Source organism: uncultured Desulfovibrio sp. (assembly GCF_910584445.1).
Lineage (GTDB): Bacteria > Desulfobacterota > Desulfovibrionia > Desulfovibrionales > Desulfovibrionaceae > Desulfovibrio.
In genome coordinates, this window is sequence record NZ_CAJUBO010000011.1 from 1 (window position 1) to 55,111 (window position 55,111).

Annotated in this window: 55 protein-coding genes and 1 pseudogene; 17 read left to right on the forward strand and 39 right to left on the reverse strand. The window is 66.2% G+C overall.

From position 1 onward, the window contains the following. The first annotated feature begins 258 nt into the window (after positions 1 to 258). From QZ294_RS06470 to QZ294_RS06485, 4 genes and pseudogenes are all read left to right on the forward strand, one after another. A complete protein-coding gene (locus QZ294_RS06470) occupies positions 259 to 852 on the forward strand; it encodes a site-specific integrase (protein ID WP_297048142.1) in 594 nt (197 codons plus the stop codon). 277 nt (positions 853 to 1,129) lie between these two features. Continuing rightward, on the forward strand, positions 1,130 to 2,053 hold the full coding sequence (locus tag QZ294_RS06475) for a phospholipase D-like domain-containing protein (RefSeq protein WP_297048145.1): 924 nt from the start codon (positions 1,130 to 1,132) through the stop codon (positions 2,051 to 2,053). A gap of 282 nt (positions 2,054 to 2,335) precedes the next feature. Continuing rightward, positions 2,336 to 2,596, forward strand: a pseudogene (locus QZ294_RS06480) (integrase core domain-containing protein); the annotation flags it as partial. Between the two features lie 61 nt (positions 2,597 to 2,657). Beyond that, positions 2,658 to 3,791, forward strand: coding sequence for a hypothetical protein (locus QZ294_RS06485; RefSeq protein WP_297048147.1), 1,134 nt, complete (start codon positions 2,658 to 2,660; stop codon positions 3,789 to 3,791). 432 nt (positions 3,792 to 4,223) lie between these two features. Here the strand turns inward: QZ294_RS06485 and QZ294_RS06490 are convergent, their stop codons facing one another. The 3 genes from QZ294_RS06490 to QZ294_RS06500 all read right to left on the reverse strand — a co-directional run bounded on the left by QZ294_RS06490 (position 4,224) and on the right by QZ294_RS06500 (position 9,821). Further along, positions 4,224 to 5,909 (reverse strand): HlyD family type I secretion periplasmic adaptor subunit, encoded by a 1,686-nt coding sequence (locus tag QZ294_RS06490; protein ID WP_366140557.1) that lies wholly within the window; start codon positions 5,907 to 5,909, stop codon positions 4,224 to 4,226. Then, positions 5,909 to 8,227 (reverse strand): type I secretion system permease/ATPase, encoded by a 2,319-nt coding sequence (locus QZ294_RS06495; RefSeq protein WP_297048148.1) that lies wholly within the window; start codon positions 8,225 to 8,227, stop codon positions 5,909 to 5,911. Before QZ294_RS06495 ends, QZ294_RS06490 begins: the two co-directional genes overlap by 1 nt. 160 nt (positions 8,228 to 8,387) lie before the next feature. Then, complete coding sequence (locus QZ294_RS06500; protein ID WP_297048150.1) at positions 8,388 to 9,821, reverse strand: TolC family protein; 1,434 nt, start codon at positions 9,819 to 9,821, stop codon at positions 8,388 to 8,390. A gap of 374 nt (positions 9,822 to 10,195) precedes the next feature. Here QZ294_RS06500 and QZ294_RS06505 point away from each other — a divergent pair, with 374 nt between their 5' ends. From QZ294_RS06505 to QZ294_RS06515, 3 genes are read left to right on the forward strand one after another with little or no spacing between them, the layout of a single operon-like run. Further along, complete coding sequence (locus QZ294_RS06505; protein WP_297048152.1) at positions 10,196 to 10,864, forward strand: transglutaminase-like cysteine peptidase; 669 nt, start codon at positions 10,196 to 10,198, stop codon at positions 10,862 to 10,864. Continuing rightward, positions 10,861 to 13,020 (forward strand): HD domain-containing phosphohydrolase, encoded by a 2,160-nt coding sequence (locus QZ294_RS06510; RefSeq protein ID WP_297048154.1) that lies wholly within the window; start codon positions 10,861 to 10,863, stop codon positions 13,018 to 13,020. The genes QZ294_RS06505 and QZ294_RS06510 overlap by 4 nt, the downstream gene beginning before the upstream one ends. Next, the gene (locus QZ294_RS06515) at positions 13,017 to 14,165 is read left to right on the forward strand and encodes a DegT/DnrJ/EryC1/StrS family aminotransferase (protein ID WP_297048156.1); all 1,149 of its coding nucleotides are present in this window, start codon (positions 13,017 to 13,019) and stop codon (positions 14,163 to 14,165) included. The genes QZ294_RS06510 and QZ294_RS06515 overlap by 4 nt, the downstream gene beginning before the upstream one ends. Positions 14,166 to 14,260: 95 nt before the next feature. Here QZ294_RS06515 and QZ294_RS06520 read toward each other — a convergent pair whose 3' ends face one another. The 20 genes from QZ294_RS06520 to QZ294_RS06615 all read right to left on the reverse strand — a co-directional run bounded on the left by QZ294_RS06520 (position 14,261) and on the right by QZ294_RS06615 (position 30,018). Beyond that, entirely contained in the window at positions 14,261 to 14,836 is a 576-nt protein-coding gene (locus tag QZ294_RS06520; protein WP_297048158.1) for a hypothetical protein, read from the reverse strand. Next, a complete protein-coding gene (locus QZ294_RS06525) occupies positions 14,827 to 15,366 on the reverse strand; it encodes a GNAT family N-acetyltransferase (protein ID WP_297048160.1) in 540 nt (179 codons plus the stop codon). The genes QZ294_RS06520 and QZ294_RS06525 overlap by 10 nt, the downstream gene beginning before the upstream one ends. Before the next feature lie 29 nt (positions 15,367 to 15,395). Continuing rightward, entirely contained in the window at positions 15,396 to 17,516 is a 2,121-nt protein-coding gene (locus QZ294_RS06530) for a hypothetical protein (protein WP_297048162.1), read from the reverse strand. Beyond that, entirely contained in the window at positions 17,507 to 17,878 is a 372-nt protein-coding gene (locus QZ294_RS06535; protein ID WP_297048164.1) for a tail fiber assembly protein, read from the reverse strand. The genes QZ294_RS06530 and QZ294_RS06535 overlap by 10 nt, the downstream gene beginning before the upstream one ends. Before the next feature lie 13 nt (positions 17,879 to 17,891). Beyond that, entirely contained in the window at positions 17,892 to 19,529 is a 1,638-nt protein-coding gene (locus QZ294_RS06540; protein ID WP_297048166.1) for a hypothetical protein, read from the reverse strand. Further along, positions 19,526 to 20,128 (reverse strand): hypothetical protein, encoded by a 603-nt coding sequence (locus QZ294_RS06545; protein WP_297048168.1) that lies wholly within the window; start codon positions 20,126 to 20,128, stop codon positions 19,526 to 19,528. Before QZ294_RS06545 ends, QZ294_RS06540 begins: the two co-directional genes overlap by 4 nt. Before the next feature lie 102 nt (positions 20,129 to 20,230). Further along, the gene (locus QZ294_RS06550) at positions 20,231 to 20,671 is read right to left on the reverse strand and encodes a hypothetical protein (protein WP_297048170.1); all 441 of its coding nucleotides are present in this window, start codon (positions 20,669 to 20,671) and stop codon (positions 20,231 to 20,233) included. 140 nt (positions 20,672 to 20,811) lie between these two features. Beyond that, on the reverse strand, positions 20,812 to 21,798 hold the full coding sequence (locus tag QZ294_RS06555) for a major capsid protein (protein ID WP_297048171.1): 987 nt from the start codon (positions 21,796 to 21,798) through the stop codon (positions 20,812 to 20,814). Positions 21,799 to 21,849: 51 nt separating this feature from the next. Then, positions 21,850 to 22,353, reverse strand: a complete 504-nt coding sequence (locus QZ294_RS06560) for a hypothetical protein (RefSeq protein WP_297048173.1) — start codon at positions 22,351 to 22,353, stop codon at positions 21,850 to 21,852. After that, entirely contained in the window at positions 22,301 to 22,663 is a 363-nt protein-coding gene (locus QZ294_RS06565) for a hypothetical protein (RefSeq protein WP_297048175.1), read from the reverse strand. The genes QZ294_RS06560 and QZ294_RS06565 overlap by 53 nt, the downstream gene beginning before the upstream one ends. Continuing rightward, positions 22,660 to 24,510, reverse strand: a complete 1,851-nt coding sequence (locus tag QZ294_RS06570; RefSeq protein ID WP_297048177.1) for a portal protein — start codon at positions 24,508 to 24,510, stop codon at positions 22,660 to 22,662. Before QZ294_RS06570 ends, QZ294_RS06565 begins: the two co-directional genes overlap by 4 nt. A 187-nt stretch (positions 24,511 to 24,697) precedes the next feature. After that, positions 24,698 to 25,462, reverse strand: coding sequence for a GNAT family protein (locus tag QZ294_RS06575; protein ID WP_297048179.1), 765 nt, complete (start codon positions 25,460 to 25,462; stop codon positions 24,698 to 24,700). Then, a complete protein-coding gene (locus QZ294_RS06580; protein WP_297048181.1) occupies positions 25,459 to 26,805 on the reverse strand; it encodes a hypothetical protein in 1,347 nt (448 codons plus the stop codon). The genes QZ294_RS06575 and QZ294_RS06580 overlap by 4 nt, the downstream gene beginning before the upstream one ends. 14 nt (positions 26,806 to 26,819) lie before the next feature. Further along, positions 26,820 to 27,134, reverse strand: coding sequence for a hypothetical protein (locus QZ294_RS06585; RefSeq protein WP_297048183.1), 315 nt, complete (start codon positions 27,132 to 27,134; stop codon positions 26,820 to 26,822). Beyond that, positions 27,134 to 27,529, reverse strand: coding sequence for a DUF2730 family protein (locus tag QZ294_RS06590; protein ID WP_297048185.1), 396 nt, complete (start codon positions 27,527 to 27,529; stop codon positions 27,134 to 27,136). The genes QZ294_RS06585 and QZ294_RS06590 overlap by 1 nt, the downstream gene beginning before the upstream one ends. A gap of 18 nt (positions 27,530 to 27,547) precedes the next feature. Then, positions 27,548 to 27,934, reverse strand: coding sequence for a hypothetical protein (locus QZ294_RS06595; RefSeq protein WP_297048186.1), 387 nt, complete (start codon positions 27,932 to 27,934; stop codon positions 27,548 to 27,550). Continuing rightward, positions 27,934 to 28,617 carry a glycosyl hydrolase 108 family protein gene (locus QZ294_RS06600; RefSeq protein ID WP_297048187.1) on the reverse strand — a complete coding sequence of 228 codons (684 nt, stop codon included), beginning with the start codon at positions 28,615 to 28,617 and terminating at the stop codon, positions 27,934 to 27,936. The genes QZ294_RS06595 and QZ294_RS06600 overlap by 1 nt, the downstream gene beginning before the upstream one ends. A 253-nt stretch (positions 28,618 to 28,870) precedes the next feature. Further along, complete coding sequence (locus QZ294_RS06605; protein ID WP_297048190.1) at positions 28,871 to 29,422, reverse strand: Mor transcription activator family protein; 552 nt, start codon at positions 29,420 to 29,422, stop codon at positions 28,871 to 28,873. Between the two features lie 106 nt (positions 29,423 to 29,528). Continuing rightward, positions 29,529 to 29,744, reverse strand: coding sequence for a hypothetical protein (locus QZ294_RS06610; protein ID WP_297048192.1), 216 nt, complete (start codon positions 29,742 to 29,744; stop codon positions 29,529 to 29,531). 85 nt (positions 29,745 to 29,829) lie between these two features. Continuing rightward, positions 29,830 to 30,018: a hypothetical protein gene (locus tag QZ294_RS06615; protein WP_297048194.1), complete on the reverse strand. Its 189-nt coding sequence runs from the start codon at positions 30,016 to 30,018 to the stop codon at positions 29,830 to 29,832. 3 nt (positions 30,019 to 30,021) lie between these two features. On the opposite strand from QZ294_RS06615, the gene QZ294_RS06620 reads away from it, so the two are divergent. The 6 genes from QZ294_RS06620 (at position 30,022) to QZ294_RS06645 (ending at position 35,203) form a co-directional block, all read left to right on the forward strand. After that, positions 30,022 to 30,699, forward strand: a complete 678-nt coding sequence (locus QZ294_RS06620) for a helix-turn-helix transcriptional regulator (RefSeq protein ID WP_297048196.1) — start codon at positions 30,022 to 30,024, stop codon at positions 30,697 to 30,699. A gap of 150 nt (positions 30,700 to 30,849) precedes the next feature. Further along, positions 30,850 to 31,524, forward strand: a complete 675-nt coding sequence (larB, locus tag QZ294_RS06625) for a nickel pincer cofactor biosynthesis protein LarB (RefSeq protein ID WP_297048198.1) — start codon at positions 30,850 to 30,852, stop codon at positions 31,522 to 31,524. Then, entirely contained in the window at positions 31,521 to 32,444 is a 924-nt protein-coding gene (larC, locus tag QZ294_RS06630) for a nickel insertion protein (protein ID WP_297048200.1), read from the forward strand. Before larB ends, larC begins: the two co-directional genes overlap by 4 nt. A gap of 104 nt (positions 32,445 to 32,548) precedes the next feature. Continuing rightward, positions 32,549 to 33,865 carry a cytochrome ubiquinol oxidase subunit I gene (locus QZ294_RS06635; RefSeq protein WP_297048202.1) on the forward strand — a complete coding sequence of 439 codons (1,317 nt, stop codon included), beginning with the start codon at positions 32,549 to 32,551 and terminating at the stop codon, positions 33,863 to 33,865. A gap of 2 nt (positions 33,866 to 33,867) precedes the next feature. After that, positions 33,868 to 34,893 carry a cytochrome d ubiquinol oxidase subunit II gene (gene cydB, locus QZ294_RS06640; RefSeq protein ID WP_297048205.1) on the forward strand — a complete coding sequence of 342 codons (1,026 nt, stop codon included), beginning with the start codon at positions 33,868 to 33,870 and terminating at the stop codon, positions 34,891 to 34,893. Next, a complete protein-coding gene (locus QZ294_RS06645) occupies positions 34,883 to 35,203 on the forward strand; it encodes a hypothetical protein (RefSeq protein WP_297048207.1) in 321 nt (106 codons plus the stop codon). Before cydB ends, QZ294_RS06645 begins: the two co-directional genes overlap by 11 nt. A gap of 81 nt (positions 35,204 to 35,284) precedes the next feature. Here the strand turns inward: QZ294_RS06645 and QZ294_RS06650 are convergent, their stop codons facing one another. Continuing rightward, positions 35,285 to 35,728: a thioesterase gene (locus QZ294_RS06650; RefSeq protein ID WP_297048210.1), complete on the reverse strand. Its 444-nt coding sequence runs from the start codon at positions 35,726 to 35,728 to the stop codon at positions 35,285 to 35,287. A gap of 313 nt (positions 35,729 to 36,041) precedes the next feature. Between QZ294_RS06650 and rpmE the strand changes: the two genes are divergently transcribed. From rpmE to dinB, 4 genes are all read left to right on the forward strand, one after another. Further along, entirely contained in the window at positions 36,042 to 36,254 is a 213-nt protein-coding gene (gene rpmE / locus QZ294_RS06655; RefSeq protein ID WP_297048213.1) for a 50S ribosomal protein L31, read from the forward strand. Next, positions 36,241 to 37,239, forward strand: a complete 999-nt coding sequence (locus QZ294_RS06660; RefSeq protein ID WP_366140558.1) for a DUF1385 domain-containing protein — start codon at positions 36,241 to 36,243, stop codon at positions 37,237 to 37,239. The genes rpmE and QZ294_RS06660 overlap by 14 nt, the downstream gene beginning before the upstream one ends. A gap of 196 nt (positions 37,240 to 37,435) precedes the next feature. After that, the gene (prfA, locus tag QZ294_RS06665; protein WP_297048216.1) at positions 37,436 to 38,506 is read left to right on the forward strand and encodes a peptide chain release factor 1; all 1,071 of its coding nucleotides are present in this window, start codon (positions 37,436 to 37,438) and stop codon (positions 38,504 to 38,506) included. Positions 38,507 to 38,731: 225 nt separating this feature from the next. Next, positions 38,732 to 39,991: a DNA polymerase IV gene (gene dinB / locus QZ294_RS06670; RefSeq protein WP_297048218.1), complete on the forward strand. Its 1,260-nt coding sequence runs from the start codon at positions 38,732 to 38,734 to the stop codon at positions 39,989 to 39,991. A gap of 45 nt (positions 39,992 to 40,036) precedes the next feature. Here dinB and QZ294_RS06675 read toward each other — a convergent pair whose 3' ends face one another. The 15 genes from QZ294_RS06675 to QZ294_RS06745 form a co-directional block, all read right to left on the reverse strand. Continuing rightward, entirely contained in the window at positions 40,037 to 40,909 is an 873-nt protein-coding gene (locus QZ294_RS06675) for a prephenate dehydrogenase/arogenate dehydrogenase family protein (protein WP_297048220.1), read from the reverse strand. Beyond that, a complete protein-coding gene (locus QZ294_RS06680; RefSeq protein ID WP_297048222.1) occupies positions 40,906 to 42,342 on the reverse strand; it encodes a 3-phosphoshikimate 1-carboxyvinyltransferase in 1,437 nt (478 codons plus the stop codon). The genes QZ294_RS06675 and QZ294_RS06680 overlap by 4 nt, the downstream gene beginning before the upstream one ends. Before the next feature lies 1 nt (position 42,343). Continuing rightward, positions 42,344 to 43,546: a prephenate dehydratase gene (pheA, locus tag QZ294_RS06685; protein ID WP_297048224.1), complete on the reverse strand. Its 1,203-nt coding sequence runs from the start codon at positions 43,544 to 43,546 to the stop codon at positions 42,344 to 42,346. A gap of 2 nt (positions 43,547 to 43,548) precedes the next feature. Continuing rightward, positions 43,549 to 44,544 (reverse strand): 3-dehydroquinate synthase II family protein, encoded by a 996-nt coding sequence (locus tag QZ294_RS06690; protein WP_297048226.1) that lies wholly within the window; start codon positions 44,542 to 44,544, stop codon positions 43,549 to 43,551. A 4-nt stretch (positions 44,545 to 44,548) separates the two neighbouring features. Beyond that, positions 44,549 to 45,346, reverse strand: coding sequence for a 2-amino-3,7-dideoxy-D-threo-hept-6-ulosonate synthase (locus QZ294_RS06695; RefSeq protein ID WP_297048228.1), 798 nt, complete (start codon positions 45,344 to 45,346; stop codon positions 44,549 to 44,551). A gap of 300 nt (positions 45,347 to 45,646) precedes the next feature. Further along, positions 45,647 to 46,399 (reverse strand): hypothetical protein, encoded by a 753-nt coding sequence (locus QZ294_RS06700; protein ID WP_297048231.1) that lies wholly within the window; start codon positions 46,397 to 46,399, stop codon positions 45,647 to 45,649. 23 nt (positions 46,400 to 46,422) lie between these two features. Then, on the reverse strand, positions 46,423 to 47,766 hold the full coding sequence (locus tag QZ294_RS06705; protein WP_297048233.1) for an MFS transporter: 1,344 nt from the start codon (positions 47,764 to 47,766) through the stop codon (positions 46,423 to 46,425). Between the two features lie 25 nt (positions 47,767 to 47,791). Then, on the reverse strand, positions 47,792 to 48,805 hold the full coding sequence (locus tag QZ294_RS06710) for an urea transporter (protein WP_297048235.1): 1,014 nt from the start codon (positions 48,803 to 48,805) through the stop codon (positions 47,792 to 47,794). Positions 48,806 to 48,823: 18 nt separating this feature from the next. Next, a complete protein-coding gene (locus QZ294_RS06715) occupies positions 48,824 to 49,771 on the reverse strand; it encodes an urease accessory protein UreD (protein WP_297048237.1) in 948 nt (315 codons plus the stop codon). A gap of 7 nt (positions 49,772 to 49,778) precedes the next feature. Further along, complete coding sequence (ureG, locus tag QZ294_RS06720) at positions 49,779 to 50,405, reverse strand: urease accessory protein UreG (RefSeq protein ID WP_297048238.1); 627 nt, start codon at positions 50,403 to 50,405, stop codon at positions 49,779 to 49,781. Between the two features lie 36 nt (positions 50,406 to 50,441). Then, the gene (locus QZ294_RS06725; protein ID WP_297048240.1) at positions 50,442 to 51,224 is read right to left on the reverse strand and encodes an urease accessory protein UreF; all 783 of its coding nucleotides are present in this window, start codon (positions 51,222 to 51,224) and stop codon (positions 50,442 to 50,444) included. Further along, positions 51,169 to 51,774 (reverse strand): urease accessory protein UreE, encoded by a 606-nt coding sequence (locus QZ294_RS06730; protein ID WP_297048243.1) that lies wholly within the window; start codon positions 51,772 to 51,774, stop codon positions 51,169 to 51,171. The genes QZ294_RS06725 and QZ294_RS06730 overlap by 56 nt, the downstream gene beginning before the upstream one ends. A 111-nt stretch (positions 51,775 to 51,885) precedes the next feature. After that, complete coding sequence (locus tag QZ294_RS06735; protein ID WP_297048245.1) at positions 51,886 to 53,604, reverse strand: urease subunit alpha; 1,719 nt, start codon at positions 53,602 to 53,604, stop codon at positions 51,886 to 51,888. A gap of 2 nt (positions 53,605 to 53,606) precedes the next feature. Further along, a complete protein-coding gene (locus QZ294_RS06740; protein WP_366140560.1) occupies positions 53,607 to 54,035 on the reverse strand; it encodes an urease subunit beta in 429 nt (142 codons plus the stop codon). A gap of 158 nt (positions 54,036 to 54,193) precedes the next feature. Then, positions 54,194 to 54,496, reverse strand: a complete 303-nt coding sequence (locus QZ294_RS06745) for an urease subunit gamma (RefSeq protein ID WP_297048249.1) — start codon at positions 54,494 to 54,496, stop codon at positions 54,194 to 54,196. Positions 54,497 to 55,111: the final 615 nt, after the last annotated feature.

Genomic DNA, 55,111 nt, shown 5'->3' on the forward strand with positions numbered 1-55,111 from the left:
AAGTGGTGGAGCTGGACAGAATTGAACTGACGGCCTCTTGAATGCCATTCAAGCGTCCTTTTAATTGAGTTGTCGGCATGGCTGCACCCTTCAAAGCTCAGATGCCATGTTCTGATAGAGAAGAAGTCCTTAATTGGATATAACTTTATCCTGTTCGCCGTAGTATATCAACAGAATAAACCTCATCGTCCGGACTATGTACATGAGATGTTACCAATATATTGATTTTCAATACTAATTGAACCTTCAAAGTTCCCCATGCCAAATCCCAATCACCCGAAACCCGGTTCCTCAACCCTCGTTCAACCCATCCGCCAGCTTGAAGACATCCAATCCATTAAAAAGCTCCTTGCCTCAAAGCCCCGTGATCTGCTCCTCTTTACCCTCGGCATCAATAACGGCATCAGAACGGGAGATTTGCTCACACGCAAAATCTCCGATGTCCATTTCGCCAAACCCGGCCAAACCATCCAAATCCGGGAATCCAAAACCGGGAAAACCAATACCCTCTCTGTCAACAGGGAAGTTTACAAGGCTCTCAGAGGGCATCTGGAGGCTTCGGACCATCGGGATGATGAGTACCTATTCCCGTCTGGCAAATGTCGCCAGAAGCCTTTGACCATCATGGCCGTTAACCGTATGATTAAATCCTGGTGCAAGGCCATCAATCTGCCCGGAAATTATGGAGCGCATTCTCTGAGAAAGACGTTCGGCTATATCCAGCGGACACATTTTGGCGTGGGTTTTGAGCTTATCTGCAAACGCTTCAACCACTCATCCCCAAGTGTTACCATGCGTTATCTGGGCATTGAGGACAAGGAAGTGCTTGAAATCCTGACTCACGAAATCTGAACCGAATATACGGAATGTATCAAAATGTATAGCTTTGGAACCAAAATATACAAAGGCATTTCCCGGAAGATTGGCAGCCATTGCTCCGGCTCATTGATGCCCGATTATGGCATTCAAGAGGCCGTCAGTTCAATTCTGTCCAGCTCCACCACTTTTCCGGGGTTACGGTATGTGCCGTAACCCCTTTTTGTTTTTGTGAGGTATGGGGAGGGGGAAATTCTTATCGGAGCCGGGGAACTCTTGATGTATCGAAAAATTCAAATTTTAAGAGGTATGCATGTCATTATTCAAGCATTTTTTACGTTCTCATTCACGAGAACCACATTTTGTTACAACAGCGGAAATGGTAGTTTGCATTGAAAAAATACTTAAGGAGGCTGAGCAGGAGATTATTATTGTTTCGCCATATATAAAAATGAGTAAACGAATCTTCTCCATTATAAACGATAAAATTCGTAATAATGTCGATATCAAAATAGTCTATAGAGAAAAGTTTGAAACCAATAAACTTAATATTACTACATTTAAACGAGAAAATTTACATGCAAAATGCTTTTTTTCTGATAAAGCCATACTAGTCGGAAGCATGAATCTCTACGATTATAGTCAAATAAATAATGATGAGATGGGTATTTTTTTTACCAAAGATGAATGTCCTCAATTATACGAAAAGATAAAAAATGAGGTATATAAATTATGCAATTCCTTTCCTGACGTACAAGATAGTAAAATAGATTGTTCTATAGGTACGCATAATTATGAAATATCAAAAGGCTATACTAGGAATAAACAAGATGGAGAAAGTACTAATGATAGTGAATCAACTACTCTACCGCTTGAAATAGATAAGGAGTATGAATTAGAGGCACTAAATAAATATTTTTCATTTATTAATGATTATCATTCTGGAATAAAAGAAACAAAACGTGGGAATATAGTACTTTTTTATTATTCAAAAAGTAAATATAATAATAAAGAACAAGATGGAATTATATATTATATTGGTCAAAATACCGCTTCAAAAAAACAAATATTGAAATATGGAAATAAAATACTTTATGATAACTTTCTAACAGGAAAAGGGCGTATTTTTTTATTTAAAGATAGTATTTTTAAAGGAGAATTTATTATTTCTGAGCAACCCTTTCAGAATGAAATTGGGCAATGGGTTTTCCCTTTGAAACCAAAGTCAAGGGTGTAACAAATTAATGAATGGCAGAGGTAAACCTCTGTCGCACTCCCCCATACCTCACGCAAACAAAAAGGGATCACGGCAAACACCGTAACCCCTGAAAAGTGGTGGAGCTGGACAGAATTGAACTGCCTCTTGAATGCCATACTCGGGCACCAGTGAGCCGGAGCAATGGCTGCAAATCTTCCGGGAAATGCCTTCGCATATTTCTGTTCCAAAGCTATACATTTTGATATGATCCGTATATTCGGTTCAGATTTCGTGAGTCAGGATTTCACGCACTTCCTTACGGACAATGGCCCGGGGTTCACAAGCCGGGCCTTGAATGAATGGGCGCAAAAACATGGCGTTGGCCTGGAACACAGTCGGCCCGGAAAATCCACAAATAACGGTTTCGTGGAAAGTTTCAACGGAAGGCTGCGGGATGAATGCCTGAACCAGAATATTTTCGCTTCCCTGGCAGACGCCCGGCATCTCATCGAGGCGTGGCGGCAGGAGCATACCCACAACCGCCCCCACAGCGCTCTCGGGTGGCAAAGCCCTGAGACGTACCGGGCGACCCATCAACCCTCAGACCTGACAGGGACCACTACCTTATCCTTAGGAGTAAAAGATGGCGTTCCCTCTACCCAGCAACAAGTTTGATTTCGTTGTGCTTACTGCTCACTACTCTGGTCATTTGGCTTTTGTTAATTATATTAATAAAACGCAAACGATGTTGTGTTACAGCGTTGAGGAATTCGGTTTTAATTACGAGAGAATTCAAAGTTTTCTTGATAATAATCAACATATTCATAAGGGTATTTTAATTGATACTACGCCAGATGATGATAAGGTAAGCTTTGTTTTGGAACATTGCAGCAGTGATTTTGTCCTCATTTGCCTCTGGCGAGATCCTCTTGATCGTTTCCTTAGTATGTATAATTTACAAGTTTATAACTTTACTAATATTTCTACAGGATTTTATGATGAAATAAAGCTGCCAATAAGTGATAACCCGATTTATAAATTTGGTTCTATTGAGGCGGCAATGAGTGATATGACTCGATGGGGAATTATGAATACAGTAGCAAACTCTGTTGGGATTTTTTCCCCACATACGTCTAATAGAATGATTATTTGTACAGGCGATATTTCCGTTAAGAAGGCTTATGGAACTTTGGAAAGGATTAATAGTTTTATATCTGACACTTCCATTGCTCGCTTCACGATACCTGAAATAAACTATTATTCACATAAGAATAATTTTGTACATTATGGTATTTCGTTGCGTATTGGAATAAAAGATAAAGAATATGAATTTGTTCCTTGCCCAATGGAAATGGTAAAATTACTTCCCAACAGGTTTAAAGATGTTATTTTTGCTATCAATCCTAAGGACATTGGATTCGATGCAGGAGATTTCCCTGGAGATATTGCTTTCCTAATTAATGGTGAGCATGATAGACGCACGAAGGCACATATAATCGAACTTTTGAAAAATAATGTTTCTGTTATTGGCACATATTGCAAAGTCATGTCGCAGCGCCATTTTCTCGCTCAGCGCATCGCCGGGCCAATTAAGGTTGACAGGCGTAAACTTTCCACTATGTTGCGTCTGCATCCAAACCTTGGCAGAGAAATTCACAAATATTTGTCTGATCATGTCTCTGTTCTGGAGAAGTTCAAAGGCGAAAGCTTCAGCTCAGACGTTGTAAAGCCATATACGTTGGATATGATTAACGATCTTGCAATGCGTTACCGGTGAAGATATGAGACATCTTTTGGCGTCAGGTAATGACTGGCAGAAAGGAAGAAATTCAGTGCTGAAAATAGATGACGTGTCTGACAGGAGTTCTCCCCACGAATAAAGATATACCTGATTGTGTCCGCTGGATATACCGAACGTCTTTTTCAGGGAATGCGTGTACTCAGGTACATGACTGACAAAAATCGCCCAGTGACGCGACCGAAGGCGGCGCGAAACGCCGTGCCCGGTCGAGCGAAGCGAGGCACGGGCATCGGCCGCAACGCGTCAGTCAGCGCAAAAGCCACCCGGAGGGCGCGCCGCAGGCGCGTTTGCGTTGTCGCGCGGAGCGCGGCGCACGCGAAAGGACAGCAACGCAAGGCTGTTTTTGACGGATGATTGCGGCAGTACATGACCCGCCACATCCCCGACCGGCAGCACAGGGGCCTGCCCCTACCGTTCGCGCAGGGCGTTCTGCCGGGCCTTGAGGATGGGCTTGAGCAGGTAGTCGAGCACGGTCTTCTTGCCGATGAGGATATCCGCCGTGACCATCATGCCCGGAATGATGGGCAGGGTCTCGCCGTTGTGTTCGATGGCCGTCTTCTGCGTGCGGACCTTGACGACATAGTGCAGGTCGCCCTTCTTGTCCTCGATGGTGTCCGCGCTGACGGATTCCAGCTTGCCCTCAAGGCCGCCGTAGATGGAAAAGTCATAGGCCGAGACCTTGACCATGACGTCCTGCCCGGGCCGCAGGAAGGCCACATCCTTGGGCTGCACGCGGGCCTCCACCAGCAGGGTGTCGTCCAGGGGCACAAGGTCCATGATAGGCTCGCCCGGCTTGACCACGCCGCCCACGGTGTTGATGTGGATCTGCTTGACCGTGCCCCGCACCGGCGCCCGCAGCTCGGTGCGCTTCACGCGGTCACCGCCCGCGGAGATGGTCTCTCGCAGGCTCGTCAGCTCCAGCCGGCGCTTGGTGATCTCCTGGGCCACATTGGCCTTCTGCTCGGCCTCGCGCGCGGCGATGCGCTGGCGCGATTCCTCGGCGGCCGCCCGCGCCTTGGGGATGCTGGCGGCCAGCATGTCGATCTGCCCCTTGAGTTCCACCACCTTGGCCTCAAGGCCCAGAAACTCCATGCGCGCGAAATTGCGCCGCCGCAGAAGCTCGGCGGCGGTGTCGCGCTGCTCCACGGCGATCTTGTAGCTCTTTTCCAGCTGGCTCTTGCGCGCCTCCTGCTCTTCCTCGTCGCGCTGGCGCTGCTCGTACTGCGCGCGCAGCACCTCGAGGTCCGCCTCAAGCTGGTGCTGCCGCGACTGCCAGGCGTATTCCTGATCGCGCATGAGCTGGTGGGCGCGGGCCAGGGTCTTGCCGTCCACATCGCGGCCCAGGCGGGTCATGAGCCAGCGCCGCAGGTCCTCGGGGAACACGGGCTTCTCGCCCCGGTGCTCGGCCTCCAGCCGGATGAGCGCCAGACTGTTCTCCACGGCCTTGCTCACCGCGTCGCGGAACGCGGACTCGGCCATTTCATTGTCCAGCTGGGCGAGCACCGCGCCCTTTTCCACAATCTGGCCTTCATGCACCTGGACCTCGCGGAGGATGCCGCCTTCGAGATTCTGGATGGTCTGGGTGCGCTGCGAACCCACCACCTGTCCCTCGGCATGGGTGACCTCGTCGATATCCGCCACCGCCGCCCAGAGAAGCAGACAGAGAAACATCACCGCCACGGTGACGGACAGCGCGCGCACGCCGAAGCGGGGGCGCCGCGCCAGGGCCGCGTCCACTTCATCGACATAGCGGATATCATCCGGGGTAAGCCCGTGGAGCGGCGCGTCCATGGCCGCGAACAGGCCCTGGCCGCCCTGGCCCGGGGTTCCCCCCGCCCCCTGCTGCCCGCCCTTGCCGAGGCGCTGCTCCAGAGCCGCGCGCGCCAGTTCGGAGAGAGGCTTGTCCGGGGTCTGCTCGCCCTCGCCATGCACGAAAATGGCGCGCACAAAGGCCGCGGCTTCGGCAAAAAACGTCCGCCAGCCGCCGTTTTCCTGCGGCGGCGCGAACGGAGCGCCGGGAACCTCGGGCAACGGCGAAGGAACGACCTGCCGCTCCCGGGCGTCAGGCGTTTTGTCGTCAGGCGTGCTGTGCATCAGACTGCCCCCCCGACCGGCGCCCGTCGGCCCGCGGCCTGCGTTTGCCCCACGGCGCGCGCCGCGCCCGGCGCCGACGGAGCGGCTCCCTGCCGGGCGGACCCCCTGCCGCGCAGCCGCGCCAGAACTTCGTCCCGTGGGCCGTCCAGCTTGATGCGGCCGTTTTCCATGACAATGAGCCTGTCCACGATCCGCAGCATGGACAGCCGGTGCGTGATGAGGATGAGCGTGCGCCCCTCGATGATGCCGGCAAGGCGCCGCTGGAGCATCAGCTCCGAATCCGTGTCCATATTGCTCGTCGGCTCGTCGAGGATGAGCACCTCCGGGTCGCGCACCAGGGCGCGCGCCAGGGCCACGGCCTGCCGCTGACCGCCGGAAAGCGCCCGCCCCTGTTCGCCCACCTGGGCGGCGAAGCCGCCGGGATGATTGCGGAGAAAGTCGGTCACACCCGCAAGGGCCGCCGCGCGCAGCACCAGATGGTCATTGATGGAGGGATCGCCCAGGGCGATGTTCTCGCGCACGCTGCCGTAGAACAGCGTCACCTCCTGCGGCAGGACGCCGATGCGCCCGCGCAGGTCCGCCGAGGGAATCTGGCGGATATCCACGCCGCCGAAGCGCACCGCGCCCTCGCCCGGCTGGTAGAGGCCGAGGAGCATGCGCGAGAGCGAACTCTTGCCCGAACCCATGGGTCCGATGATGCCCACGCGCTCCCCGTGCCTGATATGGAGCGAAACATGCTCCAGCGCCGGGCGTTCGGCACGCGGGTAGGAAAAGGACACGTCCTCCAGGGTGAAGTGCGGTTCCAGGCTGCCGTACTCCATGCTCACCCGCTCGGCGTCGTCTTCCGACGGCAGTTCCATGAGCATGTCCAGGGCCTTGAGCGCCACCCGCGAGTTCTGCATGCGCGTGAGCAGGGAGGCCATTTGCAACAGCGGCGCCATGGTCCGGCCCACGAGGATGTTGCAGCCGATGAGCGCGCCCATGCTCATGAGACCGTCGGTGATGCGGTAGACGCCCCAGACGATCATGATGACCGTGACGATCTGGGTGACGAGCATGGCGGAAGTGACGGCCATGCTGTTGTATTTGCGCGCCTCGCTGGACGAGCGGGCCGAAAGGCCGACAATGGCTTCCCACAGGCGTTGCATGCGGCTCTCCGCCATGCAGGACTTGAGCGTCTCCAGCCCGTTGACCATCTCCACCAGCAGGGCGTTCTTCTGCATGTTCTGGCGGTAGCCGGACTCGGCGCTCTGGCGCGCGCGGCTCTGGAGGAAAAGCCCCAGCCCCACGAGCACGGGGATGGCCGCCAGCGGCAGCAGGACCATAGGCCCGGCGATGAAGGCGATGAGCAGGAGAAAGATGACGAGAAAGGGCAGGTCGATGCAGGCGAGCAGGCTCGACGAGCTGAAAAACTCGCGCAACTGCTCGAACTCGCGCAGGTTGTTGACCATGGCGCCCGTGGACTCCGGCCGCGCGTCCAGACGCATGGAAAGCACCTTTTCCACCAGAACGCTCGACAGCACGATATCCGCGTTGCGCCCGGCCACATCCACAAAATGCGTTCGCAGGGCCGAGAGCAGGAAGTTAAAGAAATAAATGACAAAAATGCCGGACGCCAGCACCCAGAGCGTGTCCGTGGCGTTATTGGGCACCACCCGGTCATAGACGTTCATGACGAAGAGCGGGCTTGCCACGGCGATGAGATTGATGACCACGCTCGCCAGGGCCACATGGCGGTAAATGGGCGCATAATAGCGCAGCACGTCCCAGAACCAGCGCTTGCCCCGCCCCAGGCGCGGCGCCTCCATGCGCCGCTCCGGCGCCCTGGGCACGGCCGCGAAGATGGCATAGCCGGCGTACTCTGCCTGAAGCTCTTCCTGGGAGACGGTCTGGGTGCTGTCGCTGATCTCGGGAAAGATCACTTCCGCGCGGCCGCCGCGCAGGGCGGTGAGCACGCAGGAACGGTCGTTTTTCAGCAGCAGGATGCACGGCAGCACCAGCGGCGGGATGTCTGAAAGACTGGGCCGCGCCGCGATGCGCCCGGAAAGGCCCGCCTTGCGCGCCGCGCCAAGGCAGGCGCGGGGCGTGATCTGGCTGCCGGAAAGCCCGGCCAGCAGCAGTTGCGGCGACACGGGCTTGCCGCGCAGCCGCATGAGCACCGAAAGGCTGCGGAGCAGACCGGGCATGAAGTCCACATCCGAAGGGCGCAGGGCGCCCACGCCCTGGCCGCCCCCGGGAGGCGTCCGGGCCGCGCCGGCCGGTGCCTGTTGCTGCGCCTGATGCGCCTCCGTGGCCTGTTCCGCTGTGGACGCTTCCATGCCATTGCCCTCCGCGCGGCCCGGCGGCCGTCTGCGATGGCAGACGCTGCAAAACCCGCAAGGGTCCTGCGGCGGCGCAGCCGCCGAGAATGAGCGAAAAACTACGTTTTTCCGCGAACCATCCCGCACAGATCCCGCGCGGGATCTGTGCAATCAGATACTAGTTGAACCACCCCAGCTCAAAGTCCTCGCGCGGGTCCTTGGGATCGCGCGGCGGATTCTCGCCCAGGGGCCGGGTGTCGATGGAGAGCAGGGGGAGCAGGTTGCCCGTGAGCGCGCACAGGCGGTAGGCGCCCACAAGGATGTTGCCCCGCGCGGTCTCTGCCTGGGTGGAGGAGCTGTACAGCTCGTTTTCCGCGTCCAGCACGTCGAGCAGGCTGCGCTTGCCGAGCTGGAACTGCTCCAGGTAGGCCGTGCGCGTGAACTCGTTGTACTTGATGGCCTCGGAATAATGGCGGTACTGGTCCTGCGCGGCCAGGTAGTTGACCCAGGTGCTCTGAATGTCCAGCTTCAGGTCGTCCACATAGTCGTACATCAGCTGCCGCGCCTGGCGGACGCGCGCCGAGGCGGCCCTGGTCTCGGCCACGTCCGCGCCGCTGTTGAAAAGGTTCCAGCGCATGGTCGCCACCGCGTCAAAGCTGTAGACCCAGCGGTCATAGGCGCCGCCCCTGTCGGAATAGGTGGGTCCGACCTCGGCGTTGAACGTGGGGTAGAAGGTGGATTCGGCCAGCTGGCGGTCGGCCTGGGCGGCGCGGATGTCCTGAAGGTAGGCGGCCAGTTTGGGGTTGTGCTTTTCCGCCAGCTCAAAGACGGGATCAGGCCCGGTGAAGGTCTCGGGCGGCATGGCTACGGGCTGCATGCGCGCCACGGGCGGCATGCCCGTCAGGCGGGCATAGGTGTCTTCGGCCACGAGCAGCGCGGCCTGGGCCTCCGAAAGGCTGGACAGGGCGCGCGCCAGGCGGGACTGCGCCTGGCTCACGTCGGCCTCGGTGTCGGCGCCGAGATTGGTGCGGTCCTGGGTCTGCCCGAGGATGGCGCGGTGCTGGGCCACGTTGCGCTCCGCCAGGGCGTAGATGGCGCGGCGGCGCAGGAGATCGATATGGGCGATGATGCCGTCCAGCGAGAGCGACGTGGCCGTATCGAACACGCGGGCCTTGACCGAGTCCAGCGTGGATTTGGCGTTGCGCACGCGCGAGCGCGTGGCGAAGCCGTCCCAGATGGGCTGGGTGAGCCGCGCGCTGATCTCGCCCACGCCGTACATCTGCTTGTCCAGATCGCGGTCGCGGGTGGAGCTGTCGCTCAGGAGGCTGCCGCCGGCCTCGCCCTGCACGTCCACGCTGGGACCGAACCCGGCGCGGGCGCGGCGCAGCTCGTGCTCCAGCACCTGCCGGTTCTCCTGCATGCCCTGGAGCGACCGATGGTGGCGCAGGACGCCGTAGATGGTGTCCGAAACCGTCACGGGCTGGCCCGCCGCTGGCGGCGGCGGCCAGGAAGCCCGGCCCTTCTCGGCGCAGAACGCGGGCGCCACAAGACAGCATGCCAGAAGAACGCCCGCGAGCGATGCGACGACAGTACCCTTTGCTCTGATTTTCACACTATCCTCCACCATTTTGCCCAACCCCGGCTGAACGCCGCCATGCCCGTTCCGTCGCGGCCACCGCACCTTCCCACGGCAACAGCGTGGCCCCGGCCCCGGTTTCCGGGGCTTTCCGCCACGCACGAAACAAGACCCGGCGCGTCTTTCAATTCTGCAACGTTTGGAGTATATGTTGCAAAAATATATATGGCAAGAATGTTCCCTTCCAATGATTTTTTTCAGGACGGATGATGCGGCACGCGTCCACAACAGCAGGCAGCCCCCCGCCCGAACGCGCGCCGGACGCGTTCCGGCGCCGCTCCGGGTGGCGGCGCCCCTCCCTGCGGTCCCTCCGGGCCGTCTGCGTTTCCGCGCTCCTCCTGCTGACAGGCATGGGAGCGCTCGCGGCGCCCGCCGCGGCGCAAGGCCCGGGGGCAGCGCCGGCCGCCGCCTCCCCCGCCGGGGGGGCGTCCCACGGCATCAGGCTTTTCGGCACGGTGGAGTTCCGGCGTCCGCTCTCCACCCTGCCGGGCTGGCTCGATGTGCTGGAGCGGAACGCGGCAAGCCCCATCTTCCGCCCGGACAAACAGTTCAACAGAAGCACGAGCTGGACGCAGCTCCGGCAGCGCGCCGAGGGGAAAAGCCCCCGCGAGCTTCTGCGGCTGGTCAACAGCTTCTGGAACAGCTGGCCGTACCGCGAGGATCAGGCCAACTGGGGCAAGCAGGACTACTGGGCCGCGCCCGCGCAGTTCCTGAAGAAATCCGGCGACTGCGAGGACTACGCCATCGTCAAGTATTTCACGCTCAAGGAACTGGGCATCGCGCCGGACAGCATGCGCATCGTCATCCTGCGCGACACCATCCGCAATCTTGCCCATGCCGTCCTTGTGGTCTATCTCGATGACGAGGCCTATGTGCTCGACAATCTCAGCAATGTGGTGCAGCCGCACACGCGCCTGCGCAACTACAGCCCGCAATATTCCGTCAACGAGCACGGCCGGTGGACGCATATCAGGGGGCGCCCGGCAGGGGCCGCCGGAGGGAGGGGGAAAACGCCATGAACGCACTGGCAGGAACGGACGGCGCCGCGCGCCGCCCCCACTCGCGCCGCGGGACCATCCTCGGCGTGGGACTCATCCTTTTTGTGGTCGTTGTCCTCGTGGCGCTTTTGCTCTGCCGCTTCAGGGCGGAATACGCCACCCAGGCCGTCCTCGCCAAGCAGCGCGACATCCAGCAGGCATGGCTCGACAAGTCGCTGGATGCCATCCGCGTCTGGCGCAACGAGCTGGTGGAGCAGGCGCGCTTCATCAGCGCCTCGGAGATGTTCCGCCTCTTCGTCATGGACGCGCGCGAGCTGGATGCCGCCACCCTGGGCCGCATCGCCGACCCGGATTCCCTCAACAGCACCGATGAGACCATCCGTTCCCTGGCCGAGCAGCTCACCTACATGCAGGACCTCCTCAAGGACTTCACCCGGCGCCGCGCCTGGACGGACGCCCGCGTCCTGCGCGCGGACGGCACCCCGCTGGTGGCCCCGGAATTCGCCACGCAGCTGAGCCGGGAACAGACCGACCTCGTGCGCCGCGCCGGAGAAAGCGGCCATGCCGCCTTCGGCGCCATCCGCAAGGAGGAAAACGGCCTGGTCATGGACATGGCCGACCCGCTCTTCGAGGTGCTGGGCGCCAGCGAGCCGCAGCCTGTGGCCGTGCTCCTGCTCTCGGTCCCCATGGACAAGCCCCTGGCGGGCTTCCTCGCCCGCACGGGCGAGCATGAGGAGACGCTGCTGCCGCGCATCGTGATCCAGGGTCCCGAAGGCCCGATCATGGCGCTGGCCCGGGGCGGCAGCGTCCTGCTGGAACCCGTGGCCGCGTCCCTGCCGCGGCTGCTGGAGCAGAAGACCCTTCCGTTCATGCGCCGCCAGGCCCTGGACGGCCGGGGCGACGTCTATTCCATGGGCGCGCGCCCCACGGTGCTGGACTGGCGTTTTGTGCTGGAAACGCCCGCCGCCGAGGTGGACGCCCTCATCAGCTCCCAGAAATGGCAGATCTACGGCCTGGGGGTGCTCGCCAGCCTGGGCATCGCTCTGCTCGGCGCCCTGGCCTGGGCCAGCGCCACCAGCCGCACCCACGAGGCGCGCGCGCGTCATCTCGAGGCGCTCTATACCACCATCCGCAACCAGAAGCTCATGCTCGACAGCGTCAACGCCTCGCTCCAGGCCGGGCTTGTCCTTGTGGACAGCCAGGGCCGCGTCCAGATGGCGAACCCCGCCTTCACCGCCCTGACCGGGACCAGGGGAGACATCCCCCCCGGCACGCCCCTGGTGGAGACGCTCCCCGGCAAGGTCGCGGTGCAGCTTTTGGGGGACATGGCCCTGGTCAATGACTGCGGCCAGTCCGCCTGCGTGGAGGTCTCCCTGCCGCCCGCGCCCGGCGCCCGGGAAGAGGACGACGCAGGAGACGACGGCAACGGAAACGGGGAACGCCTGTTCCGCGTCACGCTCTACCCTTACGGCGTGGCGGCCGGAAGCGAAGACCTCGCCGCCACGGGCTGCGTCGCCACCTTCCAGGACATCACCCGCTTCCGGCGCAATGCCGAGCGCGCCCGCAAGCGGCAGACGGCGCTCATCACCGCGCTGGTGCGCGCCATCGAGAGCGTGGATCCCCATCTCGCCGGGCACTCGGACAGGATGGCCCGCGCCGCCGGGCTGGTGGCCGACGCCCTGAACCTGGATTCCCGGGAAAGGGAGACCCTGGGCCTTGCCGCCCGGCTCTCGCAGATCGGCAAGATCTTCGTCCCGCGCGAGCTGCTTACCAAACGCGGCGCCCTGACGCCCGAAGAGCGGCAGGAGGTGCTCCGCGCGCCCGAACATGCGGACAGGATACTCCACGATCTGCGCTTTGACCTGCCGGTGCGCGAGACCGTGCGCGAAATGGGCGAACGCATGGACGGCTCGGGCGGTCCCCAGGGCCTGCGCGGCGAGGAGATCTCGCGTTGCGGCCGGGTGCTGGCCGTGGTCAATGCCTTCGTAGCCATGACCAGCCCGCGCGCCTGGCGCGGCGACAACGGCATGGACCCGGCCGAGGCCGTGAGCCAGCTGAAGATGGATCTGCGCTTCGACCAGCAGGTGGTCGAAGCGCTCGCCGACGTGGTGTCCGCCCCCGCGCCCGCCGCGCCAACGGCGGACGGAGCGGAGACCGGGGGGACGGCGCGGCCATGATGCGCTCCGGCAGCGACAACGCCCCCCCCGGCGGTCCCGTCCATGTGACGCGCGCGGCCCTGCCCCCGCTGGAGGACTATCTGGCCTGCGTGCGCCGCATTTTCAGCACGCACGGCCTGACCAACATGGGCGAATTCGCGCGCGGGCTTGAGGCGGAACTCACGCGCACGCTCGATGCGCCCGCCCTCGCCGTGTGCGCCAACGGCACCCTGGCCCTCCAGCTTGCCCTTCGCCTTCTGGGACTCAACGGCAAGACGGTCATCACCACGCCGTTCACCTATGTCGCCACGCTTTCGGCCCTGCTCTGGGAGGGCTGCACCCCCATTTTCGCGGACATCGACCCGCACAGCCTGTGTATGGACCCGGCCGAGGCCGCCCGCCAGCTGGACGCCCACCCCGAGGCGGCGGGCCTGCTGCCGGTGCATGTCTATGGCAATGCCTGCGATGTGGACGCCCTGGAGGCGCTCACCCGCGAGCGCGGCGTGGCGCTGCTCTACGACGCGGCCCACGCCTTCGGCAGCAGGATCCGCGGCAAGAGCCTCTTTGCCTTCGGCGACGCCGCCACGGCGAGCTTCCATGCCACCAAGCTCTTCCATACGGTGGAAGGCGGCTGCATCGTGGCGCGTGACCCGGCCCGGAAAAAGGAGCTGGAACTGCTCCGCGCCTTCGGCCATGTGGGCGATACCCACTTTTCCCTGGGCATCAATGCCAAGCTCTCTGAACTGCACGCGGCCATGGGACTCTGCCTGCTGCCGGAACTGCCGGCGAACATTGCCCGGCGCGCGACCGTGACCGGCATGTATGACGAGACGCTGGGCCTTGCCGGCGACGGAGCGCCGGGAGCGGAGGGCCTGCGCCGCCCGCGCCTGGCGCCGGGCCTCGCGTGGAACCATGCCTATTACCCGGTCATCTTTCCGGACGGGGGCGTCCGCGCCCGCGTCACGGAAGCGCTGGAAGCGCGGGACATCCATCCCCGCCGCTACTTTTTCCCCAGCCTCACGCGCCTTCCCTATGTGCAAAGCCCGCCCTGCCCCGTGGCCGAGGAAATGGCCGAGCGCGTCCTCTGCCTGCCGCTGTGGGCGGACATGGCGCCGGAACTCACGCGGGAAATCGCGGAACTGACGCGCGCGGCCGCGCGGGCCTGAGCCTCTGCGCCGAAAAAAATGCTGTGGCACTTCCGGGAAGGGCATGTCTTCCGCCACACGCAGAGAGCGGGGACGCAGCCGCAGTGCCAAACCGCTCAGATCCTCGGACCCTGCACGCCCAGATTGTAAAAATTGCGTCCCGTGCGCGCCGCTCCGTTGAGCAGGGTGGAGCGCAGGCCGCCCAGATAGTCCGCATCGGCCTTTTCCCGCAGGGCGCGCGCCTCCAGTTCCGCGCTCTGGACCTGATTGCGAAGGCTCCAGGCCCGCAGGTCCTGATTGTGCGCCGCGTCCTCGCCCCGCTGCCGCGCGGCCAGGGCATCCAGCTCGCCGCGCTCCGCGGTATCGAGCACACGGTCCAGGGCCGCGCCCTCGTCCACGCGCGCGCCCGAGGCCCCGGCCAAAGCCCGCTGGACGCCGATGATGCGCGCCGCTTCCTGCCGCTTGCGGGCCGCGTTTTCCGCCCCCTCCTGACGGGCGCGGGCGGCCCCGGCATCCGCCTCCCGGGCGTTCTGCTCCGCGATGGCCGCCGAGCGCTGCGCCAGTTTTGCCTGATACCGGGCCTGCTCCCGCTGGCTTTGCGCCTGCCGGGCCGCGCCCGCGACCCCGGCGGCGGTGCCGGCCAGGGCCATGGCCGCGCTGATGGCCGCCGCCGTTCCCGTGGCTATTGCCATGGCGTTCCTCCCCGTTTTGCGCTGCCGGGCTGCGCCGCCTGCCCGGAACCTGCCGGCAGCCGCTTGTGCCAGACGGTTTCCGTGCGCGTTGCCCCCAGCCGCCGGTAGAGCGCCCCGCACGGCCGCGACGCGGGCGAGCTGTACTGGAGGATCCCCGCGCCCCGCGCCGCCAGCGCCGCCTCGGCGCTCTGCAGCAGGGCCAGGGCATTGAATCCGCGCCGCGCCGCTGGCGCGAGGTAGAGACCGTCCAGCGCGGCCACCACCTCGCCCTCCAGATGCGGGCACGGCGCCAGCGTAAAGACCGCATAGCCCGCCAGCCGCCCTTCGCCATCACGCGCCGTGGTGATGCACAGCATGCCCAGGCGCTCCAGACTGTCGTAGCGCGCCCTGTCCGGCGTGTAGTCCCGCTGGCCGTGGAGCGGCGCCTCCACCTCGCGCCAGTGTTCCCGCGCCAGCGCGGCGGCCTCGTCAGCCACCTCCGCCACCGTTTCCTGCCGAAAGCTGAGCGTTTCGGCCAAAAGTTTCCGCATTGCCGCCTCCTTTCCTGATCCGGAACGGTTCACCGCTCCCCGAAATCCGTATCGACCATCAGCGCCACCAGCCGGAAGGGCAGCGGCCTGTCCTGCACGATCCAGAACGTGGCGCGGCTTTCCTGCGCCCCGCCGGGAAAGAACTCCAGATCGCCGGAAAAGGGTTCCACCGCCGCGCCCCACGCTTCCGGCACGAACGGAAGGTCATGGAGCGTCTCCCTCTCCGGCCCGTACTTGCCGCCCACGCTGCGGTGGAGCCGCATGGCGCAACGCCCGTGGGAACGCATGCGGCCGAGCGTGGTGCCGCCCTGGGTATCGGACTCCAGCGGCAGGGGCGACAGGGCGGACACATAGGGCAGGCCGGCCTGGACCACATGGGCCGGATACGGCAGGGAGATGCTCCCCCCGCACACCACGCAGCCCTCCACGGGGCTGCCGTCGGCAAGCACGGCCAGTTCCCTGCCCTCGAGGTGTTCAAGGCCGTCCACCGTGGCCGAGGCCGTTTCGCGCCGGAGCGTGCGCCCGCAGTCCACCAGAAAGGCCTCCGCCACGGGCGCGCCATCGGGCCAGACATCGGCCAGACGTTCGAGGAACCAGCGTTTCCGGCCGTCCGTCTCCCGTTCCGCCACCAGAAAAAGCGCGTCGGCGCCTGCGCCGGGGATGCAGGCCACCGACCAGACGCGGCCATCGGTGATCTGGCGCGACCAGCCCCAGATATCGTGTTCCTTCATGTAGGTGAGCGCCAGGAGCAGGCCATCGTCCCGCACGGCCCAGATGGTGGAGCCGGGACTCTGCTGGTAGGTCCACTGGCGCAGGAAATGCCCCTCGAAGAGATGCGGCGCGAGGATGGAAAGGTCATTTCCCGCATAGCCGTCCTTTTCCAGCGAATAGAACAGGTCGCGCACCCGGCTGCCGTGCCGCTGCACATGGAGGATGGAATTGCCGATGATGATGGGCGCAAGCCCGGCGCTGCCCCAGTAGGACTGGGCCGTGATGCTCACGTTGCTGGCCGTGATGGCCGCGCCGTCGCCACCGCTGGCCTTGTATTCGCTCCCCGAGGTGCCCAGGAGGAGGTCGCCGAAACTGGCGACCCAGGTGATGGCGTCAATGGCGCCGGACGCAATCTGGTACTCCACGGGGTCATCGTCCTGGAGGGGGCGGGACTTGCGGAAATTTTCAAAATCCCCGCTGCGCGACATGTAGAACGCCTGCGGCGAGCGCGGCGTGGCCGCCAGCACCATGCGCTGCTGGTGGAACGCCACCACCGCCGGATGGTTTCCCCCGGCGAACGGGTCCCAGTCTTCCCGGGGGGTATCGGCGGTGTCGGCCTCGTAGTTCTGGTCCGAGAAGCTCGTGCCCTGCGCCACTCCGATAAAGCCGTAGTACCCCGCTTCCTCCCGGTAGACGTTGTATTCCGCCGCGCCCTCCACAGCCTGCCAGGTGACTGTGGCGGAATTGCCCTGCACCCAGTCCGAAGGATGGCGGCTGCCGGACGCCCCGGCCGCGTCGGAGGGCAGGGACTGGCGCCCCTTTTCGTCCACCGCCGCCACCTTGTAGCGAAGCGTGAACGAGCCGCCGCTCCCGGAAAAGGACGCCTGCACGGCTGCGGGCGGCGGCAGCGTCGCATTGAGCCGCACTTCCTCCAGGCTCCAGGCAAAGGCATGGAGCGGCGCCGCCCCGGTGTCCTGCGCCACGGCAGGGGGCGCCTGCCCCGCGTCCGCCGCGCCATCCCCCGCGGGGGCGTCGCGGCGCACCACCTTGTGCAGCGGATGGCGCGGATGGGCGAGATAGACCACATCCCCCACCTGGGCATGGCTCAGGGCGTGCAGCTCCCCGGCCGCATAGGGCGTTGCCAGCGTCTCCAGACCGGGGACCGGACCGTCCGCATCGGCGATACGCAGGCTGTGGTCCCCGAAAACGAGCAGAAAATTCTGGCCCGCATCGACGCTGAAACTGAACGGCACCAGCACCGAAGGGCCGTCAAGCTCCGCGAGAAAGCGGGTCCCGGGGCGGCGCGCCACGTCGCCGTGAAGTCCGGGGAGCATGTTCTCCAGGCATCCCACACAATTGCGGTAGCGCGCGAGATCATACCGGGCGGAAAGCGTGGGCGCGATCTCGCCGCCTGTAAAATTTTGCAGGGCTACGCGCACGCCGCATCCTCCTCCCGCGTGTTTCCCGGCAGCACCGGCCACGGGGTCGCCTCGCCGCCGCCGTCCCAGGGGGCGCCCTCCCGCGCGGGCAGGTCGCGCAGGGCCTGGCGGTAAAGGGTCAGCGCCACCTTCCGCTCGCTGGCGAGGGGAGAGTCCGGCAGCAGGGCATGGTCCGTTGCGGCAAGCCGTTCGTCCCGGGCGGCGCGCAGGGCGGCAAAAAGCTCCTCTTCCGTGGGCGGGACCGGCGCGGGCGCGGGGTGGGCGGCCTGCCAGTCTTCCGGCGTGACGTGACCTTCGGGCTGCGCGCCCTCCTCCCACACTTCGGGATTGCCCGCGGGGCTGTAGTAGATCGCGGTTTTCATGGCGTGCATCTCCTTATGCTGCTGCGACGGTGGGGTCGAAATATTCGATGATGATAGCGCCATCTCCACCCTTGCCACCATACCCGCCCTGGTCGGAATCCCCGCCGCGTGATGCGCCATCGAAAGCGGCGCCGCCATATACATAGGTAGCCGAGCTGGTGGAACCTGAATATATCCCGGCACCTCCCCCGCCTCCGCCGCCATATCCTGTTCCATTCAGTCCACCAGCCCCACCATTTCCAATATACCCAGAATTTGAAGAACCGCCATTGCTGGCCCCGGCTGCCCCTCCTCCACCTACATATCTGCGCGCTCCGCGACCAAGAACCGCATCCATGCCGCCACCATTGGTCCCCTCGGGTGTTGTATTGAAAGAGTCTTGTTGCGCGCCTCCTCCTCCAATATGATATATGATGGAACTGCCTGCTGTAAGATACACATAGGCACATGCAACGTGACCAGCGCCGCCCCCGCCCCCGCAGCCTGCGCTGGTGGTGGAACCTCCTCCACCGCCTCCACCGCCCCCGCCCCCACCGATGGCATGACAAAAAGCAGTTGCAGGGTTATTGCTGCCAAAGTACGTGGTACCGCCACCGTATCCACCGCATCCGCCATTGCTGTTACCTTTTCCTCCATGGCCGCCCGCGCCCCCGCCGCCGATGCAGGTGATGCGATACCAGCCGTCAACGGGAGCCGTCCATGTCCCTGACACCGTGAGCACGATACGCGCATTATACAGCATCATGCCCCCCAGCGCGGCGGGGAGGAGAGCGATGTCCTCCGGGCGCAGGACGGCCGCCGCGCCGCCGCCGGACGCGGCCCCGGCCCGCACTTCGTCCTGCGTGGCGAGCCGGACAAGGCCGGGAACGGCTGCCCCGGCGGCAGGCACGGATATGCCGCCGTTTTCCCCGACCGTGATGCTCGTGCCGTCAGGCCTGACCTTGCCCGCCATCTCCGGCGTGGCAAGGGGCACCACATCCGCGGCGATGGCCGCCCAGGTTTTGGCGCTTTTGCTCTGCGGGTCGTCCGGGTCGGGCGGCGTCTCGCTTTCGGCCCAGGCCTGCGCCAGGGCGGCGCTTTCGGCGGATTCCCCGGCGGAAGAGGCGGCGTCAGCGGCGCTCCCGGAAGCGGCGCCTGCCGAGGCGGCCGCCGCGCTCGCCGAACCCGCGGCCGCCGTGGCGCTTGCGGCGGCAGCCGTGGCCGAGTTCGCGGCCGCCGCCCTGTCCGCCCGGATGCCGTTCAGCAGGCCTTCCGGGCTTTCCCCGCCGGTCGGCTCCACCACCACGGCCCGGGCGAGGCGCTCCCGCAACTGCTGACGTTCGGCCGCGGCCACGTCCAGGGCCGTCTCGATGACCTCCGGGTCAAAGCGCGTGCCGGTGACAAGGTCCACCTCCTGCACGAAGGGCATGTCGCGCATGATGGCGAGCTTCCAGCCGTCCGGGAGCGGCGCGCCGTTGTGGAGGTAACGCACGGTGCCGCCATCGCCGTCCAGTTCCGCCGTCCAGCCCGTGGCCGCCGATGTTTCGCCCGTGGGCGCCGTGAGCAGGACAGACAACTGTTCCTCTTCCCACACCTTGAACGAGAACGGAAATTCCACGGCCTGCCCGTTGCCTGCATACAGGGCGCGGCTGTCGCCGCGCGGCATGGTCACGCAAGCTCCCGGCGGGCGGACAGCCAGGCGTCGTCGGCCCGCGTCCCGCGCTGTTCGGAAGCCGCCGCCTGCCGCGCGCGGGGCAGGCTTTCCGCATAGAGCTTTTCCAGCTCGGCCACCTTCTGGCCGTTATTCTTGAGCAGCGGCACCGCCACCAGGGCGGCCAGCCTGCGCGCGAGCGTGTGCGCGAAGAGGTCGTCAAAAAGCCCGCTCTGGCGCACATCCGCCGTATAGAGCAAAAGGGCGCGGGAGGCGTCGGTCAAAAGGCAGGGCGCGGTCCCCGCCCCGTCCTGGGCCAGCGCGAAAGGCCGGGAGCTGATGCCTTCGTGACGGACCTCATGCGCCTTGAGGCAGTCGCGCGGCACGGCATAGGCAAAGCGGAATTCCGGCTCGTATCCCGGAGGCAGGGGCATGCGCCCAAGCCATGCGCGGCGCTGGGCGAAGCTCCACGGAAAGTCGCGGAGCACCTGCCGCCGGGCGGAATCCCAATACAGACGGCACTGGATGGCTTCGGGCGTGTTTTCCCGTTCAGACGCCACGGAACGCGCGCCCAGAAAGCCGAGCGCATGGTTCCAGATGGAGATCTGGGTACTGGTCATGAGGCTCCTTTCCGCGCAGGGAAGCGGGTCTGCCGGGGCGCGTCGCCGCGCCCCGGATTGCGGACTGGATTGCGGACTGGACCGGTTCCACGGCCGGGCGCGCTACTTTTTCTGCAGCGCCGCCTCCCACGGCTGTTCGTCCTCGCGCATCAGGGCCGCGAAGATCCGGCCCTTGCCGGGCGTCTTGCCTTCCTTGGGCGTCGGCGTGAGCCGGAGGCGCAGAAAGGACGCGCGCACACCCTGGGGCAGGAAGCGCGGTCCCAGGCGCGCGCCCGCCACGAGCGCCGCACCGGGAGCCGTCCAGGCGGCGCCGGGCACGGCCGTCCAGCCGGACGCCTCGGCATCGGCCGTGGCGGACTCTTCCAGAACGAGGGCAAGGCTCTCCACCTCGGCGGGGTCAAACCCCTCGGTCACGGAAATGCGTACGGGCATGGGTTCCATCCTGCCCGGCAGGGTCAGGGCGGTGAGGGCCACGACCGGGCCGGTGGCCTGGGCCTTGAGCGGCCCCTCGAAAAAAATGGCGTTCCTGTCGATGATGGACATGGATACCTCCTTGGGGAAGCTGAAACTGGCGGATGCGGGAGTGGACGCCCGCGCCGGATAAGCGTCCGAAACGCGTTCCGGACGCGAAGCGATGGCAGCAAAAAGTGAGGGGAAAGGGATACCTTCAAGCAAAAAATGCTCTAAATGACCGCTTCGCCGGACGAAATGGCGTCGCACTGGCGCACGGGACGCCCATGGAGGACGGGGACGGCTTTGGCGGCGAAGAACTCGCCGTACTGGAGCTGGACATTGCCCGCGTCGGAGTTCTGGAGTTCCAGGGCGGTGAGCACGTCGCTGTTGGCATACCACACGGCTTTCTGACGCAGATGCTGGGGCATGCGGTTCTTGGCCTCGATGCTCAGTTTCTGGAGGTCCACGAAACCGCTCTGCCCCTTGCGCTTGCCGAGGGCGGCCACGGGCAGGTTGGCAACGCGCACCACGCCGCGCCAGTCGCGCACGGCCAGGCCGCAGCGCCAGTTGTACTTGTCGCCCACCACCTGATATTTCCTGCCGTCCGGGTCCTGCGTCATATAGGAGTGCAGGTCCTCGTGGGAAAGGCCGCCCGCGCTGCCGCGGGGGTAGATGCCGTGCACGGCCTGCGCGCCCCAGGCCACGAGCCAGAGCGACGTGCAGGGCGTGTCGCGGCCGCCCGCGTCCAGCACGTTGTTGGCGTCGGCGGCGGGATAGCGCATGGCAAGGCCGTTGAACTCGTCGGGATTGAGATTGCTGTCGCCATAGAAGAGCGTGGTGGCGACCTTCTGGCGCATGGCCTCGGCAAAGGCCACGCCCTCGCTCATGCGGAAGGCGCGGTCGCGGCTGCCGTAAAGGCGCAGCTCCTCCACATCCAGCTCCATGATGGCCTCAAGGATGCCGCAGCCCTCCTTGACCTGGCTCCACTGCGACTTGGACGGCGGCGTGCCCTGATAGAGCCTGCGCCAGTACACGGCGGGCAGGCCCGTGCGGATGCGCGTCAGGTGGCCGTCGGACTGGTTGGATTCCATCCACGGCACATCGTCCATGATGTCGTTGGTCTTGTTCATGAGTTCAATGATCTGTCCGGCCCTGTCGCCGCGATAGAACTGCTCCATCTCGGCCAGCGTTGCCACGAAACCAAGGGACTGGGACATGCTTCCTCCTTGTGTTCTGGGTTTGCCGCGTCTGGCGGAAGTTTCCGGGGATCATCGGGAATGCCAGCCGGCGTACATGCGCTCCTCCAGCGGCGCCAGACCGCCCTCCGGGCTGCCGGGCGCGGGGACGTCCTCCATGACCGCGTCCGCCAGGCGGTTGAAAAAACGCACGATGTCAGGATGGTTGCCGTAGCCGGAGGCCTGGAGCAGCCGCCCGATCCTGCCGCTTTCGTCAAAGCGGCCCAGGGCGAGCTGCGCGCGGGCGATGCTGGCCTCCAGGCGCTCGCCGCCCAGCTCGGCATCCCGCGCCACCTCATCGCGCCAGGCATCCACGCGGGAGAGCCAGTGCGCGCGCTGCTCCTCCTCACGCCGCCGCACCAGGTCGGCGAGCCGCGCCATGTCCTCCGGCTCGCCGCCTTCCTCTCCCGCGGCGCCGGAAGCGGCGCCGTGTCCCGCCGGCATTGCGGCGGCGCCGCCACTCCGGGACGCGTCCGTTCCTTCCTCATCGGGCATGAAACCCGGCAGAGGGATCTCCTCCGCATCCGTCTGGCTCATCATCGTCCTCCCGTGTCAGCAAAAGGTTGGGGAAATGCGCCGTGCCGGCCGTCTGCAAAAGTCGCAGCAGGTGCATACCCACCTGCCGGGCGCCCTCGGCGAAGATCAGGCGCTCGGCCAGCGCTCCGCCGGCCGCGCCCGGCGCCTGCGCCTCGAAGCAGCGGCAGACGGCCAGGAGCCAGCGCAGGAAATCCCTGCCCTCGGGCGAAGCCATAAGCCCGTCCACAGCGGCCACCAGCCGGGCACGCTGCCGCGCGCCGGGATCCTCCCGGCCCGGCGCCGCATCCTCCCGGAACGCGTTGCCGTTCATGGCCGCACCTCTCCGGGGGCCGCCCCGGCGGTATCCGCAGCCGCCGCCTCCATGGCGGCACTGGCGCCAGCGGCATCCGCGCCGGACCCGGCGGCCCGGCCCAGCAGCTCCAGAAGCGCGTCCAGCACGCTGCCCCGGCTCCCGTCCGGGAGCGTCAGGGGACTGGCCGCCAGGCGCTCCACCACGCCCGTGGTCTCGCCGAGGAGCCGGAGCGCCTGCTCCCGGCCGGCGCTTCCGGCGCGCTCCCGACGCAACGCGTCGCGCTCCTCCTGCGGCCGCGTCAGGCTCACGGGCAGGCCCAGGGTCTCGGCGTAGGAATCCAGCAGCCTGTCCACATTGAGGCAGTCCAGCGCCTCGGGCCAGACGGCGGCCGCGCGCCCGGCCAGGGCCATGTAGCGGTCGGCCGCGCCCGTGCCCACGAGCTTCTGCGCCTGCGCCAGAAGCGAGACGAACTCCACCCGCAGGCGCCGCCCGGCAAGCTCCGGCGGCGTTGGCGGCAGCATGTCCAGCTCGCGCATAAGCTCAAAGGTGCGGTCGATGAGCGGCAGGAACAGCTCGTCGTGCAGGCGTTCGAGCACAGGCCCGATGAGCACCAGCTTTTCCTCTTCCCGCGCCGCGATCTCGCTGGCCGTGACCTGGCTCCTGCCTTCAAGGACAAGCTTGAAGAGGTCGTTGTACAGCCCCGCGCGGATCTGGTTCTGGACCGCTTCCATGGCCTTGCGCGCCGTGGCGAGATCCGGCCGCACCTGGACGAGCGGCGTGGCCGCCTGCGGACTCTGCCCGGGGATGCTGTCCACATAGTTGACGGCGCCGGGCGTGAGATCCAGCCCCACCGAACGCAAGCCGGCCGCCACGCTCATGGGCGGGTCCACGGCCTTGTGGATGGCCTTGAGGGTGGTGATGCCCATCTGTTGCAGCATGCGGCAGTCCGGCAGGGCGTCCATGGCCGGGGAACGGCCATAGACATCGTTCCCGGCCGCGTCCCAGCGCGGTCCGAAACCGGGAAAGCCCCGGAAGCCGGAAACGCGCAGGGGGTGCGCGCCCTCCCGCCCCTCCAGCCAGTGCAGGGAGGCGAAGGCCATGCCGCGCGCATCCGCCCGTCCCGGCTGGCGCTCCGCCCGGGGAAAGACCGCCTGGGCCACAAGAAAGCGCTGGTCAGGGTTGCGGCGCAAGATGGCGCGCAGTTCCTCCGGCAGGGCCTTTGCCCCGAAGGACGCGGCCATCTGGCGCAGGCTCATGGAGACACGGCGGAAGACCGTGTCCACCCGGCGGCGTTCGTTGCAGTCCAGGGCGTATTCCCCCGCGCAGAGCGGCACGAAGCTGAACCCCCAGCGCGGGTCCGCCAGTTCGAAGGCGAACGCCGTGCCGAAGGTGCCCAGCTCCGCATAGAGCGTGTGCATGACGTTGTAAAAGTTGGAACGGTGGAGGACCACGCGCATGCGATCCGCGCATTCGTCCAGCCACTCCTGCCCCTGCCGGCTTTTGGCGAGATCCGCGTCATCCAGCGAGAGGCGGAACCACGGCCGCGCGGGGCTGGTGAGTCCGCCCTGAAGCCCCGCCGCCAGCACCCGCATTGCCAGGATGCCCGTGGCGTCCACCAGCCGGCTGTTGAGCATGGGTCCTTGCCCGTCGCCCTCCCCGCCCCGTGCCGCCTCCAGCCGGAAGCGCGTGGGCAGGAAGTGCTCGGCCAGGCTGCGCCACGCCCCTTCCCACGGGGCGCGCCGTCGCAGCAGTTCCCGATGCCGGCGGGAAAGCCGCGCCACTTCCGCGCGCAGCCGCTCCGCCGCATCGGCGTCTTCCGGACCGGCCGTGCCGGTTCCCCTGTTCGCGCCAGGAAGTGCGCACATGCTTCCTCCTCGAGCATTTTGCTGATGAAAATATCTGCAAGACAGATATTTTCATCAGGTTTCGCTGCCTTCATTTCCCCGCAGAGCGGGACAAGCGGCGGAAAAGCGTGGTTTTCCGCCTCATTACGGCGCGGGCGTCTGCTCCCGCAGCCGCCAGAGCGTTTCCGCACTTCATTGCGAAAACGCTCTACTGTCCCAGCAGGGTCTTGCGCTCGTCGCCGCGCGCGCGGCCGAGCGGGCTTGTGTAGATGGAACCGCCGATGCCCGCCGCCTTCGCCGCCTTGTCGCGCTGGTTCTGGCGCGCTGCCGTGGCGGCTTCGGTGACGGGCTTCGCCACCTCCTGCTTGGGCGCGGGCGCCACTTCGGGCACGCTGGGCGTGCTCATGCCTCCTCCGAATCCCATGGCAAACTCCTGTGTTGCGCCGCCGAAAGACGCCTCTTCCGCGTGCGAAGGCATCCCCGGCGGCCGGGTAGTGTCCTCACGGGCCAGCGTCACCAGAACGCCGTCCACATACCGGCCCTTGCGGGCGTAAAAGCAGGCTCCGGGCAGCCTGCCGAGCACGCGGAAGCCGCACGCCTCCGCCAGCCGCCAGGCATGCCGGTTGGGCAGGGGACAGATGCCCGCGATGCCCGCGCACGCGAGGTGCCGGAATATCCAGGCAAAGGCGCCCCGCGCCATGAGGGGCGCGAACCGCGCGCTCTCCCGAAAGGCCGTGAAGTCGAATTCCAGCAGGTTGCCGCGCCAGGGGGAGAACAGGCCGCAGCCGAGCAGGCGCCCTGCGCGATCCTCGCAGCGGAGGAGAAGCCCGCGCGCCGTCACCGCGCGCCAGTCCCCAAGGCCCGGTGACGCAAAGGCGTACATGGCGCAGCCAAGCAGGCCCTCGGCCGCCATGCGCTGAAACGGCTCGTCGCGTTCGGCCCTTCCCGTGGCGGGGCGATAGACAAGGCTCATGGCCGCCCCCCGCTATCCTCCCCGAACATGTCGTAGCCGGTGCGCGCGCGGGCGGGCGCCGCCGTTCCGGCGGCCATGTCGGGCCGGAACCCCGTGGCCGCATAGCGCAGGGCGTCCGCCGCGTGGCTCGTCCAGTCATGGAGCGGCCCGGTGGCCTCGCCGTGCCGCCGCCATTGCCGCCGGTAGGCCCGAAGCGCCCTGATGCCCCGCGCGCAGTGCTCCGCATCGAACCAGAGGCGCGGGATGCGCCGGCGCGTGGCGTCGATGCCATCCGCCAGCGGCAGGCCCGGCGCCACGCTGAAGCGGATGCCCAGGGCGGCCGCGCTTTCCAGGCGGCTTTGCCCGGTGCCGAGTTCGCGCACGCGGATGTCGCGCGGGGCGATGTGCTGGCCGTAGACGAAACCGCGCCCGGCAAGGAACGGCAGGTCGCCCGGGGCGCCGCTTCCCGCCGGCGCGGCCTTGCCGCGCAGGATGCGCGCGTAGTGGGCCAGCCCTTCGCCCCCGGACTCGTAATAATCGAGCATGCGCCACGCGCCCGAAGGCTCGGCCTGGAAGAACCAGATGGCGGTGGCGTCGTCCATGCCCAGGTCCCAGGCCGTATGGACGGGAAGGGCCGGGTCCGGCGCAAGGCGCGTGATGCGCCCCTCGCTCTCGGCCTGATCCAGCAGGGCCGCGTAATAGGACCCGCGCAGCGCCGCCGCGAAGGAGCATTCGAATTCCTGCCGGTATTCGCTCTCGTCCATGGCGCGCCGCGCCGCCGCCAGCTCCGCCCCGGGCAGATAGCCCGTCACCGAGGCCGGAAAGCGGAAACGCGACCACAGGCCCGAGGTGTCGGCCCCGCTCTCCTGCCAGACATCATAGAGCAGATTGTCCGTGCCGCGCGGGGTGCCGCAGAAGAGCGCGCGCCCCTGCCGGTCCGCGAGCATGGGCCGGAAAACCTGGCTCCAGACCTGCCGTTCCATGTCCGCCGGCTCATCGAGCACCAGGTCGTCCAGATAGAGTCCGCGCAGGGCATCCGCGTTTTCCGTGCCCACCAGCCGGATGCGCGCGCCATTGGGCAGGATGCAGACAAGCTCGCTCTCCAGGAAGCGCGTCCCCGGCAGGGCGCCCGCGAAGCGGCGGCAATAGTCCCAGGCCACGGCCTTGGCCTGCCCGAGAAAGGGCGCGGCGTAGGCCGCCCGCCAGTCCTCGCCGCCGCGCCGCAGCGCCTCGCGGATGAGATCGTTGACGGCGGCCACGGTCTTGCCGAAACGGCGGTGGCAGAGGAGGACGCAAAAACGCGTGCGCTGCTCATGGAACCGGCGCTGGAGCGGCCGTGGGGTGTAGGGAATGACGCAGGGCATGGTGACTCCTTCAGTTACCGGCAGGTACCGGCACGTTCCGCCCCGGGCGGGATGGTCCCGGCGGATCCGCGTTCGGGTCCGGCCGCGGTGTCCGGCCGGGACGGGGCATCGGCCCAGACGACCACCAGCCGCCCGCGCCCCTGCTCCTGCGCGGACGCCTCGTTCAGGGAACGGAGCAGGGCGTGGACTTCCCTGATCTCCCGCACCACGTCCATGCTCTTGTCCGCAATGGGCGCCGCATCCAGGGTGTCGGCCAGCAGGTCGAGCCGCCGCTCCAGCCGCGCGAGCAGTTTGTCGTCCCGCCGCGCGCGTTGCGGACGCGCCGCCATCAGCTGGCCCTCCCGTCGGCGGGGAGCCGCCCCAGCCGGTCCTCCTGGCGGTCAAGGCCGTGTTCCAGCCGCGCCAGCAGCCGGTCCAGCCCGGAAATGCGGGCGTTGAGCGCCTGGATCTCGCCGCGCAGGGCCGCCAGCTCGCCGTACAGTCCGGCCAGATCCCCGGCGGCGGGCAGCTCGCGCACGCGCTCCTCCAGCGCGCTGAGACGCCCGTTCATGGCCGATTCGCGGCGGCTCTCGCGCTGGAGATGGAGCAGCCATTCGTCCGAACGCACAAAGGCCCGGCGCAGGCTCCAGAGCGCCAGCGCGAAGAGGCCCTGGACCACAAGGATGAGCAGGGACGCGCCATTGCCGGCGAAGATCCCGTGCGGCAGCAAAAACTGGTCAGTCATCATCGTCTCCCCCCTGTGTCAGAACCCCAGGCCGAGCATGCCCAGAAGAACGGCGAGGATCTGGTCGAGGGCCGAAGGCGGCAGGCGCCGTTCCAGCTCCGGCAAGAGGAGCGGAATGACGATGAGCCGCCCCACCACTTCCCAGGCGAAGAGCAGGCTCAGGGTCCAGCCGAGAAAGGACCGCCAGAGCCGCAGGCGGCTTTGCGGAGCGCCCGCGACCTCGCTCTCGTTGATGCGCCCCTGCGCCTCGTTCCGGGCGGCGCGGACCTGAAGCGCGCGTTCCGAAGCCCGGACCAGCTCCCCGGCACCGCCCGCGCCCTTTCCCGCCCCGCCGCCCCGGCGGACGAGTCCGCCCAGCGCGCCCCCCATGACCGTGCCCAGGGCCTTGCCGAGCAGGCGCCACATCAGAAGGACCCCCGTTCCAGCTCGCCGAGATACGCGGCGAGATCGGCCACCCGGTTGCGCCAGCCCTGCAGAAAGACCTTCATGGACGGGCGGCGGACCGCCAGGTCGCGATAAAACGCCTCGCGGCGGCGCAGGCTCTGCCGGGCCGCGCGAAAGGCAAGGTCCACTCCGTTCAGGGCCTCGGCCAGTTCGCGCGTCTTGGGACCCATGAGGCCGTCCTCGGCAATGGGGTTCCAGTGCTCAAGCTCGGCCTCGCCCACCAGGTTCATGGCGCTCTGGAGCTGGCGCACGGCGCGGGCCGGACCCATATTGACGGCGCCGTCATACAGGGTGACGGCCAGCGGCAGAGGAAGCCGGCCGCAGGCGAGCCTGTCCCAGAAGTGGCGGCGGAAAAGCGCGGCGGCCTGCGCCCGGGTGCAGGCGCGCACATCGTCGGCATCCACATCGCCGTCCATGTCCAGGTCCAGGGCCTGCCAGGCGCAGTCCCCGGCGGCGGGCCGGACGCAGCCGTCGCAGCTTCTCCGCAGGCGCAGGCATTCCTCCCGCGCCTCGCGGGCGAGGTCCTGCACCCAGCGCATGGAGACCCCGTACTTGGTCAGGCCGCCCGGGTCGGCGGGATGTTCGGCAAGACCGCCCTCCCAGCGGGCGGTGAAGGCATGGGCCAGAGAAAACATGTCGCGCATGGTCTGCTCCCGGATGAAGTGCCCGAAGCTTGCGGCCGCCGCCCGGCGCGGCGGCCGTGAGAGCACAATGCCAGAACAGGGCGCGCGCGTAAGAGTGAAGGGTTTCACTACCTGCAACGGCCCGCATGGCGCGGCTTTTCCCGCCCCAGCGTGCGGATTTTCGGCGCGCGGGCGCAAAAAAAGCCCGCGATCTCGCGGGCATAGGAATATTCTGGACGGGATTTTTTCTGACTTTTCTTCTGATTTCGGCTGGTTAATCGGAAATCTCCGCCTCCCGCTCCCGGACCGTTCCCAGCGTTCGGGGCAGGCGGCGCAGGGCGCGCGCCCCCCTCGGCGCGGAAGCCGTGGTCTTGAGGATCTGCCAGATGCGGCGGTCGGACAGATCATGCCGCGCGGCCAGCCGGGCCACGGCGGTCACGCTGCTCATGCCGCGCGATGTGGCGTGGCTGAACTCCCTGATGATCTCCCGCTGCCGCACGCGCGCGAGCAGGCGCCCGCAGGTGGGCACATAGAACTCCGTGCCGCCGAACGCCGTCACAAGCTTCCGCAGACAGGCGGCGCCCAGACGGCGGCGCAGGGCGTGGGGCGCCGGCGGCAGCGCGCACGGGACCCGCAGGGTGCGGCCGCCGTACGCCACAAGCACCCGCCACAGCTGGCGCATGTCCCCCAGGGCCGTCCAGAGCCGGCGGACACTGTCCGGCAGGTGCGGCAGCAATTCTTCCCAGACGCGGACCTCTTCCGCCTGACGAAGCCCCTGCCCCCAGTCGCCCCGCCGCCGGCAGGCCCGCGGCTGTCCGCCCGTCATGGACGCGCCGTTTCGGGCGCCAGGACCCGGAGCGGCGGCAGACGGCGCGGCCGCCCGCCAGGCGGCGGAGATTGCGCGCCCGTTTCCGCTGCCGCCGGACCCGCGCTCACTGGCGCACATGGGATGCTCCTTCCGGCGCGGCCGGCAGCGGCGTTCCCCGGCTTCCCTCCGCCTCCGGACGCGCAGCCGGACAGGCGGCTATCTCCGCAAGAAGGCGCAAATGCCGCTCCGCCAGCCGAAGGGCGGGCGTTTCCGGCATCCGCGCTTCCAGATCCGCCAGCACCGCGCACACAACGCGCATGCCCTCGCAAATGTCTCGCATGGGACCCCCTCTCGTTGTTCCTGTGTCTGCCTGCAAAAATTCCGCGCACGCTCCCGCGCTCCGGCCTTCCCTGAAAGGAAAAGTTTCAGGAAAGGCACGCCGCCCTGACGCCGACAACTCCTTGAGCTTTGAGGATAGACAGTATATTCTCCGTCTTGTCCGTTTGGCGTTGATCATTGTTCTCAAACTTTTCCTTTTTTTGCAAAAGAAAAATTTTTATCTTTTCCACATGGTTTGCGCCAAGACATTGAGAAAAATGAGAAAAAATGGACATGCCATGAATCCCTCCCCCGCCTCCACCCCGGCATCGGCCTTTGCCGCCCGTCTGCGCCAGCGCCGCGCCCAGCTCGGCCTGCGGAAGCCGGACCTGGCGGCGGCAGTGGGCGTGAGCCTGACCACCATCCAGCAATACGAAAACGGGCAGTTTCCCCGGGGGGAGCTGGCCGTCCGCCTTGCCGACGCCCTGCGCTGCACCCTGGACTGGCTGCTCGCGGGCAGGGGCGACCCCGAAAACGGCATCGTGGAGACGCCGGAGGCGCGTCTGGTCATGGTGCCCATGGTGGAGGCCCGGCTTTCGGCCGGAACGGGCAGCTTCGAGACCGGCGGCGACGTGCTGCGGCATTACGCCTTCCGCTGGGACTTTCTCCGCCGCAAGGGCAACCCCGCGCGCATGGCCCTGCTGCGCGTTTCGGGCGACAGCATGCAGCCGTTCATCCTGCACAACGACGTGGTCCTCATCGACCAGTCCCAGAACGAGCCGGTGCCGGGCCGCATGTATGCCGTGGGCGTGGAGGATCTGGTCTATCTCAAGATCGTCAATGCCGTGCCGGGGAGGATCATCCTCACGAGCGTCAACCCCGGCTATGCGCCCATCGAGGCCCGCACGGACGAGCAGCTGGCCGATCTTGTCCGCATCATCGGCCGCGCCATATGGGTGGGGCGCGAACTGGAATAGGCATTGCGACGATCAGGCAGGATTTTGCGGAAAACGGGCTTGACCCCCGCCGCCCGGCGCGCCAGAGTGCGGCAGTCACGTTCCTCCCGCCAGCGCGTTCGCAGGCGCCTGCGAAACATTGCGCGGGCAGACGCCAGACAGGAGCATGCCATGGATTCTCCAGGACCGGAACGACTGCGCGGCATCCTTTTCGACCATGCCCGGCGCGCGCGCATCGGCCTGCCCGAAGCGGTCTTTTGCGAGGGCAAGCCCAAGGAAGCGCTTGTCGCCCTGCTGCGCCGCTTTTCCCGGGGCTGTGGCGAGCCGGTCCTCTTCACGCGGCTGGCGCCGGAGGTCTTCGCCGCCCTGCCGGACGACGTGCGCCAGGGCTACGACTACGACGCCATCTCGCGCACGGCCTTTGGCGAGCGCCTGCCGGAACGCGCGGGCGGCAGCGTGGCCGTGGTCTCCGCCGGGGCGGCGGACGCGCCCGTGGCCCGCGAAGCCGCGCGCACCCTGGACTATCTCGGCATCGCCCGCACGCTTTTCGAGGACTGCGGCGTGGCCGGACTCTGGCGGCTGAGCGAACGCCTGCCGGAAATCAACGCGCACAGCGCGGTCATCGCCGTGGCCGGGCTGGAGGGGGCGCTCGCCAGCGTGCTGGGCGGCCTCACGCCGCTGCCCGTCTTCGCCGTGCCCACCTCCGTGGGCTACGGCGTGGCGCGGGGGGGCGCGGCGGCCCTTTCCGGCATGCTGGCAAGCTGCGCCCCCGGCGTGGCGGTCCTCAACATCGACAACGGCTACGGCGCGGCCTGCGCCGCGGCGCGGGTGGTGAACCTGTCATGACGCAAAAAACTCCCGACATCGCTCCCGCCAGTGGCGGCCACCACGCCCACGGGCAGCGGGAGGAAGCGCGCACGCGCCATACCCAGGCCCCTCCGGAGACGACCGCCGCCGGTCCGGGCGGCCGCATCCTGACCATCCGCAGCCATTCGGGCCTTTCCGGCGACATGCTCCTGGCCGGACTCGCGCTTATGAACGCCGCGGCCGACATGGCGCAGACAGAGACCGCGGCGCCTCCGGGCACAGCGGCCCTGCTGCCGGCCGCGGAGCGGATCCTGGCGGAGCTGCTCGCGCCGCTGGCGGCTGCGGTGCCCGCGCTGGAAGGCTGCCTTGCGCTCACGCGCAGGGAGGTGGCGGGCATCGGCGGCTGGCATGCCGACGTCCGCCTGCCGCAGGCGCACGGGCATCGCTCCCTTGCCGATATCCATGCCCTCATCGAGGGGTGCGGACTGGCCGAAGGGGCACGGCGCCTTGCCATGGACTGTTTTGCGCTGCTGGCCCGCTGCGAGGCGGAAGTCCACGGCACGCGGCCGGAGCGGGTGACCTTTCACGAGGTCGGCGCTCTGGACAGCATCCTGGATATCTGCCTCGCCTGCGCCCTCTTTGAACGCCTTGGCCCGACGCGGCTGGTGGCGGGGGCGCTGCCCCTGGCCGACGGCAGCGTGCGCTGCGCCCACGGGCTGATCCCCGCGCCCGCGCCCGCGGTCCTGGCCCTGCTGGGCGGCGTGCCGGTGCGGCCCTTCGAGGGCGGCGAGGACGCGGGCGAACTGGTCACGCCCACGGCCCTGGCCCTGCTGAAGACCCTTGGCTGCGAATTCGGACCCTGGCCCGCCTTTCGCGTGGCGGGCACGGCCCTTGTCTTCGGCACGCGCGTCTTTCCGGGCACGGCCAATGGCGCGGTCTTTGCCGTGGGCAACGCCTGAGACGGTCTTTGCCGCGCGGAGGCCCGGCGGCGCGCGGATTGCCATCCGCAGGCAGCCATGCTATGCCCGGAACGGCGGATACCGCTTCTGCCGCAGGAGGACATATGGATGTCGTGATGCTTTCACGGCTGCAGTTTGCCGTGGCCGTTTTCTTCCATTTCATCTTTGTGCCGCTCACCCTTGGCCTTTCCGTCATCCTTGTCTGGATGGAAACACGCTACGCCGCCACCGGGGACGAATTCTGGAAACGGCAGGTGAAATTCTGGGGACGCCTCTTCCTCATCAATTTCACCCTGGGCGTCGTCACGGGCATCACCCTCGAATTCCAGTTCGGCACCAACTGGTCGCGCTATTCGGAATATGTGGGTGACATCTTCGGCTCGCTGCTCGCCATTGAGGCCACGGTGGCCTTTTTCCTCGAATCCACCTTCATCGCCGTCTGGCACTTCGGCTGGGACCGCCTGAGCCGCAAGGCCCACTGCGCCTGCATGTGGTTCGTAGCCATCGCCAGCAATACCTCGGCCCTCTGGATCATCCTCGCCAACGGCTTCATGCAGCACCCGGTGGGCTATACGCTCAACCAGGCCGCGGGCCGCGCGGAGCTTGCCAATTTCTGGGATGTCATCCTCAACGGCTACGCCTGGGGCCAGTATGTCCACACCATCCTGGCCTCGTGGGCGCTCGGCGGGTTCTTCGTGCTCGGCGTTTCGGCGTGGCACCTCCTCCGCAAGAGCCACACCGACTTTTTCCGCCGCGCCTTCCGCATGGTCGCGCCCTATACGCTCATCCTCGCCCTGGCGCTGGCCCTGAGCGGGCACGAGCAGGGCATGAACGTGGCGCGCCACCAGCCCGTCAAGCTGGCCGCCATGGAGGCGCAGTGGCAGACCATGAGCCGCGCGCCCTTCTATCTCTTCGTCTGGCCCGATCCGGCCAATGAGACCAACAGCGTGGAATTCCTCGGCATCCCCGGCCTCATGAGCTGGATCAGCCACGGCTCCGCCGATGCCGAGGTCAGGGGCCTGCTCGATTACCCCGCCTCCGACCGGCCCCCGGTGGCCGAGGTGTTCTGGTGCTTCCGGGGCATGGTGGCCCTGGGCGGGATCTTCGTCCTCCTCGCGCTGGCGGCCTTCTGGCAGCGCAAGCGCGAGTCCGTCTGCCCCCACCTGCTCACGGCGCTCGTCTGGAACATCCCCCTGCCCTACATCGGCCTCGCCCTCGGCTGGGCCGTGGCCGAGATCGGCCGCCAGCCCTGGATCGTCTACGGACTCATGCGCACGTCGGACGCGGTTTCGCCCGTGCCCGCGGGGAGCGTGAGCCTCTCGCTCGCGGCCTTCATCGTGGTCTACTCGGTCCTGGGCATCCTGGATATCTACCTGCTCCGCAAATACGCGCTCAAGGGCCCTGACGCCCGGGAGGCATAGTCATGCTGGAAACCATCTGGTTCGTCCTCTGGACCCTGCTCTGGGCCGTATATTTCGTGCTGGACGGCTTTGACCTCGGCCTCGGCGCCCTGCTCCCCGGCATCGCCAGGACCGAGGAGGAACGCCGCATCGTCTATAACGCCTCCGGACCCTTCTGGGACGGCAACGAGGTCTGGCTCATCGCGGCCGGCGGCGTCACCTTCGCGGCCTTTCCCAGGGTCTATGCCGTCATGTTCAGCGCGCTCTACGCGCCGCTGCTCCTGCTGCTCTTCGCGCTCATCTTCCGCGCCGTGTCCTATGAGTTCCGCAACAAGGTGGACAGCCCGGCGTGGCGCGCCGTGTGGGACTGGGTCCATTTTCTCTCCAACCTGGCCGCCTGCGTGCTGCTGGGCGTCTTTTTCGCCAACCTCTTCATGGGCATCCCCATCGACGCCGACGGCATCTACCACGGCAACCTGCTCGGGCTGCTCAATATCTACGGCCTTGCCGGCGGTCTCTTCTTCCTCGCCGTCTTCATGATGCACGGCGCCATCTGGCTGACCATCAAGAGCCGGGGCGAACTCCAGACCAAGGCCCTGGCCGCGGCGGGCGTCTGCTGGGTGGCGGTGGCCGTGCTGCTTCTCGTCTTTCTGGCGCTGACCTTCTTCTGCACGGACATTTTCGCCAACTATCTGCGCATGCCCTGGCTCATCGTCCTGCCGGTCCTGGCGGTGGCGGCCCTGCTCATGGTGCCGCGCCTGCTCAATGCGGGGAAGCTCTGGACGGCCTGGGGCGCCAGCGCGCTCTTCATCGTCTGCGTGGCCTTTTTCGGCGTCATGGGCATCTATCCGAACATGCTCATTTCCAGCATGGACCCGCAGGCGACGCTGACGGCCTTCAACAGCGCCTCCACCACGCTCACGCTGGAGATCATGCTCGGCGTGGCGCTCGTCATGGTGCCCATCGTCCTGCTCTACCAGTTCTGGATGTACCGCCTGTTCTCCCGGCCGGTGACGCCTGACGATCTGGAAAGCGACCATGCCTATTGAACGCCTCGGGGCCGGGCAGCGGCGTTCCGCTGCCCGGTCGCTCCCCGCAGGCCGCTCCCCGCGCCTGCCGGGGCGCGGCCTGCTGCTGGGCGCTCTGGCCGCCCTGGCCCTCTGCGCCTGCGCCCCGCCCCGGCCGCTGACCTTTGAGGAGCAGGAGGCCTACATGGCGAAGCAGCAGTGCAGCCAGGAGGCCACGGACATGGCCGGGCCGTCGTGGGGAGGAGAAAATCCCTACTGGACCGACTATTTCGTCATGTGCATGAACCGTTTCGGCATTTCGGACGCGGCGTTGCGCCGCATGTGGTACTGAACCCGCGGAACGCGGGGCGCGGCCCGGCGCCTGCCGGCGCGGCGGGCCTTTGCCCCCTGGCGGCGACCATGGCCGGCCCTTTCAGGCGCCGGGCGTTTCCCGGGCGGCGGACGCGTGCGCCCCGGCATGGGCCTTGTCTCTGGTCCGGGACTCGAACTTCTCCCTGTCCACCACCACGCGCCGGTGCAGGCCCTCGCCGATGAGTCCGGACTCGTCCCGCGCGGACACGCGGAACGTGAGTCCCCTGCCGTTGGGCGAGACCTCCACAAGCTCGCTGAAAAACCGCACCCGCATGCCCAGCGGCGTGGCCGCCGAGTGCGACACATCCACATGCACGCCCACCGTGGTCTCGCCAGGACGCAGCAGGTCCTGCACCGAAGCCACGGCCGTGGACTCCATGCCCGCAATCATCATGGCCGTGGAAAAGACCCGGACCAGGCCGCTGCCCACCTCGTCCGCCAGATGCCGCCGCTCGACCGCCATTTCCGTTTCGCCCCGGATGCCGGGCCGCAGTGCCGTTTCCATGTCCTCCCCCCGGAAGAATCTGTTGCCGTTGTTCACGCCGGCGTGTCCCGCCGCCGGCACGCGCCGGGACGTTCCCCGCGAAGCGGCGCCCCGCGCGCGGGGCGTCCCCTGCCCCGGCACCACTATCCCGGCGCGGGGAAGCCCTGTCAAGGCGGTCCGCGCTCCCGTTTTCTCCGGGCGGGCGACATTCTGCGCTGCCGCGCTTGCCAAGCCGCGGCAAGATGCGTATAGTGTTCGCCCGCGCCGGAACTCCGGGCGAGGATATCTTGCGGCCGGCGGGGCAAGACCGCCGGCGCGCCACGAGGACGCCTTCATGAAAAAAGACATCCATCCCAAGGTTTACAAGGCCACCATCACCTGCGCCTGCGGCAACGAGGAGCAGGTGCTCTCCACCAAGGGCGAACAGGTGCATGTGGAAGTCTGCTCCGCGTGCCATCCCTTTTTCACGGGCAAGCAGCGCTTCCTGGACACGGCGGGCCGTATTGACCGCTTCAGGAAGAAGTACGCCAAGTTTGAACAGAAGTAGGCGGCTCCTTCCGCTTCTTTGCGCCTGTGCGGCCCCCTGCCCCGCCGTGGGCGGGCAGGCCGTCATGGAAGGCGTCATGATGCGGAACGGCGATGTGTACGGCCTTGCCGTGCGCCAGCCCGACGGCGGCATCCTGGCCCGGCGCCTGCCCTGGTTTTCGCTGACCAGGCGCCCGTGGCTGCGGATGCCCTTTGTGCGTGGCTTTCCCATCCTGCTGGAAACGCTGGTCAACGGCATCCGCGCCCTGAACCGCTCGGTGGAAATGGCCGACGGCGGCAACGGCGACGCCTCGGTCCTGTCCCCATGGCATGCCGCCCTGAGCCTCGGCCTGGCCCTGCTCATGGCAGTTGGACTCTTCGTGGTGGCGCCGCACCTGATGTCGCTCGCCATGCTTGCCCTGGGGCTGGGCGGCGATGTGGAGGGGCTGACCTTCCACCTCTGGGACGGGTTCTACAAATGCTGCATCTTTGTGGGCTATATCTGGCTCATCTCGCTGGTGCCGGAGATCCGCCGCGTCTTCCAGTACCACGGCGCGGAGCACAAGACCATCCACGCCTTTGAGAGCGGCAGCGTGGTGGAGCCGGAGCGCGTCCGGCGCATGAGCCGCCTGCATCCGCGCTGCGGCACCACCTTCCTGCTCTTCGTCATCTGCATTTCCATCATCCTCCAGGCACTGCTCGTGCCGCTCCTGCTGGCGTTCTGGACACCGCAGGGCGCGGTGGCGAAACATGCCCTGAGCATCGGGTTCAAGCTTCTGCTCGTCATTCCCATCAGCGCCCTGGCCTATGAGCTGATCCGCTACGCGGCGCGCCTGCCTGACGGGCCGCGCGCCAGCCTGCTCCGCGCGCCGGGCCTTGCGCTCCAGCGACTGACCGCGCACGAGCCGGACGAACGCCAGATGGAAGTGGCCGTGGTGGCCCTGGCCGAAGCCCTGGGCCGCGACGCTGACGCCGAGATCCGCACGCCCCCCTACGCCCGGCTCTAGGTTCGGACCTCATCAAAGAAAAAGTACGCCATGTTTTTTGTTTGCCGATGAAAAAGGGACGCATGCGTGTGGCGGTCACGACCCGCCGCATCCCAGACCGGCAGCGCATCAGGAGGGCCGGACCCCGGCCCGCAGCAGGAACGCCCGCCGCCCGGCCCGGGAGGGACCGCCCCGCAGATGCCCAGGAGACGCCGTCATGTTTGCCAAACTGGAAGCCCTGGAAAAGAAATACCTGGAACTGGAAGATGCCCTGGCCCAGCCCGATGTCTTCAACGACCAGGAGCATTACCGCAAGCTGACCAAGGCGCATGCGGACCTGCGCGACATTGTGGAGCTGTTCCGCAAGCACCGCGCCCTGGAACAGGAACTGGCCGAAAACCGCCCGCTGCTGCGGGACGACGACCCGGAGCTGCGCGAGCTGGCCCACGAGGAAACGCGCCGCATCGAGGCGGAGCTTCCGGAGATCGAGCGGGCGCTCAAGGTCGCCCTGCTCCCGGCCGACCCGCTGGACGAAAAGAACACCATCCTCGAGATCCGCGCGGGCACCGGCGGTGAAGAGGCGGCCCTGTTCGCGGCGGACCTGTTCCGCATGTACTGCCGCTTTGCCGAGCTTCAGGGCTGGAAGGTGGAGGTCCTGAGCGAATCCCCCACCGAGGGCGGCGGCTACAAGGAGATCATCTGCCTGGTTGCGGGCAACCGGGTCTACAGCCGCCTCAAGTTCGAGGCCGGCACCCACCGCGTCCAGCGCGTGCCGGTGACCGAGACCCAGGGGCGCATCCACACCTCGGCGGCCACGGTGGCCGTCATGCCCGAGGCCGGGGAAGTGGATGTGGAGATCCGCCCCGAAGACCTGCGTATCGACATTTTCCGCGCCTCCGGCGCCGGCGGCCAGCACGTCAACAAGACCGAATCCGCCGTACGCATCACCCACATTCCCACGGGCACGGTGGTCACCTGCCAGGACGAGCGCTCCCAGCACAAGAACAAGGCCCGCGCCATGAAGGTGCTTGCCTCGCGCATCCTCGCCGCCGAACGTGAGCGCCAGAGTTCCGAGCAGTCCGCCGACCGGCGCGCCCAGGTCGGCTCCGGCGACCGCTCCGAGCGCATCCGCACCTACAATTTCCCGCAGGGCCGCTGCACGGACCACCGCATCAACCTGACGCTCTACTCGCTGGACCGCATCATGGAAGGCGAGCTGTCGCCCCTGCTGGATGCGCTCTCCACCGCCGCCCAGGCCGAGGCGCTCAAGGCCCAGGCGGACGGCTAGGCTCAGGCCGCATTAAAAAGACAAAGTACGCTATGTTTTTTTGTTTGCCGGGGAAAAGGGAAGTTTTTCCGCTCGCCGCCCGAAGCAGTGCACAACCCGCCGCATCCCGACCGGCAGCGCATTGATAGGGTCTGACCAAGGCTCAGGCCGCATTAAAAAGGTTTGCCATACATCTGCGCCAACCCTCGCGCGCGCCCGCGCGATCGGCGCGGCCGGGAGACCGCCATGATCCTCCATCTGGACATGGATGCGTTCTTCGCCTCCGTGGAGCAACTGGACGATCCCACGCTTCGGGGCAGGCCGGTCATCATCGGCGGCGACAGGCGCGGGGTCGTCTCCACGGCTTCCTATGAGGCCCGGCGCTTCGGCGTCCACTCGGCCATGCCCATGACCACGGCCCGGCGGCTCTGCCCGCAGGGCGTTTTCCTCCGGGGACGGGGGGCGCGCTACAGCGAGCTTTCCGCCCGCATCATGGCGTGCCTGCGCGAATTTTCTCCGGCCGTGGAGCCGGCCAGCATCGACGAGGCCTATCTGGACGCCTCCGGGCTGGAACGCCTGTTCGGGCCGCCCGAAGCCCTTGCCCGCGCCGTCAAGGCGCGCGTGGCCGAGGTCACGGGCGGCCTCACCTGTTCGGTGGGCCTGGCGCCGGTGAAATTCCTCGCCAAGATCTGTTCCGAAGTGAACAAGCCCGACGGCATCTTCATCCTGCCGCCGGAAGCGGTGGACGACTTTCTCCTGTCCCTGGAGGTGACGCGGCTGCCCGGCGTGGGCAGGCGCATGGCCGAGAGCCTGCGCGGCCTGGGCATCACGCGCGTGGCGCGGCTTCGCGCCCTGAGCCGCGAATTTCTCGAACGGCGCTACGGCAAGTGGGGGCTGGTGCTGCATGAGCGCGCCCGCGGCATCGACCCGCGGCCCGTGACGCCGGAGCACGAGGTCAAGAGCGAAGGCGCGGAGCGCACCTTTGCCCGAGATGTGCGCGACAGGGAACTGCTCTGCCGGGCGCTCTTCGCCCATGCCGAACGCGTGGGCGCGCGCCTGCGGCGCAACGGCCTGGCCGGGCGCACCGTCACCCTCAAGATCAAGTTCGCGGATTTTCGCCAGATCACGCGCTCCCGCACGCTCGGCGGCCGCACCGACGCCACCGCGACCATCTTCGAGACCGCGCGCGAACTGCTGGAAGAGGAAGACCCCAGCCAGCCCATACGCCTCATCGGCCTGAGCGTGTCGGGCTTCGAGGCCCCGGCGGAGCAGCTCCTCCTGCCCGGCGCGGCGGGATGCTCCGGGCGCCGCGGCAGGGGCGGCCTGCCCGCGCCCGAGGAAGAGGCGCGCCGCCGCCGGCTGGACAGGGCGCTGGATGTCCTGCGCGACCGCTTCGGCGCAAACGCCGTGCAGCGCGGCGGCATCCATGGAACGGACCTCTCCGGCGAGACGGAGCGGCCCGGCGGGAAGGACGCTCCGGGGGGAACGGCGGGGAAGGAACGTTGAGCCATGGCCGCCGGCAGGCGTGGCGGCGTTTCCGGCCGCCCGGCGTCACCCGGCGCAGGCCGGGGGCACGCCTTCCCGGCGGTCCGCCGGACCATCAGCCCCGGCATCGCCATCGTTGCGGGGGCTTTCGCCCTCTTCCCACCACCAGCGCGCACGGCGGCAAAGCAGGTCGATATCGCCCGCGGCGGCCACATTGAGCATCTTGCGGTACTGGCGCACGGCCTCGTGGCTGTAGGCATTGGACTCGAAAAGCCCGCTGAAAAGCTCCGCATCCTCGGTGAGCATCTTGGCGGCCGCCGCCTTCCGGCGCGCGAAGGAGGGCGTGAGAAAGGGCAGAAGCTCCTCCTTGCCCGCCAGCAGGGCGAAGTAGGCAAGATTGGTGATGAAGTTCGCATTCTGGATGTGGGCCATGGCCCGATCGTGGGTGGCGGCGGAGCAGCGGAAGGTGCGGCAGCCCAGGGTCTGGAAAAAGCCCTCCACCCGGGCAAGATGCCGCGCCCTTGCGGCGCGTCCGGCGACCACGGCCACGGGCAGGTCCGCTCCTGGCGCGGCTTTCGGCCCGAAGAGCGGATGCGTGCCCACCACAGCCCCCTGCCACAGCCGCTCCATCTGACGCAGGGGCCGCTCCTTGACGGATGTGATGTCCGCCAGGATGGCATCGGGCGCAAGCTGCGCGACCACCGCCTCCGCCACGTCCGCAAAGACCGCCGCGGGCACGCACAGCAGGGCAAGGTCCGCCCCGGCCAGGGCCGCTTCCAGCGCTTCCGGCGTCAGGGGCTGATCCGCGCCCGACATGGCAAGGCCGGCCTCGCGGCCCCTGGTCAGAAGCATCTGACCCATGCGCCCCCGGCAGCCGATGATGGCGGTGCGCTTCGGGGGGGCAGGGCGCGCCGCCGCCTCTTCCTTCTCCACGCTCATGCGAGGCGGCTCCAGAATTCCCAGAACCGCGGGAAGGACTTGCGTACCACCGTGGCGTCATCCAGGCGGCCACGCACGTCAAGGGAGGGATCGCGCAGGCCCAGAAGCGCCAGGGACATTGCCATGCGGTGGTCATTATGCGCCGAAAGCACGGCATCCTCCCGCACATGGGGAGCGTCGGGCCGGTTGCGGACATGGCCCGCAAGACCGCCCATGCCGCTCACGAGCAGGCCGTCCGAAAGCGCGTCCACCATGACGCCCGCCTTGCCCAGCTCCTCCGCCGGGGCCGCGATGCGGTCGGATTCCTTGAGGCGCAGATGCGCCACATTGCGGATGCGCGTGGAGCCTGTGGCAAAGGCCGCCAGCACGGCCACCGTGGGCACGAGGTCCGGGCAGGCGCCCATGTCCAGTTCCACGCCGTGCAGCGGGGAGGGGAAGACCGTCACGGCATCCGTCTCCACCTGCACCCGCGCGCCCATTTTCTGGAGGATGTCGAGCAGGGCGCGGTCGCCCTGGAGGGAATCCGCGCGCAGCCCCTCCACGCGCACCGGCCGCCCGCCCAGCGCCCCGGCGGCGAGAAAGTAGGACGCTCCCGACCAGTCGCCCTCCACGGCGTAGTCTCCCGGCTGATAGGCGCCGGGCCAGACCGTGACGCGCAGGCACCCGGGCGCGGCGTCACGCAGGGCGCGCCAGGCCGTGCCGGAGAGCGCCTCCCAGGGGTCGCCCTCGCGCGCGCGCATGGACACCCGGAAACGGATGCCGAAATCCGTGAGGCACTGAAGGGTCAGCCCCACATAGGGCCAGGACACGGCCTTGCGCCCGGCCAGCTCCAGGGTGAGCGGCGAGGGGCACAGGGGCGCCGCCAGCAAAAGGCCGGAGAAATACTGGCTCGACGATTCCATGCCCACGCGCACCACCCCGTCCGCCAGGGACGGCGCAAGCCCGCACGCCTGAAGCAGGAAGGGCGGGCATCCGGCGGTCCCTTCAAAGGTCACGCCGGCGCCCAGGCGCACGAGGCTGTCGCACAGCTCGCCAATGGGGCGCTGGTGCATGCGGCCCGAGCCGAAAATGCGGAACAGGCCCTCGCCCGCCGCCAGCACGGCCGTGAGCAGGCGGCAGGTGGTGCCGGATTCGCCCACGTCGCACGCCAGCGGGCGCCCGTGGCCCCCGCGCGGCGCCCCGGCCATGCCGCGCACGCGCCAGCCCGCGGCGTCCCCGTCCAGCGGCTCCATGGCGGCGCCCGCGCCGCAGAGGATGGCGCGCGTGCGTTCCAGATCCGCGCTCTCAAGGGTGTGGCGCACGCGCGATTCCCCGTCGGCCAGGGCCGCGCCGATGAGATAGCGGTGCGAGAGGGACTTGGACGCCGGTGCCGGGATGACCACCGGCGCGCCGTCCGCGACCGCGCCGGTGGTGGCTGCGCTGTGTTCCGTCATTTCAGATACCTTCCTCGTCATCATGTGCTCCGCTGTCCAGATTCATGCGGTCAAGCTGTGGCCCGGTGGGATAGGAACCGAGAATGCGGAAGCTCGTGCAGGCGTGACCAAGGCGCCGGAGCAGGTCCGCATGCCGGGGATGATCCAGGTCGCTCTCCACATCGGCAAAAAAGACGTATTTGCCGAGCTGGCCGTGGAGTGGCCGCGATTCGAGCTTGCGCATGTTGATGCCGTCGGCCGCCAGCAGCTCCAGCACGGTGGAGAGCGCCCCCGCCCTGTCCGGGAGCGTGAACAGGAGCGAGGTCTTGTCCGCGCCCGCCTGGTCCCCGGGCGTGGGCCGGGGCACCACGCCGGCGCGGGCGTCCGCCGTGCGCGGCGCGATGATGACAAAACGCGTCCAGTTGCCGGGTTCGTCCTCGATGCGCCGGGCGAGGACGCCCAGACCGAGCAGGTCCGCCAGCTTGCCGTTGCCGATGGCCGCCGTGTCCGCCTCGGCCACGGCGCGTTCGGCGGCGGCCGCCGTGGACTCCACGGGCACCAGGGCCGCCGCGGGCAGATGGGCGCGGAGCCAGCCGCCGCACTGGGCCAGGGGCTGCGGGTGGGAATAGACGGTCCTGATCCTTGCCAGACTCTCCGCAGTGGAGAGCAGGCAGTGGGAAATGCGCGAAAAGAGTTCCGCCTCGATGACCACATCGTGCTTGAGGAAGAGGTCGAAACTCACGCCCACCGTGCCCTGAAGGGAATTTTCCAGCGGCACCACGCCCAGCTCGCAGGCGCCGGAGCAGACCTCCTCGAACACGCCCGCAATGTCCCGGCAGGGATGGAAACAGGCGGCATGGCCCAGATATTCCACGCCCGCGAAGTAGGAAAAGGTCCCCTCCGGTCCCAGATAGGCCACGTTCTGCGGCCGCTGGAGCGCGCGCGAGGACGAAAGGATCTCGCGCCAGATGGCGCGCAGGTGCGGCTCCGGCAACGCGCCGGGATTGCGCGCCGCCAGGGAGTCAAGCAGGTCCCGCTCCCGCAGGGGCTTGAAGATGATGCCCGGCGCCTCGGCCTTGATGCGGCCCACCTCGCGGCTCAGGGCCGCGCGCTGGTTGAAGAGCCGCAAAAGCTCGCCATCCACGGCGTCGATCTCGCCCCTGATGGCCGCCAGGCGCGCGCTGCCCGCGACCGCGCCGGCGCTCTCGTTGCGTTCAGGGCACATGTTCAGACCTCCCGGATGTCCTCGGCAACGCGCATGCCGAAATGTCGCCCCGCCCCGCCCGTGGCGTCGTCCACCCGGCAGAGCACTTCGTCGCCGGGGGAGAGCGTCACCACGCTCACCGGCTCGCCCGTGGGCGTCACCAGGCGGATGGTCTCCGCATTCTGGAGGAAGACGGCGCCCCGGCGCGGGCCGTCCGCGTCCGCCGCCTCCGCCTCGATGAGCAGCATGGGGCGTACCTCGATCTTGACGCGCCCGAGCGTGACGACCCTGGTGGCGCCGTCCGCGTCCGCCACCAGCACCTCCTGCCCGGCGCGCAGTTCACCGAGATAGGTGGTGCGGTCATGCGGCAGGCGCACATAGGCGTGCACCGCGCCCGCATTGACGCGGAAGGGCCGGGCCGCCACATATTCGTTATGTTCGGTCTCGGCATGCACCAGAAAGGTGAAGGCGCTGGAATTGCCCACCAGCATGCCCTGGCCGCGTTGCAGGAGGGAGAGCGTGTCCGCGCAGACGCGGTGCCCCAGGCCCACGGTCTCCACGCGCGTGATGCGCGCGGGCACGAGCTGCTCCCGGCCCTGGGCGAGCTTGCACTGGGCCACGATGGCCTTGAGTTCGCCCGCGGCCGTGACCGGAACGACAATGCCGGCCACGCCGCGCTCCAGGATGCCCGCCGCCAGCTGGGCGGTCTTCAGGTCCGCCGCCTCGGCCAGGACGGCGTCGCTCTGGGCCAGCAGGTTCTCCACCGGGATGACCTCCCAGCCGGAGGCCAGCACCACGCGCTCCCCGGCGCGGAGGCGTGCCAGCGCGCCCTCCTCGTCGGCCTTGGCGGCCAGGGCGACGCGCGGCGTCTCCTCGTCGGCCCAGACTTCGCACCGCGCGAGCGAGGCCGCCTGCGCCGCGTCCCGGGCGGGCACGATGACGCCGTCCACCCCCGACTCCAGCGCCAGGGTGAGGGCGGCCTTGTCATAGGGCACACAGCGGAAATAGATGCGCGACATGATGCTATTCCCCCACGATCTCAAGGGCCTGCTCCACCGTGGCGTTTTCATGCACGATGGCGCGCAGCGCCCGCACCAGTTCCACCCGGCGCGGATGCTGGAAGACGTTGCGGCCCATGGAGATGCCCGCGCCGCCCGCCTTGAGGGAATCCGAAACCATCTGGAGGATCTCGCGGTTGGAATCCATGCGCTCGCCGCCCGCGATGACCACGGGCACGCAGCAGCCGGCCACCACATCGGCGAAGCTTTCGATGTCGCCGGTGTAGGAGACCTTGACGATGTCCGCACCCAGCTCCACGCCCACGCGGGCGCAGTGGGCGATGGCCGCCGGATCGAAGCTGTTCTTCACCTGCGGGCCGCGCGCATAGACCATGGCAAGCAGGGGCATGTGCCAGTTGTCGCAGGCTTCGGCCACCTTTCCCATATCGCGGAGCATGTCGCGCTCATTGACATCGCCCAGGTTGATATGCACCGAGACGGCGTCCGCCCCGTGTTTCAGCCCCTCTTCCACCGTGCCCACCAGGGTCTTGGTGTTGCCGTTGGGCGAGAGCGCCGTGGACGCGGAAAGGTGGACGATGAGGCCGATATCCTTGCCCGCGCTGCGGTGCGAGCAGCGCACCAGGCCCTTGTGCATGAGCACCGCGTCCGCCCCGGCCTTTGCCATGTCGTTGACGGTCTCGCGCATGTCGATGAGTCCGTCCACAAGGCCCATGGTCACCCCGTGGTCCATGGGCACGATGATGGTGCGGCCGGTGGTGCGGTTGAGGATGCGCTCCATACGAACCTGTTTGCCGAGGTACATGGAAAGACTCCTTGCGTTTGCCCGCCAGCGCCGGACCGGACCGGCGGAACAAAAAAGGGCCGCCGGCATATGCCCGCGGCCCTGAACTTCACGTTGGCGGCGATATGACGTCAGCGCAGTTCCCGGCCGCAAGCTCCCATAAAGTACGCAAAGAACCGGCGATCAGCGCCGGTGACGTACTGGAAAGCTGCGGGGAAACGAACGCTCGACATACAAGACTCCGTGTTCAGTGAATAGCTTTGCCGCCCTTTGCCTGTCAAGATTTTTTTGCCGCCGGCGGCAAAAAAGTCCGCCGCCGCCTCACTGCTGGTTCTGTCCCGGCGCGGACCCCTTGAGCTTACGGTTGTACATGGTGATCATCTGGCCGAAATAGACGGTGAACAGCGGAAACATGATGAGTCCGAGCAGCGACAGGATCAGCCCCAGGATCATGCCGATGGGCGTCACCGGGTTGATGTAGCAGCCCACCGTGGAGGCGTTCATGCCGGACCACCACTGGGCATACCAGAAATTCTTGACAGCCGGGTTCACCGCCTTTTCGGCCACATAGAAGATGAGGCCGGACATATAGATGATGGGCACCAGGACGAGCAGGTAGGAGGCAAAGACCGTGGTGGCAAGGTTCTCCGTCACATAGGTCACCACCATGACGAGCGCCACGATGCCCCGCACGATGGGGATAAAGCAGATGTAGGAAAGAAGTTCGTGGCTGACGAACAGGCCATATTGCTCGATAATATTCAGATACGGAATGGAAATGAACAGAAATGGAAAGGAAAGAACAAAAAATCTCAACTTGTGCTTCGATATTATAAATCTGTATAAATATTCCGCAAGAAACACGATACATACATAAAACTGATACTCCATATAGAGTGAATTTTCGAGATAATCAACCCCGCGATACGTATCAAGCGAGATAAAGGCAATCAGCCCGAACGAAAGCACGAGAACAAGAAAGTTCAAAAAATGCGGCAGCTTTTCCGACCAGAAGGGATGCCCCTTTGCCGTGACGGCGCCGGCAGTTGCGGCGTCCGTTGCACCTGTCGTCATGATATCCACCTCGGGAACTGTTTTCACAAGAGTTTCAAGCGCTTGCCATAGACAAACGTCACCGCCGCCCCCAGAAGCTGCACCGCGATGGAAACCTGGAGCACGGCGGCGATGCCCCCCCAGGCCAGAAGGGCGGGCATGGAGAACACGCCCAGGATGGCCCCGACCTTGCCCAGCATGGCGGCAATGCCCATGCCGGCCCCGCGTTCCGCCACCGGATAGATCATTGAGGGAATGATGAAGGTGACGAGGTGCGGGCCTGCGTTGAGCGCCACTTCAAAGACCACGAAGCCAAGCAGGCTGACCCAGGCGGGCCAGCCCCGCAGGTGGGCGGCAAGCAGGGCGCCCAGCGCGCAGGCGCAGAGCACGAAGCCCCAGCCCATGAGCCGGGTGATGTTGACCTTGTGCAGGATGGCGAGGCCAAGGGCAAAACCGGCGCCGATGAAGATATTGATGAAGATGGTCGTGCGGACCGAGTCCAGGACTTTGGGCACCCCGGGGGACACCTCGCCCTGAAGGCCCAGGGCCATGACAAGGATGGGCAGGAAAACGCCGAAGCCATAGACGCCCAGCCCTTCGCAGGCCCAGGAAACGCCGCTGAAAATGACCTTTTCCAGGTTTTCGCCCGCAAACATGCGCCGCCAGGGCACGGCCGCGCCCGCCTGCCCGGCCGGGAGCGGCAGGGCCTCGGCCCGGGGTCCGAGAAAGGCCCTGGCCGCCTTCTGGGCTTCGGCCTGCTCCCCCCGCGCCATGAGCCAGCGCGGGCTTTGGTACCAGCGGAGCCTGAGCGCGAAGGCCAGCAGCCCCAGAGCGCCGATGACGAGGATCAGGCCGGGCCATGCGGCGGCGGAAGGGTCGGCCCGCAAAAGCAGATAGCCCGCCGCCGCGCCGCCCACAAAGCCCAGGGAACAGGTGGCCTTGGCGAGGCCCACGAAAAAGCTTTCCCAGCGCGCGGGCATGATCTCGGAGATATAGCCCGAATCCAGGCTGTAGCCCCCGCCCACCCCAAGGCCCATGACGAACAGGAACAGGGACAGCGGCAGGACACTGTCGGACGCATAGGCGCCCGCCGCGCCCGCCGCGATGATGAGCGGGCAGAGCCTGAACCAGAGGAGATAGCCCATGGCGTCCATGAGCCTGCCGATGACGAGGGAGCCGGCGGCGATGCCCACCAGACCGGCGGCGCCGAGGATGCCCTGGTCCAGGGCGCTCAGGCGCGGGCTGCCCAGCAGGAGGATGAGCGGGATGATGATGCCCACGATGGTGGACAACGCGGCGCCGATGAGCTGCTCCAGCGACGCGACCGCGAAAATGTACCAGTGCCTCGCCCGCAACGGCATGCGCGCGAGAGGGATGGGCGCGTTCATAGGCAAGATCCCCGGCGGCGCGGCGTCACTGCTTCTTCCCGTCCTTCTTCTTCCAGTCGCGCATGTCGGGGTGATCCTGCCCGTCCAGCTTGTAGAGCGGCAGCAGGAACATCCAGGTGGCGATGCAGAAGGGCGCCGTCAGGGTGGGGATGCCCCAGGGCGCCATGAGCGTGTCCATGCCGGCCTGGATGAAGACCGTGGCAACAACGGCGGCCGCGGCCCACAGGGCGCTCTTCCAGTTGACCCGGTAGAAGGTGGTGCCCACGGCGATGCCGGTCAGCACCGGGCTGAAGCCGAACAGCCCGGCCGTGACGTCCGCCGGGTCCGCGGCGAAGCTCACGGCAACGAGGAGGGCGAGCGCCGAGGATACCGCGGCATAGATCGCCGCCCAGACGCTGCACACGGCAAGCCCCGCCAGGAAGAGAAGCCCGGTGATGGCGTCATTGATGAGAAAGACCTGGGAAATGCCCTTCAGCCAGTATGTGGCGAACGCCGCAAGGCTCCAGTCGATCTGGCCGCCGATGTGGATGATGAGGGCCGGGGAGTCCGCGTCGGCCAGGGGCGTGGCGGTCAGCACCCGCGCGGAGAGCAGAAAGATCCACGTCAGGAAGACGAAGGGAAAGGTCAGGGAATTGATCTTGAACTGGGCCGTCACGTTGTTGAAGCCGCGCCGCATCCAGGTGGTGAGCATGGCGCAGCAGACGAGGCTCACCCACATGAGCGGCACAGGGGCCAGGAAGGTGGGAAAGGCGCAGCCCACCAGGATGCCGTTGAAGCCCCACAGGCCGTCCCGGCCGTCCTCCACATGCACGCCCAGGAGCCAGCCCGCAAGGGACGAGGCCAGAAGACCCAGAACGGCTCCCCACGCCACCTGGGGCGCGGAGGCGCTGTAGGCGCCCCAGAAAATGCCCGCCAGGAACAGAAGCCCCGACCAGGCGCTTTGCTGGAACATCACCTGGCCGCTGCCGCGCAACAGCGCCCGCACGGCTCCCTTGAGCGAAAAGGCGTAGGACGCCCCCTCAGCGGTCTGTATCTCCATGTCGCACCTCACAGCATCTCAGCGCCAGGGAAATTCCGGCGGCAACGGCCGCCCCTTGACCTCTCGGCGCACGGTGGAACAGAAATTCCTGACAACGGCCTTCACCGGCCCGGGTTCCATGCCCAGGACCTTGAAAAGCAGCCCCGCCCCGTTGGGCAGGTGCGTGACGCCGCACGCGAGCCGCCGCTCCGCGTCGATGAACGGCTCCGTCGCCGCGTAGATGGCGTCGGCCCTGTCTTGCGGCGCCAGCACGATGACATTGGCGAAAACGTCGTAGCGCCCGAGCACGCCGCAGTCCCGCAGGCGGCCGGCGCCAGGCTCGATGACGAACTTTTCCCGGAAAAGCGGCGCGCCGTCCGGGCGCCGGGCATGGGCGCAGACGGAGAGCACGTCGTACCGGAACAGCTCCCCCCCCTTGGAGTACTTGCGCCCCGGCATGTAAATTTCGGAATAGAACATGGCCGCGGAGGGGGCCGCGATGATCTCCGTGTCCGAGATGAAGCGGGTGTGCCTGCAGGGGATGACCGGCTCGGGCAGATATTCCAGATAGGCGTCGTCCTCCAGCGTGATGGACTGCTTCATGCCGGAATAGTTGCGCGACATTTCCGCCAGCTTGGTGGCCGCGCCGGTGCTGATGAAGGCCATGGACCCCTGTTTCAGGCAAAAATTCTGCACATAGCGGTCGCCGTCCACATTGGGACCGCCGGACGAGAGGATATAGACGCAGGGCATGTCCGGCAGTTCCGCGTCAAAGTAGAGCGCCTTCTGCACGATGAGCGGCGCCCGGCGGTCCAGCTCGCGCAGGATGGACCTGCCCTCGCGGTCGCGTTCAAAGCCCAGGTTCAGGTAGCCGCGCTTGCCGGGGCAGCCCACATACATGCCCGCCGGCTCCTCGGTGAAGCCGGCAAGCTCCGGCATGGCGTCGAAATCGGCCCCGGGGGCATCGGAATAGTGTCGGACCGCCATGGCCGCCTCAGTCTTCCCTTGCCTTGTCGAAAAGCGCCATCCTGAAGATCAGCCCGATGAGCGCGTCGATGCCTTCGCCGGTCAGGGAATTGGTGAAGACAAAGGGCTTGCCGGGGCGCATGAGGCGGCTGTCATGGTCCATGACCTCCAGCGAGGCCCCCACATAGGGCGCGAGGTCGGTCTTGTTGATGACCAGGATGTCGCTCTGGGAAATGCCCGGGCCGTCCTTGCGCGGGATCTTGTCGCCCGCGGCCACGTCGATGACATAGATGAAAAAATCCACCAGGGCGGGGCTGAAGGTCAGGGTGAGGTTGTCGCCGCCGGACTCGATGAGCACCACATCGGCGTCGGGAAACTTCGCCTCCATCTCCTCCACGGCGGCGATGTTCATGGAAGGGTCCTCGCGCACCGCCGTGTGCGGGCAGGCCCCGGTCTCCACGCCGATGATCCGGTCTTCCATGAGGATGCCCTTGAGCGTCTTGCGCACATGCTTGGCATCCTCGGTGGTCACGATGTCATTGGTGATGATGAGCACGCTCATGCCGCGCTCCATGAGGCGCGGGGTGATGGACTCGATGAGGGCCGTCTTGCCGCTGCCCACCGGGCCGCCGACGCCGATCCTGCATGTCGACATATATCCTCGCAAACGGTTTGGGCGTCGCCGCCGTGGTCAGTTCATGAACATCCGCATGGTGCCTTTCTCGTGGAGCGAGGCGAGGATGTCCATTTCGGGAACAAAGGCGTTCATGTTCTCAAAGCCCATGGTCGCGGCCTTCGTGTACATGGATTCCACCTCGCCGCCCAGCGTGAAAAGGATCTGCTGCGTGTCGTAATGCGAAACGCGCACGCACCTGAGCGCCGCCGAAAGCACCATATTGATCACGCCGTACTGGTGCGCCACATAGAGCGCCTTTTCCCCCAGCCCCGCCAGGGCAAAGGCGATGCCCTGGGCCACGGGCCATGTCCCCGGCGTCGCGCCGCTCCCGATGTCGGCGAGCCAGCGGGCGAACAGGCTGTCGCCGCCATAAAGGCGCACCCCCAGTTCGGCGAACTTCTTGCCCATGCGGCAGAGCATGAGGCGCGCCTCGTCGTTCATCTTGAAAAGCAAAAGCTGCCTGTCGGCCCGGCAAATGCCCTCATAGTCGCCGGCGCGCGCGGCCCGCCATGCCAGAAGCGCCGCCACGCCGTCACTGTAGGCCGCCTGGGTCGCCACCGAGCGCGTATAGGACTCGAGGGTCGCGGCGTCATGGACGAGTCCGAGATGGGAAGCCGTTTCCAGCCCGTTGGAAAACGAAAACGTCCCCACCGGAAGGGTGGAGTCCGAAAACTGGATGAGCCGGAACAGCGTTGCCATGGACTCCGCCGCCGAAGCGCGGGGGAGGGCTTCGCCGGGGCGCTCATTCCCGCTCATGGCCGTGCCCGTGGTCATGTCCATGATCATGCCCGTGGTCATGGGGGTGGCTGTGGCTCCCGTGCGAGGCCCCGCCGAAGAGCCGGCGGATCTCGTGCGGCGCCATGTAGGGGATGACCTCCCTGCCCGGCTGGAATTCGTAGCGCACTCCTTCCAGATGGTGCGTGTCCATGACGCTGAGCATGACCTGTTTATCCACTGTCAGGGGCACATAGACCCTGGCGCCCTTGACCACCGCGGGCCAGTGCTGGTTGCCGATGGCGTGGCCGAGTTCCACGCTGCGGCGGATGAGCGCCTCGGCGCTCTCGTCCTCCAGCGCCGACAGGTCAAGGACGAGAACGGGATTGAGTTCGAGCCTGAGCGCGGCCACACGCCTGGCCGGGGCATCGTGGAACACGATGTCGCCATCGACCACCTGGGTCTGGCGCCTGAGCGCGATGGGATACTCCGTTCCCCGCTCGCCGACGGCCAGAAAGCGCGATTTCTGGGCGGTCCACTGGTCGATGGGGATATATTCGATATCCAGCTCGGGCAGGCGCTCCTTCCACTCGGGGGCATGGAGGTTCCCGAGGATGCGGGTGCAGATTTCCATAGGCTGACCGCAAAGGTTGAGGGTGAGGCGCCGCCTCCCGCGCGGAAGGCGGCACATGAGGGGCGGCCCCGGCGGCGCCCGCCGCAACAGCGGACGCCGCCGGTCCTGTGGCTAGCTGAACCAGTAGAGCTGCGCCAGCGCCAGCTCCTTGGCCGGCGGCACATAGGCGAGCGTGCCGTTCACATAGACATTGAAGGTCTCGGGATCCACCTCGATCTGCGGCATGGCCGTATTGCGCACCATGTCATGCTTGGTGACCTGGCGGGTCTTGCGGACCGGGTAGATGATATTCTCGATGCCGAAGCGGGCCACGGTGCCCGCGTCCACCGCCGCCTGGGAGGTGAAGCGCACGCAGGTCCTGGGCATGGCCCTGCCGAAGGCGCCGTACATGGGCCGCATGATCTTGGGCTGCGGGGTGGGCAGCGAGGCGTTGGGGTCGCCCATGTTGGCCCAGTTGATGAGTCCGCCCTTGATGACCAGCTTGGGCTTGGTGCCGAAGAAGGCGGGTTCCCAAAGGACGAGGTCCGCCATCTTGCCCACTTCGATGGAACCGAGGATCTCGCTGATGCCGTAGGTGATGGCCGGGTTGATGGTGATCTGGGCCAGATAGCGCAGCACGCGGAAGTTGTCGTTGGTGTCGCTGTCTTCGGGCAGCTTGCCGCGCACCTGCTTCATGTAGGAAGCCATCTGGAAGGTGCGCATGAACGACTCGCCCACGCGGCCCATGGCCTGCGAGTCGGACGAGACCATGGAGATGATGCCAAGGTCATGGAAGATGTTTTCCGCGGACTGCGTTTCCGGGCGCACGCGGCTTTCCGCGAAGGCCACATCCGAGGGGATGTTGGGGTTGAGGTTGTGGCAGACCATGATCATGTCGAAGAGTTCGGCCTGCGAGTTCACGCCGAAGGGCAGCGTGGGGTTGGTGGACGACGGCAGCACATTTGCCATGGAGGCCACTTTCAGGAGGTCGGGGGCGTGGCCGCCGCCCGCGCCTTCGGTGTGGTAGCTGTGGATCGTGCGGCCGTCGATGGCGGCGATGGTGTCTTCCACATAGCCGTTTTCGTTGAGCGTGTCCGAATGCAGCGCGACCTGCACATCCATCTCGTCGGCCACCTCAAGGCACTTCCGCAGGGCGGCGCAGGTGGTGCCCCAGTCCTCGTGGATCTTGAAGCCGCAGCAGCCGGCCACGATCTGCTCTTCCAGGGTCTCGCGGACGCTGGAATTGCCCTTGCCGAGGAGTCCGATATTGATGGGCAGGCCCTCGCAGGCCTCGAACATTTTCTGCACGTTCCACACGCCGGAGGTGATGGTGGTGCCGTTGGAACCGTCCGTGGGGCCAACGCCGCCGCCGATGAGCGTGGTGATGCCGTTGGAAAGGCAGTTATAGGCCTGCTGGGGCGAGACCATGTGCACATGGCCGTCAATGCCCGCCGCCGTCAGGATGCAGTGCTCGCCCGAAATGGCGTCCGTGGAGGGACCGGTGCAGAGATTGGGGCTGACGCCGTCCATGATGTTGGGGTTGCCGGCCTTGCCGATGCCCGCGATCTTGCCGTCCTTGACGCCCACGTCCGCCTTGATGACGCCCAGGATGGGGTCGATGATGGTGACGTTGGTGATGACCAGGTCCAGCGAGCCGCCCTTGCTGGTGATGGTGTTGGCCGTGCCCATGCCGTCGCGCAGGGTCTTGCCGCCGCCATAGACGGTCTCGTCGCCATAGACGCGCAGGTCCTTCTCGATCTCGACATAGAGATCCGTGTTGGCAAGACGGATCTTGTCGCCCACGGTGGGACCGAACAGGTCATTGTTGTTTTTTCTGGAAATGGTTGCCATTTTTACTTCCCCCGCTTGGCTGAAAGTTCGGCCGCGTTCACTTCGGCTTCCGCCTCCGCCTCGGAGACCGTCTTGAAGCCCAGGGTCGCCATCCGCTTGAGCGCGCGGATCCTGATGGGGTAATAGGTGGGATCGTCCTCAAGGCCCGCATAGCCGTCGGTGAGGTCGTTGAAGCCGATGAGCCGCCGCTTGCCGCCGAAGCTGACCAGCTCCACCTCCTTTTCCTCGCCCGGCTCGAAGCGGATGGCCGTGGTGGCGGGGATGTTCAGGTGCTTGCCGAAGGCCTGCGCGCGGTCAAACTCCAGATAACGGTTGACCTCGAAGAAATGGAAATGGCTGCCCACCTGGACAGGACGGTCGCCGGTATTGTGGACGACGACCTTCACCGTCCTGCGGTGGGCGTTATAGGTGATGTCGCCGTCCGCGAGGATGACGCCGCCCACCGGGCACGGAGCCGCGGGGGCAAAGCCCGGCGTCTTGGGGTACTCGATGGGGGGCTTGCCTTCAAAAACGCCCTGGGGGGTCGAATATGTCTGCCCGGCCTGTCCTGCCGTCTGGGTCGCTTTTGTAGTTGCCACGTCAACACCCTCTACTTGATTGGTTGATGGATGGAAACGAGCCGGGAACCGTCCGTGAAGACGGCCTCCACCTGGAGCAGGTCGATCATGTCGGCCACGCCGTCCATGACCTGCTCCTTGGTGAGCACCTGGGCCGCGTCGTGCATGACCTCCTCAACGGTCTTGCCTTCGCGGGCGCCTTCCAGCGCCGCGGAGGTGATGTAGGCGACCGCCTCGGGGTAGTTGAGCTTCAGGCCCTTCTTGAGCCTGCGCTCGGCGATGAGGCCCATGGAAAGCAGCAGGAGCTTGTCCTGCTCTTTGGGGGTAAGATGCATATTGGTCCTCCTTTCGTGGATGCGTCAAAACGGGCGGGAAACTCGGAATCTCGGACAGGGATCATGGAGCGATCCGCCCGTAACAACAGCAAAACCTGAGGCACAACAAAAAAACGGAAAATCTTTTGGGAACCGCTGACGCATCAGGGATGCATCAGCTCCCTGCCCCGGAAGGCGGGCGCCTTCCGGCGAAAGGCCGCCACATCGTCCCGTTGAGGGGAAAAGGAGCTTTCCCCTTCACGACATGCGGGCGGTCTTGCGGAGCAAGGCCGCGGGAAACGCGCCGACCGGCGTTTCCCTGAGCTGGAATCGAGCCTAGCGCTTTTTTCGGAGGGACACAAGACGCCAGGCTCCCGATGTGAGCGCCAGGAAGCCCCCGGAGCTTCCGGAGCGATGCCCCGCGTTCCGTCATTCCCCCCGTCCCCCGAATCGATTCCGGGATGCGGGCGCCGTTGGACCCGCCGGCGCCCCCCGCACGCGCGCCCCACGGTTTTTCGCGCGCCGCCCCGGGGCGCGGATGGTCCGCTTCCGCGAGGCCCTTGACAGCGATTGTGAGAAATGCCACAGCTATGCATACCGCTAATGTTGACATTTAACAGATTGCAAGTCGACAGG

Excerpts from the sequence above, each read along its gene's own strand:
- QZ294_RS06470 (WP_297048142.1), top strand. The coding sequence starts at position 259 with ATGCCAAATCCCAATCACCCGAAACCCGGTTCCTCAACCCTCGTTCAA.
- QZ294_RS06475 (WP_297048145.1), top strand. The coding sequence starts at position 1,130 with ATGTCATTATTCAAGCATTTTTTACGTTCTCATTCACGAGAACCACAT.
- QZ294_RS06485 (WP_297048147.1), top strand. The coding sequence starts at position 2,658 with ATGGCGTTCCCTCTACCCAGCAACAAGTTTGATTTCGTTGTGCTTACT.
- QZ294_RS06490 (WP_366140557.1), bottom strand. The coding sequence starts at position 5,909 with ATGCACAGCACGCCTGACGACAAAACGCCTGACGCCCGGGAGCGGCAG.
- QZ294_RS06495 (WP_297048148.1), bottom strand. The coding sequence starts at position 8,227 with ATGGAAGCGTCCACAGCGGAACAGGCCACGGAGGCGCATCAGGCGCAG.
- QZ294_RS06505 (WP_297048152.1), top strand. The coding sequence starts at position 10,196 with ATGGGAGCGCTCGCGGCGCCCGCCGCGGCGCAAGGCCCGGGGGCAGCG.
- QZ294_RS06510 (WP_297048154.1), top strand. The coding sequence starts at position 10,861 with ATGAACGCACTGGCAGGAACGGACGGCGCCGCGCGCCGCCCCCACTCG.
- QZ294_RS06515 (WP_297048156.1), top strand. The coding sequence starts at position 13,017 with ATGATGCGCTCCGGCAGCGACAACGCCCCCCCCGGCGGTCCCGTCCAT.
- QZ294_RS06520 (WP_297048158.1), bottom strand. The coding sequence starts at position 14,836 with ATGGCAATAGCCACGGGAACGGCGGCGGCCATCAGCGCGGCCATGGCC.
- QZ294_RS06525 (WP_297048160.1), bottom strand. The coding sequence starts at position 15,366 with ATGCGGAAACTTTTGGCCGAAACGCTCAGCTTTCGGCAGGAAACGGTG.
- QZ294_RS06535 (WP_297048164.1), bottom strand. The coding sequence starts at position 17,878 with ATGAAAACCGCGATCTACTACAGCCCCGCGGGCAATCCCGAAGTGTGG.
- QZ294_RS06545 (WP_297048168.1), bottom strand. The coding sequence starts at position 20,128 with ATGACCAGTACCCAGATCTCCATCTGGAACCATGCGCTCGGCTTTCTG.
- QZ294_RS06550 (WP_297048170.1), bottom strand. The coding sequence starts at position 20,671 with ATGTCCATCATCGACAGGAACGCCATTTTTTTCGAGGGGCCGCTCAAG.
- QZ294_RS06555 (WP_297048171.1), bottom strand. The coding sequence starts at position 21,798 with ATGTCCCAGTCCCTTGGTTTCGTGGCAACGCTGGCCGAGATGGAGCAG.
- QZ294_RS06560 (WP_297048173.1), bottom strand. The coding sequence starts at position 22,353 with ATGAGCCAGACGGATGCGGAGGAGATCCCTCTGCCGGGTTTCATGCCC.
- QZ294_RS06565 (WP_297048175.1), bottom strand. The coding sequence starts at position 22,663 with ATGAACGGCAACGCGTTCCGGGAGGATGCGGCGCCGGGCCGGGAGGAT.
- QZ294_RS06570 (WP_297048177.1), bottom strand. The coding sequence starts at position 24,510 with ATGTGCGCACTTCCTGGCGCGAACAGGGGAACCGGCACGGCCGGTCCG.
- QZ294_RS06575 (WP_297048179.1), bottom strand. The coding sequence starts at position 25,462 with ATGAGCCTTGTCTATCGCCCCGCCACGGGAAGGGCCGAACGCGACGAG.
- QZ294_RS06580 (WP_297048181.1), bottom strand. The coding sequence starts at position 26,805 with ATGCCCTGCGTCATTCCCTACACCCCACGGCCGCTCCAGCGCCGGTTC.
- QZ294_RS06585 (WP_297048183.1), bottom strand. The coding sequence starts at position 27,134 with ATGGCGGCGCGTCCGCAACGCGCGCGGCGGGACGACAAACTGCTCGCG.
- QZ294_RS06590 (WP_297048185.1), bottom strand. The coding sequence starts at position 27,529 with ATGACTGACCAGTTTTTGCTGCCGCACGGGATCTTCGCCGGCAATGGC.
- QZ294_RS06595 (WP_297048186.1), bottom strand. The coding sequence starts at position 27,934 with ATGTGGCGCCTGCTCGGCAAGGCCCTGGGCACGGTCATGGGGGGCGCG.
- QZ294_RS06600 (WP_297048187.1), bottom strand. The coding sequence starts at position 28,617 with ATGCGCGACATGTTTTCTCTGGCCCATGCCTTCACCGCCCGCTGGGAG.
- QZ294_RS06605 (WP_297048190.1), bottom strand. The coding sequence starts at position 29,422 with ATGACGGGCGGACAGCCGCGGGCCTGCCGGCGGCGGGGCGACTGGGGG.
- QZ294_RS06610 (WP_297048192.1), bottom strand. The coding sequence starts at position 29,744 with ATGCGAGACATTTGCGAGGGCATGCGCGTTGTGTGCGCGGTGCTGGCG.
- QZ294_RS06615 (WP_297048194.1), bottom strand. The coding sequence starts at position 30,018 with ATGTCCATTTTTTCTCATTTTTCTCAATGTCTTGGCGCAAACCATGTG.
- QZ294_RS06620 (WP_297048196.1), top strand. The coding sequence starts at position 30,022 with ATGAATCCCTCCCCCGCCTCCACCCCGGCATCGGCCTTTGCCGCCCGT.
- larB (WP_297048198.1), top strand. The coding sequence starts at position 30,850 with ATGGATTCTCCAGGACCGGAACGACTGCGCGGCATCCTTTTCGACCAT.
- larC (WP_297048200.1), top strand. The coding sequence starts at position 31,521 with ATGACGCAAAAAACTCCCGACATCGCTCCCGCCAGTGGCGGCCACCAC.
- QZ294_RS06635 (WP_297048202.1), top strand. The coding sequence starts at position 32,549 with ATGGATGTCGTGATGCTTTCACGGCTGCAGTTTGCCGTGGCCGTTTTC.
- cydB (WP_297048205.1), top strand. The coding sequence starts at position 33,868 with ATGCTGGAAACCATCTGGTTCGTCCTCTGGACCCTGCTCTGGGCCGTA.
- QZ294_RS06645 (WP_297048207.1), top strand. The coding sequence starts at position 34,883 with ATGCCTATTGAACGCCTCGGGGCCGGGCAGCGGCGTTCCGCTGCCCGG.
- QZ294_RS06650 (WP_297048210.1), bottom strand. The coding sequence starts at position 35,728 with ATGGAAACGGCACTGCGGCCCGGCATCCGGGGCGAAACGGAAATGGCG.
- rpmE (WP_297048213.1), top strand. The coding sequence starts at position 36,042 with ATGAAAAAAGACATCCATCCCAAGGTTTACAAGGCCACCATCACCTGC.
- prfA (WP_297048216.1), top strand. The coding sequence starts at position 37,436 with ATGTTTGCCAAACTGGAAGCCCTGGAAAAGAAATACCTGGAACTGGAA.
- dinB (WP_297048218.1), top strand. The coding sequence starts at position 38,732 with ATGATCCTCCATCTGGACATGGATGCGTTCTTCGCCTCCGTGGAGCAA.
- QZ294_RS06675 (WP_297048220.1), bottom strand. The coding sequence starts at position 40,909 with ATGAGCGTGGAGAAGGAAGAGGCGGCGGCGCGCCCTGCCCCCCCGAAG.
- QZ294_RS06680 (WP_297048222.1), bottom strand. The coding sequence starts at position 42,342 with ATGACGGAACACAGCGCAGCCACCACCGGCGCGGTCGCGGACGGCGCG.
- pheA (WP_297048224.1), bottom strand. The coding sequence starts at position 43,546 with ATGTGCCCTGAACGCAACGAGAGCGCCGGCGCGGTCGCGGGCAGCGCG.
- QZ294_RS06690 (WP_297048226.1), bottom strand. The coding sequence starts at position 44,544 with ATGTCGCGCATCTATTTCCGCTGTGTGCCCTATGACAAGGCCGCCCTC.
- QZ294_RS06695 (WP_297048228.1), bottom strand. The coding sequence starts at position 45,346 with ATGTACCTCGGCAAACAGGTTCGTATGGAGCGCATCCTCAACCGCACC.
- QZ294_RS06700 (WP_297048231.1), bottom strand. The coding sequence starts at position 46,399 with ATGACGACAGGTGCAACGGACGCCGCAACTGCCGGCGCCGTCACGGCA.
- QZ294_RS06705 (WP_297048233.1), bottom strand. The coding sequence starts at position 47,766 with ATGAACGCGCCCATCCCTCTCGCGCGCATGCCGTTGCGGGCGAGGCAC.
- QZ294_RS06710 (WP_297048235.1), bottom strand. The coding sequence starts at position 48,805 with ATGGAGATACAGACCGCTGAGGGGGCGTCCTACGCCTTTTCGCTCAAG.
- QZ294_RS06715 (WP_297048237.1), bottom strand. The coding sequence starts at position 49,771 with ATGGCGGTCCGACACTATTCCGATGCCCCCGGGGCCGATTTCGACGCC.
- ureG (WP_297048238.1), bottom strand. The coding sequence starts at position 50,405 with ATGTCGACATGCAGGATCGGCGTCGGCGGCCCGGTGGGCAGCGGCAAG.
- QZ294_RS06725 (WP_297048240.1), bottom strand. The coding sequence starts at position 51,224 with ATGACCACGGGCATGATCATGGACATGACCACGGGCACGGCCATGAGC.
- QZ294_RS06730 (WP_297048243.1), bottom strand. The coding sequence starts at position 51,774 with ATGGAAATCTGCACCCGCATCCTCGGGAACCTCCATGCCCCCGAGTGG.
- QZ294_RS06735 (WP_297048245.1), bottom strand. The coding sequence starts at position 53,604 with ATGGCAACCATTTCCAGAAAAAACAACAATGACCTGTTCGGTCCCACC.
- QZ294_RS06745 (WP_297048249.1), bottom strand. The coding sequence starts at position 54,496 with ATGCATCTTACCCCCAAAGAGCAGGACAAGCTCCTGCTGCTTTCCATG.